General features: G+C 72.2%; 56 protein-coding genes (1 of these 56 only partly in view). 31 read left to right on the top strand and 25 right to left on the bottom strand.

The window, feature by feature from the left end; translation table 11 throughout:
* The first annotated feature begins 183 nt into the window (after positions 1-183).
* The 3 genes from ACFWRV_RS10320 to ACFWRV_RS10310 are packed head-to-tail and all read left to right on the top strand — an operon-like array spanning position 184 to position 3086.
* Positions 184-1305, top strand: coding sequence for a sensor histidine kinase (locus tag ACFWRV_RS10320; protein WP_384331180.1), 1122 nt, complete (start codon positions 184-186; stop codon positions 1303-1305).
* The gene (locus ACFWRV_RS10315) at positions 1293-1925 is read left to right on the top strand and encodes a response regulator (RefSeq protein ID WP_384331177.1); all 633 of its coding nucleotides are present in this window, start codon (positions 1293-1295) and stop codon (positions 1923-1925) included. The genes ACFWRV_RS10320 and ACFWRV_RS10315 overlap by 13 nt, the downstream gene beginning before the upstream one ends.
* A gap of 51 nt (positions 1926-1976) precedes the next feature.
* Complete coding sequence (locus tag ACFWRV_RS10310) at positions 1977-3086, top strand: CPBP family intramembrane glutamic endopeptidase (RefSeq protein ID WP_384331173.1); 1110 nt, start codon at positions 1977-1979, stop codon at positions 3084-3086.
* 18 nt (positions 3087-3104) lie between these two features.
* On the opposite strand, the gene ACFWRV_RS10305 is transcribed toward ACFWRV_RS10310, so the two are convergent.
* Positions 3105-3704 carry a TetR/AcrR family transcriptional regulator gene (locus ACFWRV_RS10305; RefSeq protein ID WP_384331172.1) on the bottom strand — a complete coding sequence of 200 codons (600 nt, stop codon included), beginning with the start codon at positions 3702-3704 and terminating at the stop codon, positions 3105-3107.
* A gap of 145 nt (positions 3705-3849) precedes the next feature.
* Between ACFWRV_RS10305 and ACFWRV_RS10300 the strand changes: the two genes are divergently transcribed.
* A complete protein-coding gene (locus tag ACFWRV_RS10300) occupies positions 3850-6132 on the top strand; it encodes a glycoside hydrolase family 3 N-terminal domain-containing protein (protein ID WP_384331168.1) in 2283 nt (760 codons plus the stop codon).
* A 34-nt stretch (positions 6133-6166) separates the two neighbouring features.
* Here ACFWRV_RS10300 and ACFWRV_RS10295 read toward each other — a convergent pair whose 3' ends face one another.
* Positions 6167-7093 (bottom strand): hypothetical protein, encoded by a 927-nt coding sequence (locus ACFWRV_RS10295; protein ID WP_384331165.1) that lies wholly within the window; start codon positions 7091-7093, stop codon positions 6167-6169.
* 337 nt (positions 7094-7430) lie between these two features.
* On the opposite strand from ACFWRV_RS10295, the gene ACFWRV_RS10290 reads away from it, so the two are divergent.
* The 5 genes from ACFWRV_RS10290 to ACFWRV_RS10270 all read left to right on the top strand — a co-directional run bounded on the left by ACFWRV_RS10290 (position 7431) and on the right by ACFWRV_RS10270 (position 10950).
* Entirely contained in the window at positions 7431-8072 is a 642-nt protein-coding gene (locus ACFWRV_RS10290; RefSeq protein WP_384331162.1) for a TetR/AcrR family transcriptional regulator, read from the top strand.
* A 132-nt stretch (positions 8073-8204) separates the two neighbouring features.
* Positions 8205-8546: a hypothetical protein gene (locus ACFWRV_RS10285; RefSeq protein ID WP_384331159.1), complete on the top strand. Its 342-nt coding sequence runs from the start codon at positions 8205-8207 to the stop codon at positions 8544-8546.
* Positions 8547-8555: 9 nt separating this feature from the next.
* Positions 8556-9923 carry a hypothetical protein gene (locus ACFWRV_RS10280; RefSeq protein WP_384331156.1) on the top strand — a complete coding sequence of 456 codons (1368 nt, stop codon included), beginning with the start codon at positions 8556-8558 and terminating at the stop codon, positions 9921-9923.
* Between the two features lie 47 nt (positions 9924-9970).
* Complete coding sequence (locus tag ACFWRV_RS10275; RefSeq protein WP_384331153.1) at positions 9971-10480, top strand: hypothetical protein; 510 nt, start codon at positions 9971-9973, stop codon at positions 10478-10480.
* 2 nt (positions 10481-10482) lie between these two features.
* Positions 10483-10950: a hypothetical protein gene (locus ACFWRV_RS10270; protein ID WP_384331151.1), complete on the top strand. Its 468-nt coding sequence runs from the start codon at positions 10483-10485 to the stop codon at positions 10948-10950.
* A gap of 87 nt (positions 10951-11037) precedes the next feature.
* On the opposite strand, the gene ACFWRV_RS10265 is transcribed toward ACFWRV_RS10270, so the two are convergent.
* Complete coding sequence (locus ACFWRV_RS10265; protein ID WP_384331148.1) at positions 11038-11817, bottom strand: GDSL-type esterase/lipase family protein; 780 nt, start codon at positions 11815-11817, stop codon at positions 11038-11040.
* On the opposite strand from ACFWRV_RS10265, the gene ACFWRV_RS10260 reads away from it, so the two are divergent.
* Positions 11816-12838: a WD40 repeat domain-containing protein gene (locus ACFWRV_RS10260; RefSeq protein ID WP_384331145.1), complete on the top strand. Its 1023-nt coding sequence runs from the start codon at positions 11816-11818 to the stop codon at positions 12836-12838. The two genes, ACFWRV_RS10265 and ACFWRV_RS10260, sit on opposite strands and share 2 nt — an antisense overlap.
* A gap of 16 nt (positions 12839-12854) precedes the next feature.
* Here ACFWRV_RS10260 and ACFWRV_RS10255 read toward each other — a convergent pair whose 3' ends face one another.
* Together ACFWRV_RS10255 and ACFWRV_RS10250 are read right to left on the bottom strand one after the other, a co-directional pair.
* Positions 12855-13256: a PPOX class F420-dependent oxidoreductase gene (locus tag ACFWRV_RS10255; RefSeq protein ID WP_384331142.1), complete on the bottom strand. Its 402-nt coding sequence runs from the start codon at positions 13254-13256 to the stop codon at positions 12855-12857.
* A gap of 31 nt (positions 13257-13287) precedes the next feature.
* Positions 13288-14076, bottom strand: a complete 789-nt coding sequence (locus ACFWRV_RS10250) for a TetR/AcrR family transcriptional regulator C-terminal domain-containing protein (protein ID WP_384331139.1) — start codon at positions 14074-14076, stop codon at positions 13288-13290.
* Between the two features lie 221 nt (positions 14077-14297).
* Between ACFWRV_RS10250 and ACFWRV_RS10245 the strand changes: the two genes are divergently transcribed.
* The 3 genes from ACFWRV_RS10245 (at position 14298) to ACFWRV_RS10235 (ending at position 16726) form a co-directional block, all read left to right on the top strand.
* Positions 14298-15272: an ATP-binding cassette domain-containing protein gene (locus tag ACFWRV_RS10245; protein WP_384331363.1), complete on the top strand. Its 975-nt coding sequence runs from the start codon at positions 14298-14300 to the stop codon at positions 15270-15272.
* A complete protein-coding gene (locus ACFWRV_RS10240; RefSeq protein WP_384331137.1) occupies positions 15269-16108 on the top strand; it encodes an ABC transporter permease in 840 nt (279 codons plus the stop codon). The genes ACFWRV_RS10245 and ACFWRV_RS10240 overlap by 4 nt, the downstream gene beginning before the upstream one ends.
* Before the next feature lie 93 nt (positions 16109-16201).
* Entirely contained in the window at positions 16202-16726 is a 525-nt protein-coding gene (locus ACFWRV_RS10235) for a GNAT family N-acetyltransferase (protein ID WP_384331134.1), read from the top strand.
* Positions 16727-16751: 25 nt separating this feature from the next.
* Here the strand turns inward: ACFWRV_RS10235 and ACFWRV_RS10230 are convergent, their stop codons facing one another.
* Positions 16752-17216, bottom strand: a complete 465-nt coding sequence (locus tag ACFWRV_RS10230) for a MarR family winged helix-turn-helix transcriptional regulator (protein WP_384331131.1) — start codon at positions 17214-17216, stop codon at positions 16752-16754.
* A gap of 191 nt (positions 17217-17407) precedes the next feature.
* Between ACFWRV_RS10230 and ACFWRV_RS10225 the strand changes: the two genes are divergently transcribed.
* The 4 genes from ACFWRV_RS10225 (at position 17408) to ACFWRV_RS10210 (ending at position 19536) form a co-directional block, all read left to right on the top strand.
* Positions 17408-18064 (top strand): hydrolase, encoded by a 657-nt coding sequence (locus ACFWRV_RS10225; protein ID WP_384331128.1) that lies wholly within the window; start codon positions 17408-17410, stop codon positions 18062-18064.
* 76 nt (positions 18065-18140) lie between these two features.
* A complete protein-coding gene (locus ACFWRV_RS10220) occupies positions 18141-18449 on the top strand; it encodes a GNAT family N-acetyltransferase (protein ID WP_384331125.1) in 309 nt (102 codons plus the stop codon).
* Positions 18450-18479: 30 nt separating this feature from the next.
* Complete coding sequence (locus tag ACFWRV_RS10215) at positions 18480-18746, top strand: (4Fe-4S)-binding protein (protein WP_384331122.1); 267 nt, start codon at positions 18480-18482, stop codon at positions 18744-18746.
* 19 nt (positions 18747-18765) lie between these two features.
* Positions 18766-19536, top strand: a complete 771-nt coding sequence (locus ACFWRV_RS10210; protein ID WP_384331120.1) for a class I SAM-dependent methyltransferase — start codon at positions 18766-18768, stop codon at positions 19534-19536.
* On the opposite strand, the gene ACFWRV_RS10205 is transcribed toward ACFWRV_RS10210, so the two are convergent.
* The 8 genes from ACFWRV_RS10205 to ACFWRV_RS10170 form a co-directional block, all read right to left on the bottom strand.
* Entirely contained in the window at positions 19493-20104 is a 612-nt protein-coding gene (locus ACFWRV_RS10205) for a Uma2 family endonuclease (RefSeq protein WP_384331117.1), read from the bottom strand. The genes ACFWRV_RS10210 and ACFWRV_RS10205 overlap by 44 nt on opposite strands.
* Positions 20105-20264: 160 nt before the next feature.
* Positions 20265-21383, bottom strand: a complete 1119-nt coding sequence (serC, locus tag ACFWRV_RS10200) for a phosphoserine transaminase (RefSeq protein WP_384331114.1) — start codon at positions 21381-21383, stop codon at positions 20265-20267.
* 96 nt (positions 21384-21479) lie between these two features.
* Positions 21480-22709 carry a cytochrome P450 gene (locus ACFWRV_RS10195; protein WP_384331111.1) on the bottom strand — a complete coding sequence of 410 codons (1230 nt, stop codon included), beginning with the start codon at positions 22707-22709 and terminating at the stop codon, positions 21480-21482.
* Positions 22706-23968 (bottom strand): cytochrome P450, encoded by a 1263-nt coding sequence (locus ACFWRV_RS10190; RefSeq protein WP_384331108.1) that lies wholly within the window; start codon positions 23966-23968, stop codon positions 22706-22708. Before ACFWRV_RS10190 ends, ACFWRV_RS10195 begins: the two co-directional genes overlap by 4 nt.
* Positions 23965-24615 carry an ATP/GTP-binding protein gene (locus ACFWRV_RS10185; RefSeq protein ID WP_384331105.1) on the bottom strand — a complete coding sequence of 217 codons (651 nt, stop codon included), beginning with the start codon at positions 24613-24615 and terminating at the stop codon, positions 23965-23967. The genes ACFWRV_RS10190 and ACFWRV_RS10185 overlap by 4 nt, the downstream gene beginning before the upstream one ends.
* Positions 24596-24967 carry a DUF742 domain-containing protein gene (locus ACFWRV_RS10180; protein WP_384331102.1) on the bottom strand — a complete coding sequence of 124 codons (372 nt, stop codon included), beginning with the start codon at positions 24965-24967 and terminating at the stop codon, positions 24596-24598. Before ACFWRV_RS10180 ends, ACFWRV_RS10185 begins: the two co-directional genes overlap by 20 nt.
* Positions 24964-25383 carry a roadblock/LC7 domain-containing protein gene (locus ACFWRV_RS10175; protein ID WP_384331099.1) on the bottom strand — a complete coding sequence of 140 codons (420 nt, stop codon included), beginning with the start codon at positions 25381-25383 and terminating at the stop codon, positions 24964-24966. Before ACFWRV_RS10175 ends, ACFWRV_RS10180 begins: the two co-directional genes overlap by 4 nt.
* Positions 25380-26969, bottom strand: coding sequence for a sensor histidine kinase (locus ACFWRV_RS10170; RefSeq protein ID WP_384331096.1), 1590 nt, complete (start codon positions 26967-26969; stop codon positions 25380-25382). The genes ACFWRV_RS10175 and ACFWRV_RS10170 overlap by 4 nt, the downstream gene beginning before the upstream one ends.
* Before the next feature lie 242 nt (positions 26970-27211).
* Between ACFWRV_RS10170 and ACFWRV_RS10165 the strand changes: the two genes are divergently transcribed.
* Complete coding sequence (locus ACFWRV_RS10165; RefSeq protein ID WP_384331093.1) at positions 27212-30166, top strand: FAD-binding and (Fe-S)-binding domain-containing protein; 2955 nt, start codon at positions 27212-27214, stop codon at positions 30164-30166.
* On the opposite strand, the gene ACFWRV_RS10160 is transcribed toward ACFWRV_RS10165, so the two are convergent.
* Complete coding sequence (locus tag ACFWRV_RS10160) at positions 30105-31031, bottom strand: LysR family transcriptional regulator (protein ID WP_384331090.1); 927 nt, start codon at positions 31029-31031, stop codon at positions 30105-30107. The genes ACFWRV_RS10165 and ACFWRV_RS10160 overlap by 62 nt on opposite strands.
* A gap of 152 nt (positions 31032-31183) precedes the next feature.
* Between ACFWRV_RS10160 and ACFWRV_RS10155 the strand changes: the two genes are divergently transcribed.
* Positions 31184-32176, top strand: coding sequence for a DMT family transporter (locus ACFWRV_RS10155; protein WP_384331087.1), 993 nt, complete (start codon positions 31184-31186; stop codon positions 32174-32176).
* A gap of 66 nt (positions 32177-32242) precedes the next feature.
* Here ACFWRV_RS10155 and ACFWRV_RS10150 read toward each other — a convergent pair whose 3' ends face one another.
* On the bottom strand, positions 32243-33202 hold the full coding sequence (locus ACFWRV_RS10150) for an oxidoreductase (RefSeq protein WP_384331085.1): 960 nt from the start codon (positions 33200-33202) through the stop codon (positions 32243-32245).
* A gap of 72 nt (positions 33203-33274) precedes the next feature.
* Between ACFWRV_RS10150 and ACFWRV_RS10145 the strand changes: the two genes are divergently transcribed.
* Positions 33275-33910, top strand: a complete 636-nt coding sequence (locus ACFWRV_RS10145) for a TetR family transcriptional regulator (protein WP_384331082.1) — start codon at positions 33275-33277, stop codon at positions 33908-33910.
* Between the two features lie 21 nt (positions 33911-33931).
* Here the strand turns inward: ACFWRV_RS10145 and ACFWRV_RS10140 are convergent, their stop codons facing one another.
* On the bottom strand, positions 33932-34648 hold the full coding sequence (locus ACFWRV_RS10140; RefSeq protein ID WP_384331079.1) for an NUDIX domain-containing protein: 717 nt from the start codon (positions 34646-34648) through the stop codon (positions 33932-33934).
* 122 nt (positions 34649-34770) lie between these two features.
* Here ACFWRV_RS10140 and ACFWRV_RS10135 point away from each other — a divergent pair, with 122 nt between their 5' ends.
* The 9 genes from ACFWRV_RS10135 (at position 34771) to ACFWRV_RS10095 (ending at position 45829) form a co-directional block, all read left to right on the top strand.
* Positions 34771-35325: a DinB family protein gene (locus ACFWRV_RS10135; RefSeq protein WP_384331076.1), complete on the top strand. Its 555-nt coding sequence runs from the start codon at positions 34771-34773 to the stop codon at positions 35323-35325.
* A 176-nt stretch (positions 35326-35501) separates the two neighbouring features.
* Positions 35502-36305, top strand: coding sequence for a TIGR03084 family metal-binding protein (locus tag ACFWRV_RS10130; protein ID WP_384331073.1), 804 nt, complete (start codon positions 35502-35504; stop codon positions 36303-36305).
* Positions 36302-38035 (top strand): acyclic terpene utilization AtuA family protein, encoded by a 1734-nt coding sequence (locus ACFWRV_RS10125; protein WP_384331070.1) that lies wholly within the window; start codon positions 36302-36304, stop codon positions 38033-38035. Before ACFWRV_RS10130 ends, ACFWRV_RS10125 begins: the two co-directional genes overlap by 4 nt.
* Complete coding sequence (locus ACFWRV_RS10120) at positions 38032-39630, top strand: acyl-CoA carboxylase subunit beta (RefSeq protein WP_384331067.1); 1599 nt, start codon at positions 38032-38034, stop codon at positions 39628-39630. The genes ACFWRV_RS10125 and ACFWRV_RS10120 overlap by 4 nt, the downstream gene beginning before the upstream one ends.
* A 7-nt stretch (positions 39631-39637) precedes the next feature.
* Positions 39638-41611 carry a biotin carboxylase N-terminal domain-containing protein gene (locus ACFWRV_RS10115; protein ID WP_384331064.1) on the top strand — a complete coding sequence of 658 codons (1974 nt, stop codon included), beginning with the start codon at positions 39638-39640 and terminating at the stop codon, positions 41609-41611.
* Positions 41608-42777: an acyl-CoA dehydrogenase family protein gene (locus ACFWRV_RS10110; RefSeq protein ID WP_384331061.1), complete on the top strand. Its 1170-nt coding sequence runs from the start codon at positions 41608-41610 to the stop codon at positions 42775-42777. Before ACFWRV_RS10115 ends, ACFWRV_RS10110 begins: the two co-directional genes overlap by 4 nt.
* Positions 42778-42921: 144 nt before the next feature.
* A complete protein-coding gene (locus tag ACFWRV_RS10105) occupies positions 42922-44505 on the top strand; it encodes a 4-coumarate--CoA ligase family protein (RefSeq protein WP_384331058.1) in 1584 nt (527 codons plus the stop codon).
* Positions 44502-45236, top strand: coding sequence for an enoyl-CoA hydratase family protein (locus tag ACFWRV_RS10100; protein WP_384331055.1), 735 nt, complete (start codon positions 44502-44504; stop codon positions 45234-45236). Before ACFWRV_RS10105 ends, ACFWRV_RS10100 begins: the two co-directional genes overlap by 4 nt.
* Positions 45224-45829 carry a TetR/AcrR family transcriptional regulator gene (locus tag ACFWRV_RS10095; protein ID WP_384331052.1) on the top strand — a complete coding sequence of 202 codons (606 nt, stop codon included), beginning with the start codon at positions 45224-45226 and terminating at the stop codon, positions 45827-45829. Before ACFWRV_RS10100 ends, ACFWRV_RS10095 begins: the two co-directional genes overlap by 13 nt.
* A gap of 3 nt (positions 45830-45832) precedes the next feature.
* Here the strand turns inward: ACFWRV_RS10095 and ACFWRV_RS10090 are convergent, their stop codons facing one another.
* The 8 genes from ACFWRV_RS10090 to ACFWRV_RS10055 form a co-directional block, all read right to left on the bottom strand.
* Positions 45833-47134 carry a YrhB domain-containing protein gene (locus ACFWRV_RS10090; RefSeq protein ID WP_384331049.1) on the bottom strand — a complete coding sequence of 434 codons (1302 nt, stop codon included), beginning with the start codon at positions 47132-47134 and terminating at the stop codon, positions 45833-45835.
* Position 47135: 1 nt separating this feature from the next.
* Positions 47136-47441, bottom strand: coding sequence for a YrhB domain-containing protein (locus tag ACFWRV_RS10085; RefSeq protein ID WP_384331046.1), 306 nt, complete (start codon positions 47439-47441; stop codon positions 47136-47138).
* Complete coding sequence (locus ACFWRV_RS10080; RefSeq protein ID WP_384331043.1) at positions 47442-49136, bottom strand: putative T7SS-secreted protein; 1695 nt, start codon at positions 49134-49136, stop codon at positions 47442-47444.
* Positions 49136-49789 (bottom strand): hypothetical protein, encoded by a 654-nt coding sequence (locus ACFWRV_RS10075; RefSeq protein WP_384331040.1) that lies wholly within the window; start codon positions 49787-49789, stop codon positions 49136-49138. The genes ACFWRV_RS10080 and ACFWRV_RS10075 overlap by 1 nt, the downstream gene beginning before the upstream one ends.
* Before the next feature lie 9 nt (positions 49790-49798).
* On the bottom strand, positions 49799-50179 hold the full coding sequence (locus ACFWRV_RS10070; protein WP_384331037.1) for a hypothetical protein: 381 nt from the start codon (positions 50177-50179) through the stop codon (positions 49799-49801).
* A gap of 391 nt (positions 50180-50570) precedes the next feature.
* Positions 50571-50963 carry a DUF4440 domain-containing protein gene (locus tag ACFWRV_RS10065; protein WP_384331034.1) on the bottom strand — a complete coding sequence of 131 codons (393 nt, stop codon included), beginning with the start codon at positions 50961-50963 and terminating at the stop codon, positions 50571-50573.
* A 76-nt stretch (positions 50964-51039) separates the two neighbouring features.
* Positions 51040-52281, bottom strand: coding sequence for a serine hydrolase domain-containing protein (locus tag ACFWRV_RS10060; protein ID WP_384331030.1), 1242 nt, complete (start codon positions 52279-52281; stop codon positions 51040-51042).
* 209 nt (positions 52282-52490) lie between these two features.
* Positions 52491-53081: a dihydrofolate reductase family protein gene (locus ACFWRV_RS10055; RefSeq protein WP_384331028.1), complete on the bottom strand. Its 591-nt coding sequence runs from the start codon at positions 53079-53081 to the stop codon at positions 52491-52493.
* Between the two features lie 842 nt (positions 53082-53923).
* On the opposite strand from ACFWRV_RS10055, the gene ACFWRV_RS10050 reads away from it, so the two are divergent.
* A complete protein-coding gene (locus ACFWRV_RS10050) occupies positions 53924-54673 on the top strand; it encodes an ABC transporter ATP-binding protein (protein WP_384331024.1) in 750 nt (249 codons plus the stop codon).
* 38 nt (positions 54674-54711) lie between these two features.
* Positions 54712-54902, top strand: partial view of a hypothetical protein gene (locus ACFWRV_RS10045; RefSeq protein WP_384331021.1) — the 5' end (the start) only. 1003 nt of this gene lie beyond the right edge of the window; the window shows 191 of its 1194 coding nt (coding positions 1-191); the start codon lies at positions 54712-54714; the stop codon falls past the right edge of the window.

Raw genomic sequence — 54902 nt, 5'->3', positions numbered from 1 at the left:
GGGAATCGCGGACCGCCCTCGGTCAGCTGTGCCTATCGTGGCCGCGAGCGATCCCCTGATCGCCACGGGTGACGTTAGCGGTGTGCCGAGGGGCCGGTGCACCACCCGTTCTGGGGGGTTGCGATCAAGGGGGGCCGTCGGATCGACAGCACGGAAACCGGGCTTCACCGGGCCCGGAAGACGATGGTCATCGCCACCGCGCTCTACCGCGGCAGCCACCTGGTCGCGGGAGGCGCCGTGGTCGCCCAGCACCAGCGCGACCGCCTGTTCCCGTGGCTGGCGCTGGGCGCCGCGATCGCGTTCACCGCCCTGATCTGGTTCATGGCGGCCCGGCACCGGCGGCTCGTTCGGTGGGCCGTGGGGCTCGACGTCCTGGTGATCGGCTGCCTGCTGCCCTTCGGCGCGTACGCGTGGGGCGGGGCCCGTGCCCAGGAGTCGATCGCCTGGGTCATGCTCCTGGGCGGTTCGGCGTCGGCCATGGCCGCGGTCGCCTTCGGAACACGGCTCCTGGTCGTCGCCGTGGCGCTCCTGGTGGCCACGCATCTCGCCGGGTACCTCATGGTCGACGCGGACGCCGCCGTGACCGGCGCCCATCTGAACGCCCTGGTCTTCTCCGCCGTCGTCTCCTGGGTGCTCACCTGGTACCTCTGCCGACAGGGCGGGCAGGTCGACGCGGCCAACCGGCGGACGCTGGCCGCGGAGGCGCAGCGGGCCAGGTTCGCGGAGCGCGTCGCCCATCACAACGCCCTGCACGACACCGTCCTCGCCACTCTGACGGCCATCGCCCGCGGCGGAGTCGACGCCAACACCTCGATGATGCGTGAGCGTTGTGCGCGGGAGGCCGCCTACCTCAGGAGGCTCGTGGAGCAGGCGGACGACCGTGAGCCCGCCTCCGGGGTGCGGGCCGCGCTGGAGGAATCCGTACGCGCCGCCGAAGCGCTCGGGCTGCGGGTGACCGCCCGCTACCACGAGCCGCCCGCCGTCCCCGGCGAGATAGCGCTGGCCATGGCGCGGGCCGTGACCGAGGCCCTCAACAACGTCCGGTGCCACGCCGGTACGGGGCATGCCTTCCTGACCGCCGCCGGCGACTCCGGCCGGCTGATCGTCACCGTGGTCGACCGGGGCCGGGGCTTCGACACCGGAGCCGCCGGATCGAAGAGGTCGGACGGTCTCTCCCGGCCGGCCACCGGCGGGATCGGGCTCGACCGCTCCGTGTACGCGCGGATGCGCGGCGTGGGCGGCCGGGCGTTCGTGGACAGCGCTCCCGGCGAGGGCGTGCGCGTGGAGCTGAGATGGCCGGGGTGATCACCGTCGCCGTGGTCGACGACGACCGGATGCTGCGCGACGGCATCCGGTCGTGGTTCGCGGGAGTGGAGGGGTTACGCCTCGTCGCGTGCGCCGCGACCGTCGACGAACTGCTCGCGGGCCCCTGGGAGCCGCCGGACGTCGTCCTGCTGGACCTCATGCTGCGGGACGACCGGCCGCCCGCCGACAACATCCGCCGGCTGCGGGCGGCCGGCAGCCGGGTGTTGATGATCAGCGTGGTGGCGGACCGGGACCGGATCGTCTCGGCCATCACGGACGGGGCCGACGGCTTCCTCACGAAGGACCACGAGCTGTCCGTGCTCGTCGATGCCGTCGGCGAGATCGCGGCCGGGCGCACCGCCCACTCTCCCGAGCTGGCCTTCGCCCTGGCCTACGATCGTGGCCCCACCCGCCCCCGGCTTTCTCCCCAGGAGCGCGAGGTGCTGGTGGGGTACGCCTCCGGGCTCACGCTGAAGGCGACCGCCCGCAGGGCCGGGATCACGGTGAACACGGCGAAGTACTACCTGGACCGGGTGAAGGCCAAGTACCAGGAGGCGGGCCGGCCCACCTACACCAAGATCGACCTGGCGACCCGGGTACGCGAGGACGGCTGGCGTTGACCCGTACGCGGGCGGCAACAGAAGATCGCTGGTGTGAACCACCCTCCTGACGTGCCTCCGCCCTCGTCCTCGCCCTCACCCTCGGGCGAACCGCCCCGTACGGACGGGCCGCCCTCGCCCTGGGCCCCGCCCTCGTCCTCGGCGCAGCCCTCGCCCTGGGCCCCGCCGCACCCCTCGGCCCAGCCGCCGCGCCCGCCCGGGCCGGGCCACCAGGGGTGGGACCGGCCCCCGCAGTGGAGCCGTCCGCCGACCGGGCCGGTACGGGCGCCCTCGGGCTCCCGCTACGACGAGCAGGGGCGCAACGGCCAGGGCGGACGGTTCGGCTGGCTGGGCGAGCTGTCGGTCGTCGTGGCGATGGTCCTGGTGAGCATCCTGGTCATCAGCCTGGCCGGCCTCGTCATCGCGGAGCTGCTGGACGCGGGCCCCACCTCGGCGGACAGCGACCTGTTCTTCGAGGACCCCGTCGCGGACCTGGCCGTCCAGCTCCTCGGCATCGCGGTCGGCATACCCATCGTCCTGGGAGCGGCCCGGCTGCTGGGCCGCCGCCCCGCCGGGACCGTGTCCTCCGTCGTCGGGCGGCTGCGCTGGGGCTGGCTCTGGCGGTGCGCCGCCGTGGCCTTCCCGCTGATGATCGTGCAGATCGGTCTGCTGATCGCCTGGACCTGGAACGACGAGCCGCTCGGGGAGACGGGGAGCGGCTTCCCGGGGTGGCCCGTCTTTCTGCTGAGCCTGGCCGTCGTGCTGGCACTCGTCCCGTTCCAGGCCGCCGCCGAGGAGTACGTCTTCCGGGGCTGGCTGGTCCAGGTCATCGGCCGGACCGTGCGGTCGCCCTGGCCCGCGATCGTGCTGGCGTCCCTCCTCTTCGCCCTGGCCCACGGGTTCGGTGAGTGGTCCGGGTTCCTGCTGCTGCTCTACTCGGCGCTGTGGTGGGGCTGGCTGGTGATCCGTACCGGCGGGCTCGAAGCCGTGATCGTCATGCACGTCGCGAACAACCTGCTGGCCTTCGGCCTGGCGGCGGGCTTCGGTGAACTGGCCAGCACGGAGACCGCCGCCGACGCGCCCTGGCAGGCGATGGTGGTCGAACTCGTCTTCGCCCCGCTGTACTGCCTCACCATGGCCCGGATCGCCGGCCGCCGCGGGGTCGAGCGGGTGAGTCCCTGAGCCCGGAGGTCCCCGGACTCAGAACGGTACGGTCAACTGGGCCTGGATGTGGGCCCGCAGGACGCCCGCCATGTCCGTCGTGCAGTCGCTGATCAGCCACTGGATCTGGAGTCCGTCCATCAGGGCGATCAACTGCTGAGCGGCGGCGGCGGGTTCGATGCCGTCGCGCAGCTCGCCCGCCTCCCGAACCTGGAGGTAGGCGCGTTCGGTGTTGGCGACGGACGTGCGGTAGCGGGCCTCGAAGTACGCGTGCGCCGGGTGGTCGGGGGCGGTGGCCTCCGCCGCGACCACCGAGAACAGCTCCACGATCCCGCGCCGCTTGGCGTTCAGCTCGGCGAGGTCCACCAGCCGGCGCAGGTGGTCCACGCCCCGGGTGACACCGAGCGCCAGCCACTCGTCGTCCACGTCGTCGCGGCGCTGGAGGACGGCGAGGAGCAGGGCCTCCTTCGTCGGGAAGTGGTGCAGGAGGCCCGGGTGGGAGATGCCGCAGCGGGTGGCGATGACGCGGAGCGACGCGCCCCGGTAGCCGGCCTCGCCGAACAGGGTCATCGCCTGGTCGAGGATCTCGGTCCGCTTGGCCCGGCCCTTGGCGTAGCCGCGCCGGGTTCCCGGGGTCACGCGCATTCACCCGCTGTCATCGGACGCCCTCTCTCGTTCCGCCCCAGATTCTCACAAGGGCGAATACTTACCAAGCGGTCGGGATTGAGCGTACGGTACTGCGAGTGCCGTCGTGGCCGTCGTGGCCGTCGTGGAAGGAAGTCCCGTGGGTCTCAAGCCGCCGTACCTCGACCCCGCGCTGCCCGTCGCGGAGCGGGTCGCCGACCTCCTGGGGCGCATGACGCTGCCCGAGAAGGTCGGTCAGATGCTCCAGCTCAACGCCAAGGAGGGCGTGCGGCACCTCGTCGAGGACCTGCACGCGGGCTCGATCCTGCACGCCTCGCCGGAGCGGGTGCGCGAGGCCGCCGCGCTCACCGCGAAGACCCGGCTGCGTATCCCGCTGCTCGTCGCGGAGGACTGCATCCACGGGCACTCGTTCTGGGAGGGGGCGACGATCTACCCGACGCAGCTCGGGATGGCCGCCACCTGGGACCCGGAGCTGGTGGAGCGGATCGCGCGGGCGACGGCGGTCGAGGTCGCGGCGACCGGGGTGCACTGGACGTTCTCGCCGGTGCTCTGCATCACCCGGGACCTGCGGTGGGGCCGGGTGAGCGAGACGTTCGGCGAGGACCCCTTCCTGATCGGCGAGTTGGCCTCCGCGATGGTGCGCGGCTACCAGGGCGACGGCCTCGACGACCCGACCGCGATCCTGGCGTGCGCCAAGCACTTCGCCGGATACTCCGAGACCCAGGGCGGCCGGGACGCCAGCGAGGCGGACATCTCGCGGCGCAAGCTGCGCTCCTGGTTCCTGCCGCCGTTCGAGCGGGTCGCCAAGGAGGGCTGCCGGACGTTCATGCTCGGCTACCAGTCGATGGACGGCGTGCCGATCACGGTGAACAACTGGCTGCTGAACGAGGTGCTGCGTGGCGAGTGGGGCTACACCGGGACCCTGGTCACCGACTGGGACAACGTCGGCCGCATGGTCTGGGAGCAGAAGGTCTACGCCGACTACGCGCAGGCGTCGGCCGCGGCGGTCCGCGCGGGCAACGACATGGTGATGACCACGTCGAACTTCTTCGCGGGGGCCCAGGAGGCGGTGAGGCAGGGCGCGTTGACGGAGACGGAGATCGACGCCGCCGTACGCCGCATCCTGACGCTCAAGTTCGAGCTGGGCCTCTTCGAGAACCCGCGCCACCCCGACGCGGGCCGGCAGGCCGAGGTCATCGGAAGCCCGGCGCACGCGGTGCTGAACCTGGAGGCGGCGCGCCGCTCGCTGGTGCTGCTGACGAACGACGGCACGCTGCCGTTCGCGGGCGGCCTGAAGGCCGCAGGGGAGGGGCGGGCCACCGGGCCCGGCCCCCGTACGGTCGCGGTCATCGGCCCCAACGCCGAGGACGCGCAGACCCAGTTGGGCGACTGGGCGGGCTCCTCCGGACAGGCCGACTGGCTGCCGGACGGCCAGCCGCGCGCCATGATCCGTACGGTCCTCGACGGCTTCCGCGACCATGTCCCCGCCGACTGGACCGTCTCGTACGCGCCCGGCGCCCGGATCCTGGATGTCGGGCCCGACCCGGAGGGGGAGTTCTTCCCCGACGGGCAGCCCCGCCCCGAGATCGTCGTCCCGGCCGCGCCCGACCCGGCGCTGATCGGCGACGCGGTCGCCGCCGCCGAGGCCGCCGACCACGTGGTGGCCGTCGTGGGCGACCGGATCGAGCTGATCGGCGAGGGCAAGTCCACCGCGACGCTCGAACTCGTCGGTGATCAGGTGGCGTTGCTGGACGCGCTGGCGGCGACGGGGAAGCCGCTGGTCGTCGTGGTCATCAGCTCCAAGCCGCTGGTGCTGCCGCCGTCCGCGCTCGGTGCGGCGGCGATCGTGTACGCGGCCAACCCGGGCATGCTCGGCGGCCGGGCGGTCGCGGAGTTGCTCCTCGGCCTGACCGAACCGACGGGCAGGCTGCCGCTGTCGTTCGCCCGGCACGCGGGCCAGCAGCCGACGTACTACAACCAGGTGCGCGGCCAGCACGGTTCGCGCTACGCGGACCTCACGCAGCGCCCGGCGTTCGCGTTCGGCGAGGGGCTGAGCTATTCGACGGTCGCCTACACGGACCTGGAGGTGCTGACGGCGGTGGTCGACGAGTCGGAGACCGTACGGGCCCGGGTCACGGTGACCAACACGGGGGCACGGCCCGCGCTGGAGACGGTGCAGGTGTACGTCAGCGACACGGTGACGTCGGTGACCTGGGCGGAGAAGGAGCTGAAGGCCTACCGCAAGGTGGAGCTGGCCCCGGGGGAGTCGCGCGAGATCCTCTTCGAGCTCCCGGTGGCCGACTGCACGCTGGTGGACGCGGAGGGCGTCCGCATCGTGGAGCCGGGCCGCTTCGAACTGCTGGTGGGCCCGTCGTCCCGGGACGAGGCGCTGCTGCGGGGGGAGTTCACGGTCAAGGGGTGAGTCCGGGGCGGCGGGCCGCGCCGCCGGGCGCCCGTCACGGGCCGCCGTGCGTCCTCGTCAGTTCGTACAGGTCCCAGGAGTCCGGGTCGCCGATGTACTGGTAGAGGGTGGGCCGGGTCTCCGTGCCGCCGACGTTCCAGTAGTCGAACGTGCAGGAGTCGATCGTGATGCTCACTTCCTGAGACCATCGGCCGCCGCCGTGTTCGTGCGTCCAGGTGCCCTGCCCCGTACACAGGTCGTCGTCCCCGTCGCGCGTGCCCCCGGCCTCGAAGTCGTTGAGGTCATCGAGGTCATCGAAGGCGCCCGGGTCGTCGAGGTCGTCGTCGACGGCGACGGCGGCGACCCGGCCGTCCGCCGTGAAGGTGACGGTTCCGCCCTTTCCGTCGGACCAGCGCCCGACGATGTCCGCCGAGGTGAGCGCGGGCGGGTGGTACTCCTGGATCAGCCCCGTCCAGAATCCGACGCCGCCGAGCACGGCGGTGAGGACCACCGCGATCACCCCCCACAGGAGCACCGGCCCGAAGATCCGCTCCCGGCGCGAGCGCCAGAGCAGCGCCGGGACGGTCAGCGCGGCCGTGGTCAGCAGCCACCCCACGGCGACGGCGACGGGCCCCGCGCCTCCGGCGAGGGCGACGATGCCGCCGACGACCAGGAGCGATACGGCCCCTGCCGCCACCGGCACCCACCACCACACCTCACGCCCGCCGAGCCGACGCCCCAGCGCATCGCCGAGCCGGACGGTCGGGAGGACGAGGCCCACGGACAGTGCGCCCGCGACCACCGTGGCGATCACGGCGATCACGGGCAGGAGCAGGACGAACATCGCCGAACCGCCGCCGGCGTTCGGCGACTCCTGGGTGATGCCGTAGCAGACGCTCACGATGAGGGCGATCATCGCTTCCAGGAGCAGCACCAGGATCGAGAGCAGCAGGGACAGTCCCCAGAGGCGCTTCTTCTTCACCGTTCATTCCCCCTCGCGCACGTAGAAGTACGCGGCACGCCCGGTGGGCGGCAGCTACGGCCATCGTGCCAGAGCAGTTTGAACACGTTCAACGCGGGGTTCGGCGGTGCGAGGGGGACGCTTGTGCGGCCGGACGGCAGGGAGTCGAAGGCGGTCGGTGGGGACGAGTGTGCGGACGCCCCCGGGTGCGTGAAGAAGAAGCGTTTCCGCGTGCGGGCATTCCCCCGTACGGGTGTGGCGCGGCCGTCCGGACGACGGCGGGGCGAGCACAATGGGGCGGCGGTTCGTGCAGAGGCGCGCAGGCGTCTCTCCCGCACCTTGCCCTCAAGGAGGACCGGTGGCGGACAGCTGGACGGTTCAGCGGACCGGGCCCGGGGATGCCGCGCGCACACAGGCGCGGGAACGACTTCTCGAAGCAGCGAAGGAGTTGTACGGCATCAACGGCTACCGGACGACCGCCGAGCACGATGTGTGCGAGGCGGCCGGTGTGCCGGTCGAGGTGCTGCGTCAGGAGTACGGCTCCCGGGAGGGGCTGCTCATCGCCCTGCACAACCGGGTCACGACGACCGGGCTGCGGGCGGCGGAGAGCGCCCTGCTGTCCGAGGGCATCGAGGAGTGCTCGATCGAGGAGCGGGTCCGGCGGCTCTTCGACGCCTACGTCGAGGCCGTCACCAGGGATCCGCGTGAGGCCCGCGTGACGTTCGTCGAGGTGCTGGGCGTGAGCGCCGTGGTGGACGAGCACTGCAAGCTCTGGCGGGCGCTGTGGACGGAGTTCCTGACGGGGGAGGCCGAGCGGGCGGTGGACCGGGGCGAGGCGGAGGACCGGGACCACCGGGTCGACGTGATGGTGATGGTCGGCACGGTCCACGAACTGATGGCCCACCACGCCCGCCGCTGCCGCCGGGCCCGCCCCGGCGAGGTCTCCGGGGAACTGACGCAGCTGGCCCTGTCGATGCTGGGGTCGCAGCGGAGCGGGTGAGTCTTCGCCCCGTACGCCCCGGTGCCGGTCGACCAGGCAATTCGGCTGTTCTCGGGGGGCGTTGGACAGGACGCGTGCTGATAGTCATATGGTGGCACCTTGTCGACCGGGGGCACGACGGGGGAAGTGACGATGACAACGGATTCCGGGCGGGAAGAGGCGGATTTCGCTTCGACGCCGGCGCAGAAGAAGGCCGCCGCGGGCACCATCGAGAAGGAGCTGGAGCCGAACACCAAGAAGACGGCAGAGCGGGCCGACACAGCCACCGAGAGCGCGCGCAAGGGGTTCGACGGCTGGGAGACGGCCGCTGCCCTCAAGACGGTCGCGGGTACGTGGGACCGTCAGGTCAAGAGCCTGATGGGGCGTCTGGCCGCGGAGAAGAACGGACTGCGCGGCGCCTCCGGTTACTTCGAGAGCAATGACATCGGCGTGGGCAACCAGCTGCTGGCGCAGTCCAAGCTGGACCGGTTGTAGGGGGCTGCGATGTCGACCTCCTACTACGAGATCATGACCACCAACCTGGGCCTGCTGACGACGGCCGCCTCCGAGTGGGAGGCGATGGCCGGCGAGCTGGGCAAGATCGAGACCCGCTACCGCGACAGCGTCCAGAAGATCTCTCTCGGCTCTTCCTGGGCTGGTGTGAGCGCCGGCGTCGCCCGGACGAACTTCGCCGCGACCCGGTACGAGTACGCGGCCGCCCAGGTCCAGGCCAAAGCCGTCGCGAGCCTGCTGCGGGACGCGCACGAGAAGTTCACCGACCTCAAGAAGAAGCTCGAAAGCGCCCGCGACGACGCGATCGCCGCCGGCATGACGGTGTCCGAGCAGGGGCTGGTCGCCTTCGACTGGGACAAGCTCACCCCGTCCGAGCGCAGCGCGTACGTTCACGATCCCGACGGCCGGACGGTGATCCGTGAGTCGGTCGCCTCGTGGCAGCTGCACATCGACGACCGGGTCAAGACCGTCTCCGAGGCGGACCGGAGTGTCCGCACCGCCCTCGCCGCCGCCGTCGTCGACAGCAACAAGGACGCCTTCGGCAAGGGCGCCGACGCCACCCTCAACGGGTTCAACGCCCATGCCGAGGGAGACCTCGCGAAGGCCACCGCGGCGGCGAAGGGCGACGGCACGACGAAGACGGACGGCTGGGTGTCCGAGGGCACGGCGGATCTGACCGGCCCCGGCTCCGAGTTCAAGCTCATCGGCCCCAAGTACGGGAAGGAGGGCACGCTGAAGGCCGCCGCGGACCTCTTCCACGGCACCGCCAACGGGTCCCTGACCAACGGGCAGTGGAAGCTCTCCGGGATCGCCGACATCTACGGGGGCGCCAGGACCACCGGCAACTACGGGTTCACCCATGAAGGCCTCGTCGCCAAGGCCGAGGCGTCCGCGGGTATACGGGCGCTGGCCGAGGGACGCGCCGAGTACGGGCCGTACGCCGGCGCCTACGGACGGGTCGAGGGCTTCGCCGGCGGCGAGGCGAGCGCCGGCCTCAAGGCGACGAAGGAAGAGTTCACCCTCGGGGCGAAGGCGTTCGCCGGGGCGAGGGGCGGAGTCGCCGGCGGTGTGGAGGTGGCCGGAATCGGCATCGGCGGGACGGCCGAGGCGTGGAAGGGCGCCGGTGCGGAGGCCTGGGTGGGGTGGAAGAAGGACGAGGACACCGGGGCGTTCACGTTCGGCTGGGACGCGGGCGTCGCCCCCGGCGTCGGCGGCAGCCTGGGAATGGAGATCACCGTCGACCCGGACAAGGTGGCCAAGAGCGCCGGCGCCGCGGCCGACGCCCTCGGCGACGGGCTCAACGCCGCGGGCGACGCCGCCGGCGACGCCAAGGACGCCGTCGTCGACTTCTTCTCCTGACGTCTGATCGCCCGAGGTGTACTTTTCCGTGGAAGGGAGGGCCTGAGATGCCCCCGATACTGCCGGTGCCGATCGAGTTCCGCCTGCCGGACGGCTGGCTCCCCGCTGCCGCTCCGGAGGGGGACGACGCCACGGATGTGGCCTTCGCCGCGGTGCACCAGCACCCGGAGGCCGGGTTCACGGCCAACATCACCGTCGACGGCGCGTTCCTGGCGGACACGGTCACCCTCGCCGAGCTCGCGGACGAGTCGGTGGAACGCCTGCGTACAGTCGCCGAGTCGGTGGCCGTGGCACACCGCCGAGAGGTCGGCTCCGCGGACGCGCCCGCTCTGACGCAACGGCTGGCCTTCTCGACCGCCACGGACGGATCGCACCGCGACCTCGTCCAGTCGCAGGTGTACCTGTCGATGTCGGACGTCGACGACCCGCGCAAACGGGCGGCGATCCGATTGGCTCTGACCGCCTCCGCGGCCCAGCACGACGAGGTCCTGGGAGACTTCCAGGACTTCGTGCGCACGGTCCGACCGGTGAGCGCGACCCCCGGAACGGGAGCCTAGCGATGGGACGCTGGCGGGACAGGTTCACCGGCACCAGGTATCCGGACAGCGGTGTCGCGCCGCTGCCCGCGGCGGAGGTCCGGGCCGCGCTGCTCGCGGTCGACGGGCCCGGCGTGCCGTTCCGCGTGCGCAACGCCCTTCCCGCCGAGAAGGCGGACCTGGTGGCGGAGTGGCGGGTCCCCGTGCTGAGGATGACTCTGAAGACCCGGATGCGTCTGCTCACGGAGACCCACGAGGTGCGTGCGCTCGACGAGCGGTGGGAGGCGTCGACGCCCGATTCACCGGGCAAGCGGTACGGCCGGGGGCCCGCGCCCCACGTGGCGCGGCGGTGGTCCTACGAGCAGGGGCCGGACGGACGCCGCCGGAAGGTCGAGACCTTCCGCTTCGACTCGCGTGACATGAGGAATCCCCTGCGTCAGGCCGTCCTCGACGCGGGCTGGACCTGGCGCGGAGTGCTGTCCCTGCGCTGACCGGCACGCGTTCCCTGCCACCGGCACGCGGCTCCGGCCGGCGCCCGTGTCCGGGGGAGTCGGGCCGGACACAGCCTTCGGGGCGGGTCAGCCCTCCACGGTGACCGGTCCGCCGACCAGCGCCGGCTGCCCCGCGTACGGTCCGCCCAGCCCCCACCCCTGGTGCAGCGCGTCGGCGAAGGCGGCCGCGAGGAGGTGTTCGCCGGTCGGGCCGGGGTGCGTGCCGTCGTACGTGTCCGTGTGGATGTCGTAGCCCGGCGGGTGCGAGGCCAGCAGGAGCGGGGAGGCGGGGGTGCCGAGGTCGGCCACGGCCATGGCGAGCAGCTCGTTGAAGCGGGCGCACGAGGCGGCGAAGGGGGCGTCCGTCTCGGCCCGGACGTTCGGTATCACCGGGAGCAGCACCATGCGGACGCGCGGGTTCGCCGTGCGCGCCGCCGTGACGAACGCGCGGGCGTTCGCCGCCGTCTGCTCGGCGTCCGTGTAGAACCCGAGGTCTATCAGGCCGAGCGAGACCAGCAGGATGTCCGCCTCCGTCTCGCGCACCGCGTCCGCGATCACCGGGGCCATGTGCAGCCAGCCCTCGCCCCAGCCGGACAGATGACGGCGGGCGGCGGGCGGGAAGGACGGCTCGGCGTACGCGTGGGAGAGCGGGGCGTTCGCCTCCGCGTCGTGCAGCGTCGTGCGCGGGCCGACGATCTCGTACGGGAGGCCGGGGAACGCCTCCAGGTGCTGCCACATCCGGTAGCGCCAGGTGAAGTCGCCGGCGCACCCGATGGTCATGGAATCGCCGACGAAGAGGAAACGCATGGCGTCATCATGGCCGATCATGCCTCCGGCCTGCGACGTGACGATGGACACTTGGGCCATGCGTTCGTATCTGACCGGCCCGGCGGGCACCCGTGCCGCCGCCCTCGCCGCCGCTCTTCTGCTGCTCGCCGGAGGCGGTCCGGCCGTGGCCGACGACGGCCGGGCCGACCGTGACTTCACGATCGAGGACCCCCGTATCACCGAGTCCAGCGGCCTCGCCGCCAGCCGCGCGCACCCCGGCGTCTACTGGACGCACAACGACAGCGACGACGGCCCCTACGTCTTCGCCGTCGACTCCCGCACCGGAAAGACCCTCGCGACCATCACCCTGCGGGGCGTGGGGCAGCCGAGGGACGTCGAGGGCATCTCGGTCGGGCCGGACGGCGACCTCTACGTCGGTGACATCGGCGACAACCTCGACGGCAGCTGGGACCACGTCTGGATCTACCGCTTCCCCGAGCCGAAGACCCTGCGCGACGCGACCGTCAACGCCGTCCAGTACGACGTGAAGTACGCCGACGGGGCCCGCAACGCCGAGGCGCTGATGGTTCATCCGAAGACCGGCCGCGTCTACATCGCCTCGAAGAACGAGGACGGCGGCGGCCTGTACGAAGGTCCCGCGAAGCTGACGGCCGGTTCCACGAACGTGTTCCGGCGGGTGGGCGAGGTGCCGTGGGTCACCGACGGGGCCTTCTCGCCGGACGGGAAGCGGCTGGTGCTGCGCTCGTACTTCAGCGCTCGCGCGTACGCCTTCGGGAACGGCCGCCTCGGCGAGGACAAGTCGGTCGCCGCGCCGTTCCAGCGGCAGGCCGAGTCGGTGACGTACACGGCGGACGGCTCGGCCCTGATGTTCGGCTCGGAGGGGGCCCGCAGCGGTGTCGTCCGGGTGGAGGCGGAGGGCGCGGGCGGCGGCTCCGGAGGCGGCCAGGAGCAGAGGAAGCCCCCGGGGAGCGGCGGCGCGGGTGACGAGGCCGGCGGCGAGGAGGGTGAGGGCAGGGGCGGAGCCGGGCTCGGTGCGGCGGTAGTCGTCGGGGTGGCCGCCTTGTGGTTCGCGCTCCGCCGGAAGCGGGGGCAGGGCTGAGGCCCACCCGGACTCCTCAGCTCTCGTCCGTCACCGGCCACACCTCGTAGTGCAGCGTCCGGTCCCGCTTCAGCCGGTGCGCGAGCGGGACGAGCACGCCCTGCACGACCGGGTACTTGCGCGACAGCATCCGCGCCGCGTGCGTGTTCTCCTTCGTGCCCGGCCGCAGCAGCCGTGCGTGCGCCCGGATCTGCGGTCCGGTCGGACTGCCCCGCACCGTGCACGGCGCGAGCTCCACCCGCGGGTGGTTGCGCATCCGCTCGACCTTCCAGGCGGAGGAGAACGTGCGGATGAACGCGTGATCGCCTTCGACGGCGATGTTGACCGGTGTGCCGACGGAGGTCCCGTCCTGCCGGTGGGTGCTCAGCAGGACGGCGTACTGCTTGACGAAAGGAGCGAGCTCCCGGCTGGCGTCCATGTATCCATTGGGGCACGGGCCACGGGCGCTGTCATTTCCGGGCCGCCGTCCGCTCCTGGACCAGGGCCTCGAAACCGGCGATCAGCCGGCGCAGCCCGAACTCGAAATGGTCGAAGTCGGGGCTGAAGGTGTCCTCGGCCATGCCTGCCATCTGCGGGTACGCGCCGCTGAGCATGGCCCGCTCCAGGTAGGGGCGCTGGTTGTCCCAGAACTCCTCGTCGCTCAGCCCGGTCTGCGCCACCGCCTCCGCCTCGTCGGCCCGGGTGCGGGCGAGGCCCTCCACGAAGCTGTTGACCGTGATGATCACGCCGATCAGCTCGGGGTCGCGCAGCCCCATCCCCCGCAGGCCGGTGAGCGCGAGCTCCAGTCCGCGCAGGGCGCTGGGGCCGAGCACCGTACGGGCCTGATTGATCTTCAGCAGCCAGGGGTGGCTGCCCAGCGTGTCCAGGTGCCCGCGGGCCATCCGGTCGACCGCCTCGCGCCAGTCGGCGGGAGGCTCGCCGGGGTGGTCGGCGAACGGTTCGCCCAGCACCCGGTCCAGCATCAGATCCAGCAGTTCGGCCTTGCCGGGGACGTACCGGTAGAGCGACATCGTGCCCGTGCCCAGCTCGGTGGAGAGCCGGCGCATGGAGACGGCGGACAGCCCTTCCGCGTCCGCGACGGCGACCGCCGCGGTGACGATCCGGTCCAGCGTGAGGCCCGGTTTGGGGCCGCGGCCGGGGCGTTCCCCGGTGCCCCACAGGAGCTCCAGGCTGCGCGCGATATCGCCGCTCCCGGTGGCCGTGCCGTCCGTCGCCGCTGTCGATCCGTCTTTCGCCATGGAGGCAGCGTAGTGCTCCGGAACAGGGTTGGGTACACCGTACTCGCATGAGGGTACGGTGTACCCAGTCTGGGGTACGGTGTACTCAGTTCTCTTCCGGTCAGTCGGAGAAAGCAGGGGGTTGAGCCATGTCCATGCTCCAGAGCGGGATGCACGCCGGGTCGAGGTCCTCGTCGGGGTTCCCGTCCGGTTCCGTGCCGAGGTCCTCGTCCGATCACGCGGTGTTCGCCGAAGGCCTCGTGAAGCGGTACCGGGGGAAGGGCGGGTCGGAGAAGCGGGCGCTCGACGGCTTCGACCTCGCCGTCCGCCCCGGCACCGTCCACGGCCTCCTCGGCCCGAACGGGGCCGGCAAGACCACCGCCGTGCGGGTCCTCGCCACCCTTCTGCGGCACGACGCGGGCCGGGCCGAGGTCGCCGGGCTCGACGTGGCGCGCGAACCCCGCCGCGTACGGAGCCGGATCGGGCTCACCGGCCAGTACGCGGCCGTCGACGAGGGGCTCACCGGGCGGCAGAACCTGGAGATGTTCGGCCGCCTCTTCCACCTCGGCAACCGCCGGGCCCGGCAGCGCGCCGGGGAACTGCTCGACCGGTTCGACCTGACCGAGGCGGCCGACAAGGGCGCCGGGGAGTACAGCGGCGGCATGCGGCGACGGCTCGACCTCGCCTCCTCGATGATCCTTTCCCCCGACGTGCTCTTCCTGGACGAGCCGACGACCGGGCTCGACCCGCGGGGCCGGGGCGAGGTCTGGGACGCGGTCCGGGCGCTGGTGGCGGGCGGTACGACCGTGCTGCTCACCACGCAGTACCTGGACGAGGCCGACAGGCTCGCCTCGCACATCACCGTCATCGACCGGGGCCGGGCCATCGCCGACGACACCCCGGACGCGCTGAAGAACCGGGTCGGCGGCGACCGGATCGAGGTCGTGGCCGCCGACCCGGGGGACCTCGCCGCGGTGGCGAGCGCCGTCGGCCGGGTGGCCGGCGGCGGGCTCGTCGTCACCGACGCACCCGCCCGCCGGGTGCACGCCCAGGTCGCCGACCGGGTCGCCGCCCTCACCGAGGTGGCCCGGAGCCTCCAGGACGACGGCGTCGCGGTGGAGGACATCGGGCTGCGCCGGCCGAGCCTGGACGACGTGTTCCTGCGGCTGACAGGGCACAGCACCGAGAACCTCGACGCCCCGGAGGTGGCGGCATGACCGCACTCGAACGGAATCCCGCGGCGACGGACGGGCCGCGCGCCCATGGCCTCGCCTACTGGGCGGTCTCCGACTGCTGGAACATCACCCGCCGCACCCTCACCCAGTATCAGCGCCAACCTGTCGCGATCGTCTGGCAGTTGGGCTTCCCGATCCTCTCCGTCCTGCTGTACGGATACGTCTTCGGCAGCGCGATGAAGGTGCCCGGGGGCGGGGACTACCGGGAGTTCCTGATGCCCGGCATGTTCGCCATGACCATGGCCATGGGCTTCATGAACACCGCCGTGGCCGTCGTCACCGACGCCTCCAAGGGCGTCGTCGACCGCTTCCGGTCCATGCCGATGGCCCCCTCCGCGTTCGCCTCCGGGCGCGGGGCGGCCGACCTGGTGGTGGCCGCGGCCGAGCTGACCATCCTGGCCGTCACGGCCCTGCTGATCGGCTGGCGCGCGGACGGCGGCGTGATGGGCGCCCTCGGGGCGTTCGGACTGCTCCTGCTGCTGCGGTTCAGCCTGATCTGGGTGGGCGTCTGGCTGGGCATGCTGGTCCCCACCCCGGAGGCGGCCGGCGGGCTGTACGCCGTCGCCTTCCCCCTCACCATGATCTCCAGCACCTTCGTCTCGCCGTCCCTGATGCCGGGCTGGCTGGGCACGATCGCGGCCTGGAACCCGATCTCCTCCACCGCGACGGCCGCCCGGGAGCTGTTCGGCAACCCGGTGGCGGGCGGCGGTACCTGGGTCGAGGAGCACGCCCTGCTGATGGCGGTGGCGTGGCCGATGGTGATCACGCTGGTGTTCCTGCCGCTGGCGGTCCGCCGCTTCCAGCGCCTGAGCCGGTGAGTGGCTGAGCCGGTGCGGCCGTTGAGCCGGTGAGCTGCCGAGTCCCGGAAGCTGAGGGTGGGGGCGGCTGCGGAGCACGTAGGGTCGGGCACCGTGCCGACGACGCCCGCGCCCCCGCCCTTCACCACCGCCCGCCTCGACGCGCTCCCCCTCGATCCGGCGTACGCCGAGGAGATGGCGGCCGTCCTCGCCGACCCCGCGCTGTACGTCTTCACCGGGGGCGAGCCGCCGGAGCCGGCCGTGCTGCGGTCCCGTTACGAGCGCCAGTGCGCCGGTTCGCCGGACCCGGGGGAGCGCTGGTGGAACTGGGTGCTCCGGGTCCGTGGGGAGGGGAGCCTCGCCGGATACGTCCAGGCGACGGTGCGGGGGCCGCGCGCGGAGATCGCCTGGGTGATCGGGACGCCGTGGCAGGGCCGGGGCTACGCGCGCGAGGCGGCGCAGGGCCTCGCGGCGCACCTGGCCTCGGCCGGGGGCGTGCGCGAGTTCGTCGCCCACATCCATCCCGACCACGCCGCGTCCGCGGCGGTGGCGGCAGGGGCGGGGCTCCGGCCGACCGGGGAGTGGGAGGACGGCGAACAGCGGTGGGCCGCGAGGGCGACGCTTCCGCCGATGCCGTAGGGCGACCCGACCGGGAGCCGGCCGGTCAGTCGGGCTGCTTCTCCAGGTGGGCGAGGACGCGGTGCGAGATCCGGGCGAGGGTGTCCAGTTCCTCCTGGGTGAGGGCGTCGATGAACAGCCGGCGGACCTGCTCGACATGCACGGGCGCGGCCTCCTCGATCGCCCGGCGGCCGGCGGGCGTGGCGACGATGAACGCCCCGCGTCCGTCGTCGGGGCAGTCCTCCTTGCCGACCAGCCCGCGCTTGGCCATCCGCGCCACCTGGTGGGACATCCGGCTCTTCTCCCACTCCACCAGTTTGGTCAGGTCCATGAAGCGCATGCGCCCGCCGGCCTCGGTGAGTTTGGCCAGCACGAGGTAGTCGGAGGGGGACATGCGGGAGTCGGTCTGGACCCGGCGGGAGAGCCGCCCGATGAGCTTCTCCTGCATGCGGATGAAGCCGTCCCAGGCGGCCTGCTGTTCCGAGGTCAGCCAGCGCGGCGGTGCGTCCATGAAACGAGCGTAGCGAGGCCGTCCGGGGCGCCTCCACCGGAGGCTCGCCGCTCGCGGCAAGTCTGCCGCCCGGAAAAATGGTTGACGCATCAACCACTTCTGCCTAGTGTGGATGACACGTCAACCACATGGTGTCGGAACGCCGGTCGCCGCCCGGGTCCACGGGCGCGACGCTCCAGAAGGGGAACCCCATGAGCACCCAGAGCAAGGCCGGGCTCGACGCGCTGCTGACGCCCGAGGAGAGCGTCCTGGTGCTGATCGACCACCAGCCGTTCCAGTTCGCCAACCTGAACAGCCATGAGCCGACGATGGTCGTCAACAACGTCGTCGGGCTCGCCAAGGCGGCCAGGGCGTACGGCGTCCCCACCATCCTGACCACTGTTCTGGAGGAGCGCGGCGGACTGCTGATCCAGGGCATCCAGGACGTGTTCCCGGAGCAGAAGCCGATCGACCGGACCTTCATCAACACCTGGCAGGACGAGCGCGTCGTCGATGCCGTCCGGGCGACCGGTCGCAGGAAGCTGATCCTCGCCGGGCTCTGGACGGAGATCTGCCTGGCGATGCCGGCCATCCAGGCGGTGGGTGAGGGGTTCGAGGTCTACGCCGTCACCGACGCCTCCGGCGGCGTGTCGGCCGAGGCCCACGACATGGCGGTGCGGCGCATGATCCAGGCGGGCGTCGTGCCGATCACGTGGCTGGCCGTGATGGGCGAGTGGCAGCGCGACTGGGCCCGCGAGGAGACCGTTCCGGCGGCCGCCGCCGTGCAGGCCCAGCACGGCGGCGCCACAGGGGTGGCCTTCGCCTGGGAGACGCAGCTCCTCGCGGGGCACGCCCGGAGCGCCGCCTGACGCCGGGTCGGGCACGATGACGATGCGCCCCCGCGACCGGGCGGGTGCGGATGACGGACGAACAGAGGGCAGAGGCATGGCAGTCGAAGTGAAGGACGTTCCGGAAGCCAAGCGGTACGAGGCCCGGATCGAGGGGGAGTCCGAGGTCGCGGGCGTCGCGGACTACCTCCGTACGGCGGAACTCGTCGCGTTCCTCCATACCGAGGTCGCACCGGAGTACGAGGGCAGGGGCATCGGTTCGGCGCTGGCCCGCACCGCCCTGGACGAGGCGCGCGCCGCGAACCTGCGGGTTTTGCCCACCTGCCCGTTCTTCGCCGGGTGGATCGCCCGGCACCCGGAGTATCAGGACCTGCTGTACCAGTCCCGCAGCAAGGTCAGCGACTGAAGGTCGGGCACGGACGCGACGGAGGCAGGGATGAGCAACGGTACGGAGAAGAAGTCCTACGAGGGCCGGTCGATCACCGTGACCTTCGAGGCCGGGCGCTGTCGGCACGCCGCCGAGTGCGTCCGGGGCCTGCCGGAGGTCTTCGACACCGGCAGGCGCCCGTGGATCAGGCCCGACGGCGCCGACGCCGAGCGCGTGGTCGACGTGGTGCGGCGCTGCCCCTCGGGTGCGTTGCAGTACGAACGCGTGGAGGGCGGGGAGACGGGCCGCGAAACAACCGAGGAGAAGCGAACGTGAGGCCCTAGGCTGGTGCGCCATGACCGCACCTGATCCGTCACCCGGCTTCCTGCACACCACCCGGACGTCGTACGACGCCATCGCCGAGGGATACGCGAGCTGGACCCGCGACGAGTTGGCGTCCAAGCCGCTGGAGCGGGGCCTGCTGACCGCCTTCGCCGAACTCGTGGCGCGCGTGGCGGAGGACGGCGGCGGGCTTCCGCTGGCGGACGTCGGCTGCGGCACGGGCCGGGTGACCGGGTTCCTGCACGGACTCGGCCTGGGGCTCGACGTGTTCGGGATCGACCTCGCCCCTCAGATGCTGGCGGTGGCGCGGAAGGACCACCCCGGGCTGCGCTTCGAGGAGGGCTCCATGCTCGCCCTCGGCCTGCCGGATGCCTCGCTCGGCGGCCTGCTCGCCTGGTACTCGACGATCCATGTACCGGACGGGGAACTGCCGCGCGCCTTCGCGGAGTTCCGCCGCGTGCTCGCCCCGGGAGCCTATGTGCAGCTGGGCTTCCAGGTCGGGGACGAGCCGTTTCGGCTGACGGAGGCGCTGGGACAGGAGGTCTCGCTCGACTTCCACCGCCGGCAGCCGGAGCGGGTGGCCGAGCTGCTGCGGGACGCGGGCCTGGAGGTGGTGTCCCGGGTGTGGCGGGAGAGGGAGACGGACGGGCCGTTCCCGGAGCGGACGCCGCAGGGGTTCGTCCTCGCCCGCAGGCCGACTGCCCGCCGGCCGTCCGCGCCGGGGGAGCAGGGCGGCGTCCTCAGCGCTTCGGGCGGCCCGCGCGCACGATCTCGTCGACGTTGAGGGAGACTTCGGCGCCGATGGAGGCGGGCAGCGGGGCTTCCTGGCCGGGGGCGTAGACCTCGTGGCGGTCGTAGCCGGCGGGGAGGGGTTCGGTCAGGACGTGGACCCGGCCGTGCTTGCGGTCGACGATCACGTACACCGGAATCTTGGCCTGGGCGTAGGCGGTGACCTTGTGGCGGAGGTCGTTCTGGTAGTTCCCGGAGGTGACCTCCAGGACCAGGCGGAAGCAGGCGGGGTCGTAGCAGTTGTTCTCGATCAGGTGCTCGTCGAGATCGGCGTCGACGATCGCCAGGTCGGGGATCACGAAGTCCTCGGGGCCGCTGGGGAGCCAGAGGCCGATGCCCTGGAGGACCTCCGTCTCCCCGTCGTCGAGTCCGGCGGCGATGAAGGGCCGCATGAGCTTGGTGAGCGCGCGGGCGTGCGGGCCGTCCGGGGGTGGTGCCACGGTGATGACGCCTCCGATGATCTCGACGCGATGCCCCGGAAGCTGCTCCATGAGACGGTTGGCCGTTTCGAGCAGCGTTTCCGGCTCATCGTCACAGGGGTGCTCGACTGCTGCTGCAGACATTGCGGGCCTCCTGGAATGGGCTGGCGTCGAGAGCATCATCGTAGGGCGGGCCAGCCGAGAACCGCGCTTCTGGCATATGCCACCCGGTCGAGTGAAGCAGAAACGGCCCGGCACCCCACGCGGGTGCCGGGCCGTCTCCGTACAGCGGAGAGCCGAAGGGCTACAGCTTCTCGATCACGTAGTCGATGCACGCCGTCAGTGCCTGCACGTCCGCCGGGTCGATCGCCGGGAACATCGCCACGCGCAGCTGGTTGCGGCCCAGCTTGCGGTACGGCTCGGTGTCCACGATGCCGTTGGCGCGCAGCACCTTGGCGACGGCCGCCGCGTCGATCTCGTCCGCGAAGTCGATCGTGCCGATGACCTGCGAGCGCTTCGCCGGGTCCGTGACGAACGGGGTGGCGTACTTCGACTCGTCGGCCCAGCCGTAGAGGTGGCCGGACGACGCGGCCGTGCGGCCCGTCGTGAAGTCCAGGCCGCCCTGGGTGTTCATCCACGTCAGCTGCTCGTTCAGCAGGAAGAGGGTGGACAGCGCCGGGGTGTTGTACGTCTGGTTCTTCAGGGAGTTGTCGATCGCCGTGGGCAGCGAGAAGAACTCCGGGACGTGCCGGCCCGAGGCGTGGATCCGGGCCGCGCGCTCCAGCGCCGCCGGGGAGAACACGCCGATCCACAGGCCGCCGTCCGAGGCGAAGGACTTCTGCGGGGCGAAGTAGTAGACGTCGGACTCGGTGATGTCGACCGGCAGGCCGCCCGCGCCCGAGGTGGCGTCCACCAGGACGAGCGCGCCCTCGTCGGCGCCCGCGACGCGCTTGACCGGGGCGGCGACACCGGTGGAGGTCTCGTTGTGGGTGAAGGCGTAGACGTCGACGCCCGCCTCCGCCCGCGGGTCCGGGTGGGTGCCCGGGTCGGAGGCGATGACGGTGGGGTCGGACAGCCAGGGCGCGAGCTTCGCGGCCTTGGCGAACTTCGACGAGAACTCGCCGAAGTTCAGGTGCTGGGACTTCGACTCGATCAGACCGTGCGTCGCCACGTCCCAGAAGGCGGTGGAGCCGCCGTTGCCGAGGACGACCTCGTAACCCTCGGGCAGGGAGAAGAGCGCGCGCACCCCGTCCCGTACCTCGCCGACCAGGTTCTTGACCGGGGCCTGGCGGTGGGACGTGCCGAGGAGAGAGGTGCCGGTGGCGGCCAGCGCGTCGAGCGCCTCCGTCCGCACCTTGGAAGGACCGGCGCCGAAGCGTCCGTCGGCGGGCTTGATGTCAGCGGGAATCTGGATGTCGGCCACGGGACGGAGCGTAGTCCCTCGGTGGCACGGCTTCGTAACCGTGTCCGTCCGATGAGACATGTGCTCCGACCCGTGGACTCCCCGGACCGGGAACGTCTACGCCTGGTGGCCGAACGGGCAGCCCAGCTCCACCGGCAGCTCGTGCAGGTCGTTCTGCGTCACGATCGGCTTGTTGCGCAGCTCGGACGCCGGGACGGCCAGCTCCAGCTCCGGGAAGCGCTCGTAGAGCGCCGGGAGCGCGACGCCCGCCTCCAGGCGGGACAGGGCCGCGCCCGGGCAGACGTGCGGGCCGTGGCCGAAGGCGATGTGGCGGTTCGGGCTGCGGGTGGCGTCGAACTCGCCGGCCGTCGGGCCGTGACTCTCCTCGTCCCGGCCCAGCGCGCCGAACGAGACGATCAGGCCCTCGCCCTTGGGGAGGATCCGGTCGCCGACCTCGATGTCCTCCGTCGCGAAGCGGATCAGGACGTGCGAGGTCGGGGTGTTCCAGCGCAGCGTCTCCTCGATCACGCCCTCCCACGCGATCTCCCCGTTCAGCACCTTCTTGCGCTGCTCGGGGTGGGTCTGGAGCGCTTCCACGACGTTGACGATCAGGCTGATCGTGGTCTCGTGCCCGGCGGCGATGATCAGTTGCAGCGTGTTGACGATCTCCTCGTCGGTGAGGTGGTCACCGTTCTCGGAGGCCGCGATCAGGGCGCTGGTCAGGTCGTCGCCGGGGTTCGCCCGCTTGGCGTCGACGATCTTCGTGAAGAGGGCCCCGAGGTCCGCCATCATCTGCGGGACCTCATCCGGCGGGGTCTGCGTCGAGAAGAACTTCTCGAACAGCTCCTTCAGCCGCGGGTGGTCCGCCGCGTCCACGCCCATCAGCTCGCTGATCACGTTCATGGGAAGGGGGTAGGCGAACTCGGCCTTCAGGTCCACCGGCCGGCCGGCGGGCAGCGCGGCCAGCTTCTCCAGGCTCGCGTTCGTGAGTGCTTCGATGCCCGACCGCAGCCGCTCCACCCGCTTCACCGTGAGCGCCTGCGCCACCAGCGTACGGAGACGGCGGTGGTCGGCCCCGTCGACGGTGAGCATCGAGCGGCCCGGGTTGGCGAGGCCGATCAGCGGCCAGTCCATCGGTATCTCGCCGCGCTGCCAGGCGTTCCAGACGTTGATGTCCTTGACCACCCGGCTGTCGGTGAGCAGCGCGCGGGCCTCCGCGTGGCGGGTGACCGCGTAGACGTGCACCCCGCCCGGCAGCTCCACCTCGGCCAGCGGACCGGCGGCCCGGAGTGCGGCGCTCTCGCCGTCGAGGTCTCTGACGAAGGGGTCGAGCGCGATGCGGGTCATGCGGGGCCTCCGTGGCTTCCGGGTCTGCCGAGGGCGGGCGTGGGAGTGAAGAGCACCGGCAGGTCCGTCAGACCGCGCAGCCATGGCGACGGGCGGCGGGTGAGCTGCTCGGCGGGGACGGCGAGGTCCACGTCCGGCAGCCGGTCGAGCAGGACCTCGATGCCGGTACGGGCGATGACCTCGGCGGTCTCCTGGGCGGGGAACGGGCAGCGGTGCTCGCCGTGGCCGAAGGAGAGGAAGGCGTTGTTGCCGCCGGTCAGCGTCGAGCCGTCGGTGCGCACCTGCGGATCGCCGTTGGCGGCGGCGAGGCCGAGGAGCAGCAGGTCGCCGGCGCGGATGTGGCGGCCACCGAGGTGGGTGTCGCGGGCGGCCCAGCGGCCGGCCACGTTCTGCGTCGGGGTGTCCTCCCAGAGGACCTCGTTCATGGCCTCCGCGACGCTGTGCCGGCCGCCGGAGAGCGAGGCGGCGAACCGGTCGTCGGTGAGCATGAGCCGCAGCGAGTTGCCCATCCAGTCGGCGGTCGGCTGGTGACCGGCCGCCATCATCACCATGAGGTCCTGGGCGACCTCCTCGTCGGTGAAGCCGCCGGGGTCGGCGAGCATCCGGGTGGCCACGTCGTCACCGGGCTCGGTGTGCTTGTCGGCCAGCAGCCGGAACATCGACGCGCCCAGGTGCTGCTGTCCGGCGAGCGCCCGCTCCCGGCCGTCGATCATGTCGTTGATCGCGCCGACCAGCGGGTGGGCCTCCTCGTCGGAGAAGCCGTAGATCCTGGCCAGCACGAGGGCGGGCAGCAGCTTGGCGTAGTCCGCGATGATGTCGACCGAGCCCTTGGTGCAGAACCGGTCGATCAGCTCGTCCGCGAACTCCTCCGCGTACCGCTTCAGGGAGAACGGGTCGACGCCCTCCAGCGCGTTGCTGATCATCATGGCGCGGACGCTGTGGCGCTCGCCGACCGTGTAGAGGATCGAGGGCTGCTTGCGCCCGATCATCGGCAGCAGCGGCCAGTCGTCGGGGATGCGGTCCCACTGGTTCCACAGGTCGGAGTCCCGGCTGAAGAGGGCCGGGTCGCCGGTGACCTGGTGGAGTTCGCGGTAGCCGAGGACGAGCCAGGCGGGCACGTCGCCGTCGAGGACGACCGGGGCGATCGCCCCGTGGTCGCGCCGCATCTCCCGGTAGAGCCGGCCGGGGTCGCTCTGGAAGCGGGGCCCGGACAGCGGGACGGACGTGTGGGTGACGGGGCAGCCGGAGACAGTGGTCACGGGGCGGGCTCCGGGGTCGGGCCGGCCGCCGCCAGGGCCGCTGCTGGGGCGGCCGCCTGGAGGCGGGCGGCGGAGAGCGCGGCGAGGTGCTCGACGAGCGTGATGAGCACGTACTTGCTGGAGGAGCGGTCGCGGGCGTCGCACTCCACCAGCGGGACGTCCTCCGACAGGTCCAGGGCCTCCCGGATCTGCTGCTCGCTGTGGAGCGGGCCGCCGAAGTCGTTGCACGCCACGATGAACGGCGTGCCGTGGTGCTCCAGGCGGTCGATCGCGTACCAGGAGTCGGCGAGCCGGCGGGTGTCGACGAGGACGACCGCGCCGAGCGTGCCGGAGAACAGCCGGTCCCACAGGAACCAGAAGCGCTCCTGCCCGGGTGCGCCGAAGAGGTAGAGCACGGAGCGTTCGTCGAGCGTGATCCGGCCGAAGTCGAACGCCACCGTGGTGGACGTCTTGGCCTGGACGCCGTCGAGGTCGTCGACGGCCTCGCCCGCGCGGGTCATGGTCTCCTCCGTGTTGAGCGGACGGATCTCGCTCACGGATCGGACCATGGTGGTCTTGCCGACGCCGAAGCCGCCCACGACAACGATCTTGAGTCCGTTGTCGGCGGTGGAGCTCAGGGTGGCGCGGTCAGAGGTTGCGGAGTCCAACGAGCACCTGTTCCAGGATGTCGGGGTCGGGGAGCCGGTCCGCGACACGGGCTGTACGGGGGTGGCGGGCGCTGATCCGGCCGGTGTCGAGCAGGTCGCACAGCATGATGCGGACGATGCTGACCGGCAGGTTCAGGCTCGCGGCGATTTCGACGACGGCGGTGGGGCCCTGGCACATCCGCAGGATCGCGACGTGCTCGGACTGCATCCCCGCGGACGGGTCGCACTCGGCGACGACGAGCGTCACCAGGTCGAAGGCGGCGGAGTCGGACCGGCTGCGGCCCCCGGTGAGGGTGTACAGCCGGTCCGGATCGTCGTCGCGGCCCGGTCGGGGGCGGGGCGCCGTCGTCATCCGGCCGCGACCTCGGCGGGGGTGCGCGGCGGTGCGACGAGATGTTCGCCGAGCTGCTCGACGAGCTCGCTCATGTTGTGGCCGACGAGGCCCACGTCGGAGTCCTCGTCGGCGACGACGGCCAGGTGGGCCCCGGCTCCCGCCTCGACGATGAACAGCACGCCGCCGTAGAACTCGGCCATCGCGGACCGCACGCCGCCGGTGCCGTCGCCGAACTCGATGGACGCGCCGTGCGAGAGGCTCTGGATCCCGGCGGAGATCGCGGCCAGTTGGTCGGCCTGGTCGACGGAGAGCTCGGGGGTGCGGCACAGCTTGAGGCCGTCACGGGACAGGACGAGGGCGTGGCGGGTACCGGGGGTGCGCTCCAGCAGCCCCTCCAGCAGCCAGTTGAGCTTCTCGTCGGTGGTCGCGGTCATCGGGTGTTGCCTTCCGGGTGCGGGGAGTTGGCTCGGACCGCCTTGCTGAAGGTGCTGAAGCGCGCTGCCTGGACCTTCGGGTCGGTGGTACGGGCCCGGGGGGTGTCGGCTTCGCCGGGGGCGGCGTTGCCGGTACGGGCTTCGGCGGCGGCCAGCGTGCGGCCGCGGCGGCGCCTGGGCAGGCCGCTCTCGCCGAACTCGGGCACGGCGCCGGTGGACTCGGACTCCGCGTCCACCGGGGAACCCGGGGACTCCGCCTCCGCCGCCGGGGTCAGGGGCGTGCCGGCGTCGTCCTCGGTGCGGGCCCTGGGGTTCCGGGCCGCGGGGGCGGCGTCGGCGGGGTCCGTTCCGGCGGCCGACGCGTGCGAGGGCTCCGGCTCGGCGGGGGCCGCGGCGGCCGGCGCGGAGGCCGCCGGGGCGGGATCCGTGGGCGCGGCCGCCGGGACCACCGGGGTCGGCGCCGTCGCACGGGAGATGAGGTCCTGAGGAAGCATCATCAGCGCGCCGGTGCCGCCGCGGGCGGACGGCCGGAAGGAGACGGTCAGGCCGTGCTTGCGGGCCAGCCGGCCGACGACGGCGAGCCCGAGGCGGGTGCCGGAGAGGTTGGTGAGGTCCTGGTGGTCGGCGGAGACCGCCCGCTCCGCCCGGCGCAGCTGCACCTCGCTCATGACGAGCCCGCTGTCCTCGACGGTGATGACGATGCCCGCCGGGACCTCCTCCACGTACACATGCACCTCGGCGGTGGGCGGCGAGAAGTTGGCCGCGTTGTCGAGGAGTTCGGCGAGCGCGTGCATCACGCCCTCGGCCGCGTGACCGGCGATGGCGACATCGCTGGTGGAGTGCAGGCGGACCCGCTGGTAGCTGCCGATCCGGCCCATCGCGCCGCGCAGGATCGACTCCATGACGATCGGCTTCGCCCAGCGCCGGCCGGAGCGGGCCCCGGTCAGCACGGCGATGGAGTCGGCGAGGCGGCCCGCCTGGGCGGTCCGGTGGTCCAGGTGGAGGAGGTCCCCGAGCACCGACTCGTCGGAGTGCCGGTGCTCCATCTCGCGGAGGTCGGCCAGCATGCTGGTGGACAGGGCCTGCATCCGCCCCGCCGCGTTGGCGCAGGCGGCGACGGCCGCGGAGCGCTCGGTCTCGGCGCGGGTGGCACGGGCCGTCAGCCGGTCCACGGTGACGCCTAGGCGGGCCTGCTCGGCGGCGGCCGCCCCGGTGATCCGCTCGTTCTCGGCGCGTGCCTCGGCGGCGACCCGGGCGGTCTCGGCGGAGGCGGCGCCCTTGATCCTGGCCGTCTCCGCGGTGAAGCGCTGGGCCTCGACGGCGGAGGCGGAGACCAGGCGCGAGGTCTCGGAGGTGAACCGCTGGGCGTCGGCGGCCCGCAGGGCGCGCAGCGTCCGCGCGGCCCCCAGGGTGTGGACGGTGACGGCCACGCAGACGCTCAGCAGCACGGCGGCTGCGCCCGCGCCCCAGGCCAGCGGGGTCCGTACCGTGTCAGGGGCCGCGGCGACGGCCCACAGGGTCAGCGTGCCGGTTGCGGCTGCCGATATCAGCAGGGCGAGTGCGGTGGGCCGGTGTGAGGGGCGCAATCGGAGTCCTCGGTGGCGGACGGTGCGGTGTGGGCGGAGCTGGTGGGGCGAATTCAGGACACTTCGTCACGGGTGCGGGCGATCCTGCACAACTGGAACTGATAGTTCCTGCGCAAGTCTTGGTCACTATAGGAGACTTGACGGTCTGTTTGGGAAGATCTTGTGGGCTTTTTTGCGCGGCTTATCCAGGTTCATTCGTGCGCATCCCAAGAGTTCACCTGGACCGGCGGCATGCTGAAGGAATGGCCGAACAGCATCGACCGCATACCGGACCGTCCGCCGAGGCCGCCGCCCCGCCTTCCGCGCCTTCGCCGCCTTCCCCGGCTTTCGTCGCGGCGCTCCGCTCCGCCGTACGCGGCGCGAGCGACTTCGGTTCCGCCGCCCGGGCGTTGACGACGATGGACGCCTCCAACTACCGCCGCGTCCCCCTCGGCGTTCTGGCCCCGCGCGACGCCGACGACATCGCCGCCGCGCTGGCGGTCTGCCAGGAGCACGGGGTGCCGGTCGTCCCGCGCGGCGGCGGCACGTCCATCGCCGGACAGGCCACCGGCACCGGCCTCGTCCTCGACCTCACCCGCCATCTGCGCGCGATCCTCGACCTGGACCCCGCCGCCCGCACCGCCGTCGTCCAGCCCGGCGTGATCCTGGACGACCTGCGGGCCGCCGCCGCACCCCACGGCCTGACCTTCGGCCCCGACCCGTCCACCCACAGCCGCTGCACCCTCGGCGGGATGATCGGCAACAACTCCTGCGGCGCGCACTCGGTGGCCTGGGGCACCACGGCGGACAACGTGCGGAGGCTGTCGGTCGTCCGGTACGGGGGCGAGGCGCTGCGCCTGGAACAGGGGGGCGGCGAGGGTCCCGCGGGCGCCGGCGCACGGGGGGCAGGGGCTTCCCACGGCCCCCACGGCCCCCACGGCGTGCGCGAACTGATCGCCTCCCACCTCGCCCTCCTCCGCACCGGCTACCCCGACCTCCCGCGCCGCATCTCCGGGTACGCGCTCGACGCCCTGCTCCCCGAGCACCCCGGCGGCCCCGACCCGGTCCGGGCGTTCTGCGGCAGCGAGGGCACCCTCGGCGTCGTCACCGAGGCCACCGTGCGCCTGGTCGAGGCTCCGCCCGCCCGCGCCCTGGCCGTCCTCGGGTACGCCGACGAGTCCGCCGCCGCCGAGGCCGCCCCGGGCCTCCTGCCGTACGGCCCGCTCACCGTCGAGGGCATGGCCGCCGACCTCGTACGCGAACCGGCCGGGCTGCTGCCGCGCGGGGCCGCCTGGCTGTTCGTCGAGACGGGCGGCGCCACCCCGGCCGAGGCCCGCGCGCACGCCGAACGCGTCCTGCGGGCGGCCGACGCGGTGGACGGGGCCGTCGTCACGGACCCGGCCGGGCAGCGGGCCCTGTGGCGGATCCGCGAGGACGCCGCCGGGACCGCCACCCGGATGCCCGACGGCAGCGAGGCCTGGCCCGGGTGGGAGGACTGCGCGGTCCCGCCCGCCCGGCTCGGCGCGTACCTCCGCGACTTCCGCAACCTCCTCGCCGAGCACGGCCTGCGCGGCACCCCGTACGGCCACTTCGGCGACGGCTGCATCCATGTCCGCATCGACTTCGACCTGATCAGCGCGGCGGGGGTGGCCCGCTTCCGCCGGTTCTCCGAGGAGACGGCCGACCTCGTCGTCGCGCACGGCGGCTCCCTCAGCGGCGAGCACGGCGACGGCCAGGCCCGCGCGGAGCTGCTGCCCCGGATGTACGGGGACGAACTCGTCGCCCTCTTCGGCCGGTTCAAGGACCTGTGGGACCCGGACGGCGGCCTGAACCCGGGGATGCTGGTCCGCCCGGACCGCCTGGACACGAACCTGCGCTTCGCGGTCCTGCCGAAGCGCCCGGTGGACGTCGCGTTCGGCTATCCGCAGGACGGCGGGGACTTCGCGGGCGCGGTCCGCCGCTGCGTCGGCGTCGCCAAGTGCCGTACGACGGAGGCGAGCGGCGACGGCGTGATGTGCCCGTCCTTCCGGGCGACCGGCGAGGAGGCCCACTCCACCCGGGGTCGGGCCCGGCTGCTCCACGAGATGCTGGCGGGCGAGGTCGTCACGGACGGCTGGCGCAGTACGGAGGTCCGGGACGCGCTCGACCTGTGCCTCTCCTGCAAGGGCTGCCGCAGCGACTGCCCGGTGGGCGTCGACATGGCCACGTACAAGGCGGAGTTCCTGCACCACCACTACAAACACAGGCTGAGGCCCGCCGCCCACTACGCGATGGGCCGCCTCCCGCGCTGGCTGCGCCTCGCCGCCCCCTTCGCCCGGCCGCTCAACGCCCTGGCCCGGCTGCGGCCCCTCGCCGCGCTCGCGAAACGGCTGGCGGGGATCGCGCCCGAGCGCACGCTACCGGTGCTGGCGACACCGACGTACAGCCGGTGGCTGCGCGCACGTCGGGGCAGGGGCACACGCGTCCTCTCCACGAACCGGGTGGTGCACCTCTGGGCGGACACCTTCACCGAGCATCTGTCCCCGCAGGTGGGCCGGGCGGCGGTCCGGGTGCTGGAGGAGGCGACCGGGCGTACGGTGCTGCCGCCCGTCCCCGGCCTGTGCTGCGGGCTCACGTACGTGTCGACGGGCCAGCTCGGCGCGGCCCGCCGGGTGATGCGCCGCACCCTGGACCGGCTCGGCCTCTTCCCCGGCGAACCGCTCGTCGTCCTGGAGCCGAGCTGCGCCGCGACGCTCCGCACCGACCTGCCCGAACTCCTCCCCGACGACCCGCGTGCGGCCGAACTGGCCGCTAGGGTACGGACGTTCGCCCAGTACCTGGAGGAGTACGCCCCCGACTGGACACCGCCCCGCCTGGACCGCCCGGCCGCGGGCCAGACGCACTGCCACCAGCACGCGGTCCTCGGCGACGCGGCGGAACGCGGGCTGCGCGAACGGCTGGGCCTGACCGGCGAACTCAGCGGCGGCTGCTGCGGGCTCGCCGGGAACTTCGGCTTCGAGCGGGGGCACTGGGAGGTGTCGGTCGCCTGCGCGGAGGAGCGACTGCTGCCCGCCGTCAGGGAGATGGAACCCGGGACGGAACTCCTCGCGGACGGCTTCTCCTGCCGTACGCAGCTCGATCAGCTGGCCGGGCGGCGGGCCCGGCACCTCGCCGAGGTCATCGCGGAGGCTCTCCCGGAGTGCGGCCCGGGGGCCGGTGAGTCCGGCCGCGGGCGATGATCTCGCGTGCCAGTGCGGCGAGTCGGGGGAGTGCCGGGTGGCCGGGGGCGTCGCGGCGGGCGAGGAGGACCGGGACGCCCGGGGCGTCGTCGAGCGGGACGTAGGCGACCCCCGCGTGCGGGTGCAGGTCCGCGGTCGAGGCGGTGGACACCCCGCTGCCGCGGCCGGCGGCGATGGCCGTGAGCCAGTCGTCGGTGTTGCCGACGGTGAGGGTGGCGGCCGGGCGGGCGTGCGGCGGCCACAGGTCCACGGTGGTGGTGCCGGAGACGGGGTTCAGGACGACGGGGCCGTCCGCGAGGTCGGCGAGTCCGAGGGAGGTGCGCGCGGCGAGCGGCCCGTCCGAGGTCACCGCCGCCACCCGGACCTCGGTGAACAGCACCTCGGCGATCAGCCCCGGCGCGTCCACCGGCCCGCGCAGCAGCGCCGCGTCGACCTCGCCCCGGGTCAGCCCGGCGGTGCGGTCGTCGATCCGGAGCAGCTCCAGCGGGGTGCCCGGGTACCGCTCCTGCCAGGTCCGCAGCAGCGGCGTGGTGTACGGCCCGAACGCGGACCAGGCGTGCCCGAGCCGCAGCGGCCAGGTGCGCAGCCGCCCGGGGTCGAGCGCCTCGTCGAAGGCGGCGACCGCGGCGGCGGCCTTGTCGCGGAAGGCGACGCCGTCGGGGGTGAGGGCGAGGTGGTGGGTGGAACGGTCGACGAGCCGGACCCCCAGGTGCCGCTCCAGCGCCGCGAGGGTGCGGGACACGGCGGGCTGGGTCAGCCGGAGGCGGGCGGCGGCGCGCGTGATGTTGAGCTCGTCGGCCACCGCGAGGAAGGCCCGCAGATGCCGGAGTTCCACGGAGCGGCCGGTGGAGGGTTCCTCGTTCATGCGCGCGAAGCATAACGAGAGCGTGGTCGGCATTTCACGGAACGCGCGGGCGTCCTTACCGTGAAGGGAAAGCCGTGGCGGGGGGAGTTCCCCATCCTGTACCGTCCAGTGCATTGCAATGAACTTACCCGTTCGCCTCCGGAAGGTCCCCCGTGAACGACCAGCGCAGCGCCGCCGAACCGGCCGCCGCAGCCGTCGCCGTACCCGAAGCGGTGACGGCACTCGAAGGCGCCGAAGCGGTCACGCGGGTCGATGGGGGCCCGGGCGCGCCCGCCGGAGGGGCTTGGGCCGCGCGCCGGGCGGCGCTGACGCCGATCGCGCTGGTCGTCGCCGGCGGCCTGTCCGTCCAGTTCGGCTCGGCCGTCGCGGCGCTCCTGATGCCGAAGGCGGGCGCGCTGGGCGTCGTCACCCTGCGGCTGGCCGCCGCCGCGCTGATCCTGCTGGTGATCTGCCGCCCGAAGCTGCGCGGCCACTCGCGGGCCGACTGGGGCACGGTGCTCGCCTTCGGCGTCGCGATGGGCGGGATGAACACGCTCTTCTACCTGGCGCTGGAACGGATTCCGCTCGGTATCGCCGTCACCCTGGAGGTGCTCGGCCCGCTCGCCCTCTCGGTGTTCGCCTCCCGCCGCCTGGTCAACGTCGTGTGGGCGGGCCTCGCCCTCGTCGGCGTCGTCCTGCTGGGCGGCGGCGGCTTCGACCGCCTCGACCCGGTCGGCGCGGCGTACGCCCTGGCGGCCGGGGCGATGTGGGCGGCGTACATCGTGTTCAGCGCCCGCACCGGCCGCCGCTTCCCGCAGGCGGACGGGCTCGCGCTGGCGATGGTGGTCGCCGCGGTCCTCTCGCTGCCGCTCGGCATCATCGAGTCCGGGGCGAAGCTCACGGTCCCGTCCACCGTGGCGCTCGGCGCGGCGGTGGCGGTCCTCAGCTCGGTCCTCCCGTACACCCTGGAGCTGATGGCCCTGCGCCGGCTGCCCGCGCCCACGTTCGCCGTGATGATGAGCCTGGAGCCGGCCATCGCGGCCGGTGCGGGCTTCCTCATCCTGGACCAGGCCCTCTCCACGACGGACGCCCTCGCCATCGCCCTCGTCATCGGGGCGAGCATCGGCGCGGTACGCAGCCGGTCGGGCCCGCGCCGCGAGGGATGAGCGGCGGGGAGGTGGCCCGGCCCTCAGCGGTCGGCGGGCAGGATGCGAAGGAGTCCGGTCCGGCCGTCACGCCGACGCCGGGAACGGGAAGCGGACGCCGGTCGACCGCTCCGACACCTCCCACAGCCGCCCCCCGGTCGCGGCGTCGACGGCCGCCGGGGCGAGCAGCACCCGGGTCGGTCCGCCGCGCAGCTCACCGCGGCCGTCCGGGCCGATGAACTCACCGCCCCGCACGCCCGGGGCCGTCGCCGCGTACAGCTGCGGAAGCGCGCCCGCGTCGGGGTGCTGGGCGAGGGGACGCAGGACGCTGCCGAACAGCATTTTCACCAGGCCCGTCGGCCCGCTCGTCTGCAGGTGGGTGGCGGTGTAGCCCGGGTGCGCGAGCAGGCTGCGGACCGGGCTCCCGGACGTGGCCAGCCGCCGGTGCAGCTCCTGGCCGAAGACGGCGTTGGCGAGCTTCGACCGGTCGTAGAAGGTCATCGGGCGGTAGGTGCGTTCGCCGTTCAGGTCGTCGAAGTCCAGCCGCGCCTTGCGGTGGTTGACCGAAGTGACGGTGACCACGCGAGCGTCCCGGCCCGCGGCCAGCAGGTCGAGCAGCAGCCCGGTGAGCGCGAAGTGGCCGAGGTGGTTGACGGCGAACTGCAGCTCGTGTCCCTGCGCACTCGTCGAGCGGGGCGGTGCCATCACCCCGGCGTTGTTGACCAGGACGTCCAGCCGGGAGCGGTCGGCGTGCAGGGTGTCGGAGAACGCCCGGACGGAGTCGAGATCGGCCAGGTCCAGGGGGCGCACCTCGACACAGGCCCCCGGCCGGCCGGCGGTGATGTCGGCGGTGATGTCGGCGGCGGCCCGGCGCCCCTTCGCCGCGTCGCGCACGGCGAGGATCACGTGCCCGCCCCGGTGGGCGAGAGCCCGGGCGGTCGCCAGGCCGAGGCCGCTGTTGGCCCCGGTGACCACGGAGACCCGGCCGGTCTGGTCGGGGACCTGCCCGGCGGTCCAGCGCTGCTTCTGGGATGCGTCCAGTGTCATGCGGCATAGGTTGTCGTCGATGGCACCAAGTGTCAAGAAGTAACTGAGTGCCAATAATGGCATGGCGCTACGATGGCGGGTGTGAGCCTCCGTCCCGAAGTCACCATGGCCCAGCGCAAGCGTCAGCTCGTCTCCGACGAGCTGACCGAAGCGGCGCTCCAGCTGATGGCACAGGAAGGGTTCGACGCGGTCACCGTCGACGCGATCGCGGCCGCCGCCGGCGTGTCCAAGCGGACGTTCTTCCGGTACTTCGCGTCCAAGGAGGACGTGGTGGTCCAGTTCCTGGCCGACATGGGGGCGGGCATGCACGACGAACTGGCCGCCCGTCCCGCCGCCGAACGCCCTTCCACCGCACTGCGGCACGCCGTCTGGGTCGCCATGGCGGCCTGCGCCGACGGGGTCGAGCACTCCGGCCGGGCCCTGCGGGTGGTCCAGCTGATCCTGCGCACACCCGCTCTGCGCGCCCGCTTCCTGGAGCACCAGGCGCAGTGGCGCGACGACCTCGCCGCGGAGACGGCCCGCCGCCTGGGGCTCGCCCCGGAGGCGGACCTCTACCCGCGTCTCGCCGCCGGGGCGGCGCTCGTCGCGTTCGACACCGTGCTGCGGCGCTGGAGCGACAGCGACGGAGCCGACGACCCCGCCGCGCTGACCGATCGCGCCTTCGCCGTCCTCGCCCCGGCCCTGGACGCCGACCAGGGCCTGCCGTAGGGCCGTCTCAGCGCGCGCCCCTCACCAAGTGCACGGCCGGTTCAGCTCGGTGATGGAGTCGGCCAGCTCGGCGGGGCGCTCGGGCCATCCCGTCCGGTGCCAGTGCTCGATGCGCCAGGACAGCCGCCGGGGCCACAGCGGAGTGGCGGGCAGGCGCTCCACCGGTACCCAGACCGGGGCGCCGCCGTAGTTGTCCAGCGTCTCGGGCCGGCCGGTCTCGCCCGTCGCGGAGACGAGGAAGTAGTGCTCGTGCCGGCCGTCCTTCCAGACCCGCGCGACCTCGGGCCCGACGGTCCCGGCGAGGCCGGTCTCCTCGTCCAGCTCGCGCAGTACGGCCGTCTCCGGCGTCTCGCCCTCCTCGACCCCGCCGCCCGGAATCTCGTAGTGCGATCCGCCGTCCTCCTCGGTGAAGCGGATCAGCAGCACGGCCCCGTCACGGATGACGATCGCCCCGGCCCGTACCCGTACCGGCTCCACCGCCGCGGGGTCGACCAGGGCCACCGGGCCTTCGGGGGCCGCGCCCTCCGCCCAGGCGCGCAGGACCGTCTCCGCCGTACCGGCCGGCCTGATGCGCGCGTGCACGGCCTCCGCCAGGGGCAGCGCGGCCCGAGGCGTGCCGGGGCCGGCGGAGTGGCCGTCGGGAAAGACGTAGTGCGGGCCCTCCGCGTCGTGACGGGGCTCCAGAACCAGCTTGCCGGCGTCGAACCGGACGGTCACCGCGCGCGTTTCGGCAGTCATCGACGGAGGCTAACGCGGACCGCCGCCCCACCGCCGCCGGAATGCCCTCGTCCGTACGGCGGCGGAGCCTACAGTCGCCGGACCGAGTCCCGTACCGCACCGGTCCGCCAGGAGGCCCCGCCATGACACCGACCGCATCGACCGGCAGCCACCCGGGCGCCGGCGAACGCCACGACCTGCTGGCGCTGGTCGCCGACCAGCGCACCAACTTCCTCTACACCGTCGCCGGACTCACCGACGAGCAGGCCCGTGCCCGGTCGACGGTCAGCGAGCTGACGCTCGGCGGCCTCGTCAAGCACCTCGCGGAGGTGCAGCGCAGTTGGCTGTCCGTGATCGACGGCACCGCCGCCCCCGAGGTCGGGTGGGCCGACCTCGACCCGGACGGCAACCGCATGACCGACGAGGAGACCCTCACCGCCCACCTCGACGCCTTCCGCGCCGCGGCGGAGGCGTTCGACCGCGCGGTGCGCGAGGAGACCGATCTCGACCGGGAGGTCACGCTGCCGCGCTACCCCTGGTCACCGCCGCAGCCGGTCGTCTGGACCGTACGGCACGTGCTGCTGCACGTGTTCCGCGAGATCGCCCACCACAGCGGTCACGCCGACATCGTGCGCGAGGCGCTCGACGGGGCCAGCACCACCGAACAGATGGCGAAGGCGGCCATGGGCGGCGAGTGACGGGGGCGGCCGGGGTGGCGCGCCGGGCGTCGCCCCGGACACCCCGCACGCGCCCCGACGCCCCGCACCCCGGACACCCCGAACGCCCGGGCAGAAAATCATGCAAGCGTGCTTGATTGTTTCCTGGCGCGCTGCCATGCTCCTGGGCACCACACCCGGTCCCGAGGGGAGCGCCCGTGTCCGCTGTCGTAGCCGTGATCGACGATCTGCGCGAGGAGAGCGACGAACTCAACGCCCTGGTGCAGGAGTTGGACGGACCGGGCTGGCGCGGCCCGACGCCCGCCGAGCGGTGGACCGTCGCCCACCAGATCGCCCACCTCAGCTGGACCGACGAGGTCGCGCTGCTGGCCGCCACCGAGCCGGACCGCTTCGGCGACGCGGTGGCCAAGGCCCTGGCCGCCCCCGAGACCTTCGTCGACGAGGCCGCCGACGCCCTGGTCGCCGCCCATGCCCCGGACGCCCTGCTCGCCCGCTGGCGGGAGGGCCGGCAGCGGCTCGACAAGGTGCTCCGGGACGCCCCGGAGGGCACCCGGATCCCCTGGTACGGGCCGCCGATGAGCGTCGCCTCCATGGCGACCGCCCGGCTCATGGAGACCTGGGCGCACGGCCAGGACGTCGCCGACGCGCTCGGGGTGACCCGGGCGCCCACCGCCCGGCTGCGGCATGTGGCGCGGATCGGCGTACGGGCCCGGAACTACGCCTACGCGGTACGCGGGATCACCGCGCCCGAGGAGGAGTTCCGCGTCGAACTCCACGTACCGGACGGCGAGATGGTCGCCTACGGGCCGCCGGACGCCGCCCAGCGGATCACCGGCCCGCTCCTCGACTTCTGCCTCCTGGTGACCCAGCGCGCTCACCGCTCCGACCTCGCGGTCACCGCCGAGGGGCGCGAGGCCGACCAGTGGCTCGGCATCGCCCAGGCCTTCGCCGGACCGCCCGGACCGGGCCGCCTGCCCCGCGCCGAGCGGGACGCCCGATGACCACCACCCCCGCTCCCCTCCGCATCGGCAACGCCTCCGGCTTCTACGGCGACCGCTTCGACGCCCTGCGCGAGATGCTCACCGACGGCCCCCTCGACGTCCTCACCGGCGACTACCTCGCCGAGCTCACCATGCTCATCCTCGGCCGCAGCCGCCTCAAGGACCCGCAGAAGGGCTACGCCACCACCTTCCTGCGCCAGTTGGAGGAAGGGCTCGGCCTCGCCCACGAGCGCGGGGTGAGGATCGTCGCCAACGCGGGCGGCCTCAACCCGGCCGGACTCGCCGACGCGGTACGGAAGTTGGCGGCCACCGTCGGCGTGCCGGCGCGCGTCGCGCACGTCGAGGGCGACAGCCTGCCCGTCCCGGACGGGTTCCTCACCGCCAACGCCTACCTCGGCGGCGCCGGGATCGCCGCCTGTCTGCGGGCCGGGGCCGATGTCGTCGTCACCGGCCGGGTCACCGACGCGGCCCTGGTCACCGGACCGGCCGCCGCCCACTTCGGGTGGGGCCCGGACGACCTGGACGCGCTCGCGGGGGCCGTGGTCGCCGGGCACGTCCTGGAGTGCGGCACACAGGCGACCGGCGGGAACTACGCGTTCTTCACCGAGCACGACCCCCGCCGCCTCCGCCGCCCCGGCTTCCCGCTCGCCGAGATCCACGCCGACGGGTCGTCCGTCATCACGAAGCACGACGGTACGGGCGGGATCGTCGATCTCTCCACCGTCACCGCCCAACTCCTGTACGAAACCGGCGGAGCCCGGTACGCGGGCCCCGACGTGACCGCCCGCCTCGACACCGTGCGGCTCACCGAGGACGGTCCCGACCGGGTCCGCATCGACGGCGTACGCGGCGAGGCCCCGCCGCCCACCCTCAAGGCCGGGCTCACCCGGCTCGGGGGCTGGCGCAACGAGGTCGTCTTCGTCCTCACCGGCCTCGACATCGAGGCCAAGGCCGGCCTGGTGAAGAACCAGTTCGCCGACGCCCTGGAGCGGGGCGGCGGCCGCCCGCCCGCCGAGGTGCGCTGGGAGCTGGCCCGTACCGACCACGCCGACGCCGACACCGAGGAGCGGGCCAGCGCCCTGCTCCGGCTCGTCGTCCGCGACCAGGACGCCGAAGCCGTCGGCCGGGCCGTCTCGGGGGCGGCCGTGGAGCTGGCTCTCGGCAGCTACCCGGGTTTCCATGTCACCGCCCCGCCCGGAAAGGGCGCGCCCTACGGGGTGTTCGAGGCGATCCACGTACCGGCAGGGGACGTCGAGCACACCGCCGTGCTGCCGGACGGGACCCGGCAGGTCATGGAACCACCGATCCGCACGCAGGAGTTGGTGGAAGTCGACGGACCTCCGCTCCCCGACCCGTATCCCGTCACGCCCACCCGCCGCGCCCCCCTCGGCCTGATCGCGGGCGCTCGCAGCGGCGACAAGGGCGGTGACGCCAACGTCGGCGTCTGGGTGCGCGACGACGACGCCTGGCGGTGGCTCGCGCACGAGCTGACCGTGGAGCGGCTGAAGGAACTCCTGCCGGAGACCGCCGCGCTGACCGTCGTCCGTCATGTCCTGCCAGGCCTCCGCGCCCTGAACTTCACTGTCCACGGCCTTCTGGGCGAAGGTGTCGCCGCCCAGGCCCGGTTCGACCCGCAGGCCAAGGCGCTGGGGGAGTGGCTGCGGTCCCGGTGGCTGACCGTCCCCGTACCGCTGCTGGCGGACGTCCCCCTCCCGGAGGTGACCGCATGACCGTCCTGCCCACCGCGCTCGACACAGGCGGATCCGAATACGCGGCGCATCGGTCCACCATGCTGGAGAAGCTCGCCGGGCTGGAGGCCGAGCACGCCAAGGCGCTCGCGGGCGGCGGCGAGAAGTACGTGGCCCGGCACCGGGGGCGCGGCAAGCTCCCGGCCCGCGAGCGGATCGAGCTGCTCGTCGACCCCGACACCCCGTTCCTGGAGCTGTCGCCGCTGGCGGCCTGGGGCAGCGACTATGCGGTCGGGGCCTCGCTCGTCACCGGGATCGGGGTGGTCGAGGGCGTCGAGTGCCTGATCACCGCCAACGACCCGACCGTACGCGGCGGGGCGTCGAACCCCTGGACGCTGAAGAAGGCCCTGCGCGCCAATGAGATCGCCTTCGCCAACCGGCTCCCTGCCATCAGCCTGGTGGAGTCGGGCGGCGCGGACCTGCCGTCCCAGAAGGAGATCTTCATCCCCGGTGGGGCCCTCTTCCGTGACATCACCCGGCTCTCCGCCGCCGGAATCCCCACCGTGGCCGTCGTGTTCGGCAACTCCACCGCCGGAGGCGCGTACGTCCCCGGCATGTCCGACCACACCGTCATGATCAAGGAGCAGTCCAAGGTCTTCCTCGGCGGACCGCCCCTGGTGAAGATGGCCACCGGCGAGGAGAGCGACGACGAGTCCCTCGGCGGGGCCGAGATGCACGCCCGCACCTCCGGACTCGCCGACCACTTCGCCGTCGACGAGTACGACGCGATCCGTCAGGCCCGGAGGATCGTCGCCCGGCTCAACTGGCGCAAGGCGCACGCCGATCCGGGCCCCGCCGAGCCGCCGAAGTACGACGAGGACGAGCTGCTGGGCATCGTGCCGGGCGACCTCAAGGCCCCGTTCGACCCGCGCGAGGTGATCGCCCGCCTGGTCGACGGCTCGGACTTCGACCCGTTCAAGCCGCTGTACGGGACGAGCCTGGTCACCGGGTGGGCGCGGCTGCACGGCTACCCGGTCGGCATCCTCGCCAACGCGCAGGGGGTGCTGTTCAGCGAGGAGTCGCAGAAGGCCGCCCAGTTCATCCAGCTCGCCAACCAGCGTGACATCCCGCTGCTCTTCCTCCACAACACCACCGGCTACATGGTCGGCAAGGAGTACGAGCAGGGCGGCATCATCAAGCACGGCGCGATGATGATCAACGCGGTCGCCAACTCGAAGGTCCCGCACCTGTCGGTCCTGATGGGCGCGTCCTACGGGGCCGGGCACTACGGCATGTGCGGCCGCGCCTACGACCCGCGCTTCCTCTTCGCCTGGCCCAGCAGCAAGTCCGCCGTCATGGGCCCGCAGCAGCTCGCCGGTGTCCTCTCCATCGTCGCCCGCGCCTCCGCCGCCGCGAAGGGGCAGCCGTACGACGACGAGGCCGACGCCGGACTCCGCGCCATGGTGGAGCAGCAGATCGAGGCGGAGTCGCTGCCGGTGTTCCTGTCCGGGCGGCTGTACGACGACGGGGTCATCGACCCGCGCGACACCCGGACCGTCCTCGGGATGTGCCTGTCCGCGATCCATACCGCACCGGTCGAGGGCGCCCGTGGCGGCTTCGGCGTCTTCCGGATGTGAGGCCATCATGACCATCACCGCCCTGCTCGTCGCCAACCGGGGCGAGATCGCCTGCCGGATCTTCCGCACCTGCCGTGACCTGGGCATCACGACGGTCGCCGTGTACTCCGACGCGGACGCGGAGGCCCTGCACGTACGGGAGGCGGACCTCGCGGTACGGCTCCCGGGCGCGGCCCCCGCCGACACCTATCTGCGCGGCGACCTCGTCGTGGCCGCCGCCCTGGCCGCCGGGGCGGACGCCGTGCACCCCGGCTACGGCTTCCTCTCCGAGAACGCCGCCTTCGCCGCCGCCGTGCAGGACGCGGGGCTCGTGTGGGTGGGGCCGCCGGTGAAGGCCATCGAGCTGATGGCGTCCAAGACCCGGGCCAAGGAGCTGATGGCCGGGGCCGGTGTGCCGCTGCTGGCCCCCGTGGACCCGGCGACGGCCGGAGAGGACGATCTGCCGCTGCTGCTGAAGGCGGCGGCGGGCGGCGGCGGGCGCGGGATGCGGATCGTCCGCGAACTCGGCGCCTTGCCTGCCGAGTTGCTGGCAGCGGCGGCCGAGGCCGCGTCCGCCTTCGGGGACGGCGAGGTCTTCGCCGAGCCGTACGTGGAGCGCGGCCGGCACGTCGAGGTCCAGGTGATGGCGGACGCGCACGACACCGTGTGGGCGCTCGGCACCCGCGACTGCTCGCTCCAGCGCCGCCACCAGAAGGTCATCGAGGAGGCTCCGGCCCCCGGTCTGGACGACACCCTGCGCACCCGGCTCCACGACGCGGCCGTGGCGGCGGCCCGGGCCGTGGACTACCGGGGCGCGGGCACCGTGGAGTTCCTGGTCTCCGCCGAGGGCCGCCCGTACTTCCTGGAGATGAACACCCGCCTCCAGGTCGAACACCCGGTGACCGAGGCCGTGTTCGGTCTGGACCTGGTCGCCCTGCAACTGCGGGTCGCGGAGGGTGAGCCGCTGCCGGCCCCCGCGCCCCCGCAGCCGTCCGGCCACGCGGTGGAGGCCCGGCTGTACGCCGAGGATCCGGCCCGCGACTGGCAGCCGCAGACCGGCGCGCTGTACGCACTCCAGGTGCCGGACGCCCCGGGCCTGCGCCTGGACACCGGGTACACCGGCGGCGACACCATCGGCGTGCACTACGACCCGATGATCGCCAAGGTGATCGCCCACGCCCCGACCCGCCCCGAGGCCCTCCGGCTGCTGGCCCGCGCGCTGGAACGGGCCCGGATCCACGGCCCGGTCACCAACCGCGACCTGCTCGTACGGTCGCTGCGCCACCCGGACTTCGCCGCGGCCCGCCTGGACACCGGGTTCTACGACCGGCACCTGGCCGCCCTGACCGCCCCGGGAGCCGGCGACCCCGCCACCGCCGCCCTCGCCGCCGCCCTCGCGGAAGCCGTCCGACCCGCCCCGGCCGGGGGACCCGCCCCCACCCGCTTCGGGGCCTGGCGCAACGTGCCCTCGCAGCCCCAGTGCAAGCGCTACCGCGGCGAACCCGACGGCACCGAGCACGAGGTCGCCTACCGCACCCCGCGCACCGGAGTCCCGGAACCGCACGAGGCCCCGGGCACCCGGGTCCTGGCCGCCGCACCGGACCGCGTCACCCTGGAAGTCGACGGCATAGCCCGGCACTTCGCCGTCAGGGCCGAGCGCGACCGGGTCTACGTGGACGCCGCCGACGCCGCGTACACGTTCACCGTCCTGCCCCGCTTCACCGACCCCGCCACGCACACCGCACCCGGCTCCCTGCTCGCCCCGATGCCCGGCACCGTCGTCCGCCTCGCGGAGGGCCTGACCACCGGGGCCCCCGTCGAGGCCGGGCAGCCGCTGATCTGGCTGGAGGCGATGAAGATGGAGCACCGCATCCTCGCGCCCGCCTCCGGCACCCTCACCGCCCTGCACGCCGCCCCCGGCCACCAGGTCGAGGTCGGCGCGCTGCTCGCCGTGGTCCAGGAGGGCCCGGCCGCCATCCCCGTACCGGAGGAGACCGCATGAGCACCGCACGCACCGTCCTCGAAACCGAAGAGCACCAGGCCCTGCGCGCAGCCGTCGCCGCCCTCGGGAAGCGGTACGGGCGCGACTACATGACCACCGTCATCCGCGAGGGCAACCACACCGACGAACTGTGGGCGGAGGCCGCCAAGCTCGGCTACCTCGGGGTGAACCTCCCCGAGGAGTACGGCGGCGGGGGCGGTGGCATGGCCGAACTCTCGATAGTCCTGGAGGAGTTGGGCGCTGCCGGATCGCCGCTCCTGATGATGATCGTGTCGCCCGCGATCTGCGGCACGGTCATCGCCCGCTTCGGCACGGACGAACAGAAGCGGACGTGGCTGCCGGGCCTCGCGGACGGAAGCCTCACCATGGCCTTCGGCATCACCGAGCCGGACGCCGGCTCCAACTCCCACCGCATCACCACCACCGCCCGCCGGGACGGCGACGACTGGCTGCTCACCGGCCGCAAGGTCTTCGTCTCCGGCGTCGACATAGCCGACGCCACCCTGATCGTCGGCCGCACCGAGGACGCCCGCTCCGGCAAGCTGAAGCCCTGCCTGTTCATCGTTCCGCGCGACGCTCCCGGGTTCGGCCGCAACCGGATCGACATGGAACTCCACGCCCCCGAGAAGCAGTTCGAGCTGGTCCTGGACGACGTACGGCTGCCGGCCGACGCGCTGGTGGGTGACGAGGACGCGGGTCTCCTCCAGCTCTTCGCCGGACTCAACCCCGAGCGGATCATGACGGCGGCGTTCGGTATCGGCATGGGCCGCTTCGCGCTCTCCAAGGCCGTCGAGTACGCCCGTACCCGCCAGGTCTGGAAGGCCCCGATCGGCTCCCACCAGGCCATCGCGCACCCGCTCGCCACCGCGCACATCGACCTGGAGCTGTCGCGGCTGATGATGCAGAAGGCCGCCCGGCTGTACGACGAGGGCGACGACATCGGGGCGGGCGAGGCGGCGAACATGGCGAAGTACGCGGCGGGCGAGGCGTGCGTCAAGGCGGTCGACCAGGCGGTGCACACCCTGGGCGGCAACGGCCTCACCCGCGAGTACGGCCTCGCGTCGCTGATCACCGCGTCCCGGGTGGCCCGGATCGCCCCGGTCAGCCGCGAGATGATCCTCAACTACGTCTCGCATCAGTCGCTGGGCCTGCCGAAGTCGTACTAGCCCCGGCCCTCCCCTCCAGGAGAGAAACGCGTCCGACCTCTCCCCATCCCTCCCCCACAGGGGTGATTCTGACCCTCCACACCCGCACGGCGTCCCGCGCCGCCACCCGGGCGGCGCGGTCCACCGCGACGACAGGGGACCGCCATGGTGTTCCGCAGCGAGTACGCAGACGTACCGGCCCTCGACACGCCCATCCACGACGCGGTCCTCGGCGGGGCCGCCGGGTTCGGTGACACCGTCGCCCTGATCGACGGGACGAGCGGCGCTTCCCTCACGTACGCCCAGCTCGACGGCTTCCACCGGCGCATCGCCGCCGCGCTCGCCGAGGCGGGGCTCCGGAAGGGCGACGTCCTCGCCCTGCACAGCCCGAACACCATCGCCTACCCCGCCGTCTTCTACGGGGCCACCCGCGCCGGGGCCTCCGTCACCACGGTCCACCCGCTGGCCACGCCCGAGGAGTTCGCCAAGCAGCTCGCCGACAGCGGGGCGAAGTGGATCGTCACGGTCTCCCCGCTCCTGGCGACCGCCCGCCGCGCGGCCGAACTGACCGGCGGCGTACGGGAGATCTACGTCTGCGACCAGGCCGAGGGCCACACCTCGATCCTGGACATGCTGTCCTCCACCGCCCCCGAACCGGAGGTCGCCATCGACCCCGGCGAGGACGTCGCCGCCCTCCCGTACAGCTCCGGCACGACGGGCACGCCCAAGGGCGTGATGCTGACGCACCGCTCCATCGCGACCAACCTGGAGCAGCTGAGACCCTTCATCCCCATGGGCGAGGGCGACCGCATCCTGGCCGTCCTCCCGTTCTTCCACATCTACGGCCTCACCGCCCTGATGAACGTCCCGCTGCGCTGCGGCTCGACGGTCGTCGTGCTGCCCCGCTTCGACCTGGCGCAGTTCCTGGAGGCCATCCAGACGCACCGCATCTCCGGCCTGTACGTGGCCCCGCCGATCGTGCTGGCGCTGGCGAAGCACCCGCTGGTGGGGGAGTACGACCTCTCCTCGCTCCAGTACATCGTCAGCGCCGCCGCCCCGCTCGACGCCGACCTGGCCGCCGCCTGCTCGGCCCGGCTGGGCGTGCCGCCGGTGCGGCAGGCCTACGGGATGACGGAGCTGTCGCCGGGGACGCACGTGGTGCCGCTCTCCGTCGAGCAGCCGCCGCCGGGCACGGTCGGCAAGCTGCTGCCGGGCACCGAGATGCGGATCGTGTCCCTGGAGGACCCGGCGAAGGACGTGGAGCCGGGGACGGACGGCGAGATCCTCATCCGGGGTCCGCAGGTCATGAAGGGCTACCTGGGCCGCCCCGACGCCACCGCCGACATGATCGACCCGGACGGCTGGGTGCACACGGGCGACGTGGGCCGGACGGACGGGGACGGCTGGCTGTACGTCGTGGACCGGGTCAAGGAACTGATCAAGTACAAGGGCTACCAGGTGGCCCCCGCCGAGCTGGAGGCCCTGCTGCTGACCCACGAGCAGGTCGCGGACGCGGCGGTGATCGGGGTGTACGACGCGGAGGGCAACGAGGTCCCGAAAGCGTTCCTGGTCCGGGGTCCGGCGGCGGACGGGCTGACGGAGGACGACGTCATGGCGTACGTCGCCGAACGCGTCTCCCCGTACAAGAAGGTGCGGCGGGCCGAGTTCATCGAGGCGGTGCCCCGGGCCGCCTCCGGCAAGATCCTCCGGCGCGAGCTGCGCGACCGGGAGAAGACGGAGGAACAGTGACGCTGATCGTACGTACGGGGGACCGGGGCATCGCGACCCTGACGCTGGACTCCCCGGCCAACCGCAACGCGCTCTCGGCGGCCCTGGTGGGCGCGTTGCGCCAGGCGCTGGCGGCCTGCGCGGCGGACGACACCGTACGGGCGGTGCTGCTGACCCACACCGGCACGACGTTCTGCGCCGGGGCGGACCTGACGGCGCCGCCGGACCCGGAGGCGTTCGTGGGCCTGATGCGGGAGATCGTGGCGCTGCCCAAACCGGTGGTGGCCCGGGTCGACGGCCACGTCCGGGCGGGCGGCCTGGGCCTGCTGGCGGCCTGCGACATCGCGGTGGCGGGCGAGGCGTCGTCGTTCGCCCTCACCGAGTCCCGTCTGGGCCTGGCCCCGGCGGTCATCTCCCTGACCCTGCTGCCCCGCCTGGACCGTACGGCGGCGCACCGCTACTACCTCACGGGGGAGCGGTTCGACGCGGTGGAGGCGGCCAGGATCGCGCTGGTCACGGAGGCCGCCGAGGACGTGGACGAGGCGCTCGAACCGGTCCTGGACGGTCTGCGGCGGGCCTCACCGCAGGGGCTGGCCGCATCGAAGGAGCTGGTCACGGCTACGGTGCTGAGGAGCTTCGACCAGTACGCCGAAGACCTCATCGCCCGATCAGCAGCGCTGTTCGCCTCCGACGAGGCGAGGGAGGGGATGACGGCCTTCCTCGAACGACGGGACCCGGCATGGGTGCGGTGACCTCCTCCTCCACCTCCAAAGCGGTGCACGCGCCCAAGCAGGACCGCAGCCGGGCGACGCGGCAACGGCTCCTGGAGGCGGCGGTGGCCTGCCTGGCCGAACACGGCTGGGCGGGCTCCACCGTCTCCGTCGTCGCCGAGCGCGCCGGCGTCTCGCGCGGCGCGGCCCAGCACCACTTCCCGACCCGCGAGGACCTGTTCACCGGGGCGGTGGAGTACGTCGCCGAGGAACGCTCCGCCGCCCTGCGCGCGCTCCCCGTCCAGGGCCGCGCGGCGGTGGTCGCGGCCTTGGTCGACCTCTACACGGGCCCGTTGTTCCGGGCCGCGCTCCAGCTCTGGGTGGCCGCCTCCAACGAGGCCCAGCTCCGGCCGCGCGTCACGGAGCTGGAGGCGCGGGTGGGCCGCGAGACCCACCGGATCGCGGTCGAACTCCTGCGCGCGGACGAGTCCCGCCCCGGGGCCCGCGAAACGGTCCAGGGCCTCCTGGACATGGCCCGCGGCCTCGGCCTGGCCAACCTCCTCACCGACGACACCGCCCGGCGGGCCCGGGTGGTGGCGCAGTGGGCGGCGCTGGTGGAGGAGGGGCTGGGGTGAGCCTCAGCGGTACCGGATCACGTGCAGCGTGTGGACCCCGGTCGGGTCGAACGACACGGGTTCGTCGGACGAGCCGTCGAGGAGCAGTACGCCGTCCGCCGTGGTGAGTCCGTTGACGAGCCACCCCACGGCCTCACGGCCCCGGCCGTCCGTGCGGCGGATCCAGATCAGGGCCCGTGAGCCGGCCGGGAAGGACGACAGTTCGTCGACCGCCGAGGACCAGACCTGGTGGTCCGACGTCGACAGGACGGTCCCGAGCTGGGCGAGGGTCGACTCGAACCAGTCGGCACGGCCGGGCGGGGGCGACGCGGGGAACGTCCCGGTGCCGGGGCGTCCGCCGGCGTCCCAGTGGGCCAGCCAGTTCCAGGGGTCCGCGTTCGGCAGACCGAACGGCTCGGAGGCGTCCTTGGGGACGACCAGCGTCGCGTCGAGCATGGTGTCCTGCCAGCGCCCGCTCTCCTGATGGCGTCGCGTGTCGCAGGAGAAGACCCAGCCCCGCCGGGTCTCGTCGCCGGTGGCCGGTCCGACCAGCTGCGCCTTGCCTCCGTACGTGTTCTCCAGCCACAGCCGTGCCTTGGTGACCGCCGCCTCGAAGTCGTGGGCCTCCTGCTCCCACGGCCTACGGGGAACCCTCAGCGCCTCCGGCAGGGCCCTGACGAAAACCAGCTCACGCACCTGGTCGGTGTCCAACCGGGCGAGGGACGACGTCAGGCCGTCGAAGAAGACGACCTGCCCCTGGTGGTTGTGCGCGTAGACCAGATTGCCCGTCGCCTCCGGCCCGCCGATCTCACGGCGCACCCACACCAGGCCACGGCTGTCGGGCCCGTGCTCCGCGACCGCCTTCACGATCTCGTCCCAGCTGTTCACGCTCACGCGCTCGAACTCCGGGAAGTAACGGCGGGTCAGCCTGCTCCACCAGCCGGGAGCCTCGTCCGACGGCTGCCAGGCGAGAGCTGTGGAAGGGCTCTTGCCGATCGCCGAGTGCAGGGCCACGACAGCGCCCCGGGCGTTGATCCTGCGCCCCTGGTTCTGGACCCGGGCGACGGCCGCGTCGTACGACGCGGCGGGCTCCAGATCCGCCAGGGGGGCGCTCGGTGCGGGATGGAACGGGGAGCTGCCGTCCTTGGGCACGACGACGGAGGACGCCAGCATCGGGGTCTGCGGGAACCCCGGCTGCTGCACGGTCCGGCAGGCCATGAGCCAGGCCGAGGCCGACTCGGCCACCGGGTGCGGTGCCGCCGGTTCCGCGAGCCCGCGGTAGGTGGCGGCGAGCCAGGCTGCGGCCTGCTGGTCGGGGCGGAGCATGCTACTGCCCTTTCTGGGGCGGCCAGTTGCCGGAGGCTTGGAGGGCCATGTATTCGGCCGGCGGCGGGAACGTGGGGGCGAAGTGGGCGGCGGACCCGTCATGCGGAACGACGACCACGGAGGAGAAGGGTGCCTGAGCGAAATCTCCTGTTTCGATGTGCTCCTTGAAGTCGAAACGAACGGTCCAGCCGTAGGCGAACTCGATGGCGGTCTCCGGGAGCATCACCACCGAGTCCGCCCGGTCCGGGTGGGCCACCTTCTTCAAGAATTCGGCGGCGCCGACCACGGCTTCGTCTTTGGCTACCATTTAGGGAGCTCCATTGCGATAAGGGATGTGTCCTATGGACGTGACGTTCGGCTCCAGCCTTCCCAGAGTTCCGCTCTGGCCATCGAGGAAGACGACGCCGTGCGGCGTGTTCACGGCGTTGAAAACATGCGCTGAGCCGTCGGGCCTGCTGATGTAGACAGCGCTTCTCGATCCCTCGCCGCGGGCCTGGAGATCGCGAATGATGTCATCATAACTATTGACGAAGTCGTAGTGCCCCTTGGCCCTGTCCTTCAGGCCCAGCTGCTCCGGAGGAATGTGGTCGCCGGCGGCCTTGGGGGCCGCGCCGACCTCGATGCCGTCCAGGCGGCGATCCACGGTCACCGTATTGTGACTGCAGTTCATCGTGTACCCGTTGTGCCCGGTGTTGTTGACATCCTTGAGCCAGGGATACTCGGAATCCAGGAATTCCTGAGCACGCTTCGGATTGACCGACTCGTAGTGAATCGCCTTCTCTTTGACCGAGTTGGTGCCGCTCGCCAGATCGTTCCATTTGGACGGTGTGGGGCCCGGAACGTTGTCTGCGTACTTCATCCCCAGGCGGGTTCCGCTGCGGGCGAAACCTGCCCCCTTCGTACCGACGATTTCGGGGATGAGGCGGCCGAGGAACTCGGAGGGATCCTTTTTGAACCCGTCCACCGCGGCCTGGACGACGCGTTCCGGGTGCGCCGCGGTGGACACCAGCCCGGCCAGCGTCGTGTTGATGTTCTGGACGTAAGCGGCGGGGTGGGTGAGGTTGTAGGGGTCGAGCGGGTTGAGCCCACGGGCGAAGTTGACGATTCCGGAGGCGCCCTTGAGGACGCCACCGACGACGTGCGTCAGCTCGGTGTTCACCGCGTGGTAGCCGTCGGCGATGTTGTCGCCGAGCCGGTCCAGCGGCGGGGGCTCGGCAGGAGCGTGGGCCAGCGCCTCCTTGACCCTGATCCGGGCCTCCGCGGCAGCCGAGTTCCGCTGCCGACGCGCCTCGGCCAGCTTGTCCCGCGCCGCCTCGATACCGGCTCTGCCGGGATCCTTGAAGGGCTCCGGCACCGGACCGGGATCCTGGTCCGCTGTGACTTTCGCGTTGTACGCGTCGATGCGCTTGTTGTACGCCTTCACCGCCTGCTCGGAGGCGAGCTTGCCCTCCTTGTAGAGGACGACCGCCTCTTTGGCCTGCTCCTGAGCCCACTTGACGGTGTCGGCGTACCTGGCCAGCGCCTTCCCGGCGGTCTCGCAGGCGTCCGACGCGTGCAGCCACTTCTTGGGCTGCATCTCGACTTTCTTGCGGAAGGCGTCACCTGCCGCGCCTTTCCAGTGCGCGGAATCGAGGCTGCGCATGCCCCGGCCGACCTTGTCGAAGGCCGACTGGAAGTCCGTGAGGTGCTTGGCGCTTTCGGTGATCTTGCCGGGGTTGCCGTGGATGAGCTCGTTGGCCTCCTCGGTCTGGCCGAGCTGCTGCTCACCAGGGGTGGCCCCGAGGTCGGACGCGACATCGTCCCCCCAGTCGTGGACGGCATCGGCTGCGCCGTGCAGACCCACTTCGTCCAGGCCGTCGCCGACCTTGTTCGTCCCCCAGTCGACGCCTTCTCCGACGAGCTTCTTTCCCTCTTCGAAGCCGTCTTCAAGAGCGCCGAGCCCGTCGTTGATGCCGTCCTTGACACCGCCGCCGAGATCCTTGAGGTCGTCGAGTACGCCCATCAGCCCTCACCCCCCTGCTGCTGCGCTGCTTCGGCGCGCGCCTCGGGAGAAGGGCCGAACGTGTCGTCCAGCATGCGGTTGTACTCGGTGTCGGAGACACCCATCCCGGTGCGCACGTTCTCCGGGCTGAGCCCCATCGGTCCGATGGTCTGGGAGGTCATCACATCCCGCCCGGCATCCTTCCAGCCCTGCTCGATGTTCTCCCCGGCCCTATCCCACGACTCCTGGCTGTAATCGACCCCACCGAAGGCGCCCGAGGTGGCGATGTCCTTCCAGCCCTGCTGGGTGACCTCGTCCTCCGAGGCGTACGGGTTGCCGATGGCCGCGTTCGTGACGACCTTGAAGGTGCCCTCGACGTACTTCTCGTTCTCGTAGAACGTGCCGGCGGACAGGCCCGTGGCGACCGCGAGGCCGTTGCCTTCGCTAATCAGGGAGCGGACGCCCCACTCCCAGCGCTCGCAGAACGATGAGAACTCCTCCGTGAGTCCTTCATTGCCCAATTCCAGTCCGGAGAGCGCGATTTCGCTGAATCCGCGTCCCCTTCCGGCCTGACCGACCATGCCCAGCTCTTTCAACTCGCCGAGCGCCTCTGTCAGTCCCTTGGCTATCAGGTTCAGACCCTGGGTCCTGAGGTCTTCGCCTCCCCCGTTCACGTGATTCCCCTATCCCTCTGTGTAGAGATCGATCGCGGCCTCATCGGGCACGATTCCCTTGACCGGCGGGAGCACCAGGCCCTCCGCCCCGTCCGCGCAGTCCAGCGCGACCCCGCACGGAACGCCCGCCGCTGGAACCGCCACGTCCAGCAACCGTGCGCCGAGGACGGTCTGGTAACTCCACTCGCTGTGGAACATCCCCTGGGCCTGCGCGTAACGGGCGAGCGCCTGTTGGTCGGAGAACGCCAGGATGAAGCGGATGCCGTTCATATCGGCAGTCAGAAAGCCGCCTTCGGCGCCGGGTGACCGGCTTCCCAGGGGCACCAGGACAGGTGTGGCGCGGAACTTCTCCAGCAGCGCCATGAAGGCGAGCCGTCTACTGGTGACCACCGGATCCTCGCCCGGGGCGTCTCTCGCCGTGGTCGCCGTGGTCGCCGTGCGCGCTGGCGTCGGAGTCCCCGGCCGCGGACCGTGCGAGTCGGCGGGCGGGCCGACCGGCCGGCCCCCCGAAGTGTCGGCTCGCCTGCCGCCCGCAGGCATATCGGCATAATCCGCCAGCCTCGGCCTCCGAACGCCACCTTGCGGCTGTGCGCCGTCCCGGCCCTCGTAGTCAGACATGGCGCACATCATCACATCTGCAATCTGGTCGGCACAACGTGCGTCTGCTCATGCCCCTTTCGCAGCAGGAGGGGCTGGCGGACGGCTCGGACCGGCCGGACGCGACAGACCGCCGACCCGTCTGTGCTTCCGCGCTTCCGTGCTTCCGCGCTTCGGCTGAGCCTCACGGGCCGGGGACGGGCGTGGCCTGGTGGTAGTACATCCGCCAGCCGGCGCCCGCCTCCCCGGACCGCCTGCGCCACAGTGAGCTGCGACGGGCCCGGCGACCGCCGATGACCGACTCGTACGTGAGGTGCACGATCCCGGGGGCGAGGACGACTCCGGTCATGCCGGAGGGCTCGAAGCGCGGCCCGTTCCCGTCTGCGTCCCCGCCGTCCAGGCCGGGGAGAGCGGCGAGCATCTCCTCGTACGTCCATCGTCGTCCGGAGGCCCCGACCTCGATGAACTCCGGGTCGAGGAGTCGCGCGGCGAGCGGCCGTGACGCGCGCACGGTGGGGTCCATCAGCTGGAGTTCGGCGGCGATCGCCGCGCTCACGTCCGTGGTTTCCTGGCTCATCGGGCCATGATCGCCGACGAGGCGGTCAGGCCGCGGCCCCGGGGGATGCGCACCGGCACTCCCCGGGGCACGGGAGTCAGGGGGTGTTGCGCCCCCGGGAGGCGCTGCCGTCGTAGACGTTGTCCGGGGTGGCGATCTTGGTGACCGCCCGGGCGAGCAGCGTGGAGGGCTCCTGGCCCCCGCTGAGGGAGTCCGTGTTGATCATGATGACCATCGTGGCCTTCTGCGCCGGCAGGTAGACGGTCACCGTCTCGTACCCCGGCAGCGAACCGTTGTGCCCGATCCACCCGTCGGCGTCGAAGATGCCCAGGCCGTAGCTGAGCCCCGGGAACCCGGTCGGCAGGGTCTTCAGCCGCTGTGCCTGGGTCCGAGGGCTGAGCAGCTCCCCGGTGGCGACGACCTTGGCCCACCGCCGCAGGTCGTGCAGATCGGAGATCATCGCCCCGGCGGCCCACGCCCAGCTGGGGTTCCAGTCCGTGGCGTCCTCGGTCTCGCCGCTCAGCGTCTGGTCGGTGTAACCGTGGGCGTGCGGCTCGGGGAACTCCGCCCCGGTCGGGAAGAGCGTGTTGTGCAGGTGGGCGGGGCGGAGCACCCGCTCGTGGATGACGCGGTCGAGGGGCTGACCGGTGACCTTCTCGATCACGAGCCCGAGCAGGACGAGGTTGGAGTTGGAGTACTGGAACTCCGCGCCCGGCTTGAAGGTGTTCTTGTGCTTCATGCCGTACGCGAGCACACCGCGCGGGGTGAACGAGCGGTACGGATCGCTCAGCAGGTCGTGCACGAAGTCGGCGTCGGCGGTGTACGGGAACAGGCCGCTGCGCATCCCGGCGAGCTGGCGGAGCGTGATCCGGTCGCCGTTGCGCACGCCGGGGACGTAGGCGGAGATCTTGTCGTCCAGCTTGACGCGCTTGTCGTCGACGAGTTCGAGCAGCGCGGTGACGGTGAACGTCTTGGTCTCGCTGCCGATCCGGATGCGGGTGTCGGCCGACATCGGCTCACCGGTGACCTTGTCGGCGACCCCGCTCGCGCGGACGTAGCTGCCCTTCCCCGGCATCCACAGCCCGACGACGGCACCGGGAATGCCGGCCTGCTTCCGGACCTGCTCGATGGTCCTGTCCAGCTTGGCGGTCAGCGCGGGGTCGAGACCGCCCGACGGACAGTCGTGCCGGTCGCGCCGGTCCTTCCCGCAGTGCCGGTCGTGCTGGCCGGGGCCTGCGGCGGCGTGGACCGCCGGGGCGGGAGCCACGGCCATCGGGGCCAGGACGGACGCCGCGAGCAGCATCGCGGCGAACAGACGTCGGGTGGGGGAGCGTCGCATGGGGGCGTGCCTCTTCCGGGCCGGGGATGGAGGGGAGCGGAGCGGACGGCAACGACACCATCAGCCCCACGGGCTCCACACCGCATCCCGGCCGCGCCCCGGCAAGTCCACTCGTTCGGAGCCGCGCGGCACGGACCCGCCGACCGTCGGGCTCACATCCGAGACTTCCCGCCCGGGCCGGTCATGATCGCCGGTCGCCGCAGTGGCCCTCACCCGTCGGTGCGGCGGCGGTACGTGTTGATCAGGACGCCGGACGGCGTCGACCGGGTGGCGGTGAGTACCAGGCGGCGGGGGCTCCTTCCCTCGGCGAAGAGCTGCTTCCCGCTGCCCAGGATGAGCGGGAAGACCAGCAGCCGGTACTCGTCTGCGAGGTCGTGCTCGATCAGGGTCCCGAGCAGCCCTCCACTGCCCAGCACCACCGTCTCGCTCTCGGAGGCGGACTTGATCCGGCCCACCTCCCGCACCGGATCAGGTCCGAGGAGGATGGAGTTCGCCCAGCTCAGATCCTTGAGCGTGCGCGAAGCCACGTACTTCGGCATCGTGTTCATCGCGGCCACGGCGGGGTCGTTCATGTCGGCGTACGGCCACGTGCCGGCGAAGATCTCATAGGTCCTGCGGCCCAGGAGCAGCGCCCCGGCACCGGCGGTGACTCCGCTCATGAACCGCTCGACCACCTCGTCGACGTACGGCAGGACCCAGCCGCCTTGATCGAACCCACCGTCCCGGTCCTCGTCGGCGGAGAGGACCGACTGCATGACACCGTCCAGCGAGACGAAGTTGACCACGACCAGCTGACCCATGTGCTGCTCCCATCTGTGTGTCTGCTTCCCCGATGTCGACCGTGCCGAGGAGCGATACTCATCGGCCCGGCTCAGCTCTACCTCGACGGGCCCTGGGCCAGGAGGTGATGCGTCGCCCGAACGGGATGACTGCTAGTAGGGCTTTGTTAGCTGGTCGCTTGCTCCAAGGCCTGACCGAAAATAGCCGTTGATCATTTTCGGCTATCAACTTTACGATCTCAGCGTTTGGCATGTGACAGGAGCATGGCGCTCTTGTCGGGGCGGGCATGCCTTTCCGGGGGAGGGGGACATTCCTCTTTCGTGTGCGCGGATTCGATCCGCGAGCGAACGGGATGTACCTGTGAGATCTCTCCACGCGCGTGTCATGGCTCTGCGAGCCTCGGTTCGTCGGGCAGCCGTAGCGCTGCTCAGCGCCGTCACGGTCGTCGGTATCTTCGCCTCGCCGGCTCAGGCGGGGAGCTGGGACAGCAGCCTGTCCGGCGTCGGCCCGGGCTGAGTCCCGCCCGTGGTACCAGCCGAGCTCCTCCACCGGCACCACGATCAAATTCACCGGGTGCACGGGAGGGAACGCCGCTGCAAGCGTCACGCTCTACAAGGTCGTCAACAACTTCCCTGACAGGGACTACACCAGGGCACCGTTCACGAAGTGTTTCGCGAGTTCCTCGTCGACCTCCACGAGAAACTGGAAAGACCATGGAGCCGAGGACTACTACTTCGACGTCAATGACGTTGGTGGCGCCCACGGTTCGGTCAGGTCCCTGGTCGCTTCCTACCAATCACACTGCCCCCGGCCCCGCGGTCCCCGCAGGGCCGCGGACGAGTTCCGTCGATGAGGTTGACCCATGCCGTTGCACTACCAGTCCTGCACGTTCCGCTACAGCCGCAGGACACGCCCTGTCATCGACAGACTCGACCTGAGTTTCTCGCCGGGCAACACCGTTCTTCTGGGTCCGAACGGAGCGGGTAAGAGCACGCTCCTCGCGCTAGGAGCCAGCGCGCACGCTCCATTGGAAGGAGAGGTCCGCTTCGGCGAGTTGCGGTCCACCAACAGCCGCACTTTGCCGTCCTACCGGCGCAAGGTCTCCTGGCTGCCCCAGCGCGCCAGCTTCCTTCCGAGAATGACATGCCAGGAGCACGTTGCCTACGTCGGCTGGCTCAAGGGGATGCGGGAACGCGACGCATGGCGTGCCGCTCCAACAGCGATCGAGCGTGTCGGGCTGACCACGAAGATCAAGGACAAGGTTGGGACCCTCTCGGGAGGGCAACAGCAACGGCTGGCCATTGCCCAGGCCTTGGTGCATGACGCGGAACTCTTGCTTCTCGACGAGCCCACGGTCGGTCTGGACCCAGCCCAGCGACGCCGGTTCCACGATCTGCTCGTCGAACTGCGAGGCAGCGTGCACGTCATCGTTTCCACACATGACATTGCCGACCTGGACCAGGCCTTCGACGAGGTTGTGGTCCTGGAAAACGGGGCCCCGAGATTTCAGGGCGGAGTAGCCGAATTCGCCGACTACGCCGATCCGCAGAGTGTCCCGGGGCGACGCCTGGAGAGCGCCTACTCGGCCCTGCTGGGATCGGTGGAACAGTGATCTCTCTCGGGAATCTTCGTGCGTCCTCTGTTCCCTGGTTGATCCTCCCGGCGCTCTTCTACCTGAACAGCTTCGTCACGGAAGGGAACTTCTGGGGAGTTCACGGCTACGGCCTGGCGTCGGGCGAGTTCGCCTCGTGGGGCATCACGGCGATCGCTCCGGCAGTGGCCGGTGCTTCCGCCTGGGAAGCCGGCCGCCAGCGGCACGTGGAAGACCTGCGGAGGGTCAG

Source organism: Streptomyces sp. NPDC058576, from assembly GCF_042718715.1.
In the GTDB taxonomy this organism is placed as follows: domain Bacteria; phylum Actinomycetota; class Actinomycetes; order Streptomycetales; family Streptomycetaceae; genus Streptomyces.
The sequence above is the reverse complement of the archived record's forward strand: the minus strand, read 5'-3'. Positions and strand labels throughout refer to the sequence as shown.

What these genes read in the sequence shown, in the direction of transcription:
- ACFWRV_RS10110 (WP_384331061.1), top strand. Translation starts at nt 41,608, where the DNA reads ATGAGCACCGCACGCACCGTCCTCGAAACCGAAGAGCACCAGGCCCTG.
- ACFWRV_RS10285 (WP_384331159.1), top strand. Translation starts at nt 8,205, where the DNA reads ATGACAACGGATTCCGGGCGGGAAGAGGCGGATTTCGCTTCGACGCCG.
- ACFWRV_RS10085 (WP_384331046.1), bottom strand. Translation starts at nt 47,441, where the DNA reads ATGGTAGCCAAAGACGAAGCCGTGGTCGGCGCCGCCGAATTCTTGAAG.
- ACFWRV_RS10105 (WP_384331058.1), top strand. Translation starts at nt 42,922, where the DNA reads ATGGTGTTCCGCAGCGAGTACGCAGACGTACCGGCCCTCGACACGCCC.
- ACFWRV_RS10165 (WP_384331093.1), top strand. Translation starts at nt 27,212, where the DNA reads ATGGCCGAACAGCATCGACCGCATACCGGACCGTCCGCCGAGGCCGCC.
- ACFWRV_RS10315 (WP_384331177.1), top strand. Translation starts at nt 1,293, where the DNA reads ATGGCCGGGGTGATCACCGTCGCCGTGGTCGACGACGACCGGATGCTG.
- ACFWRV_RS10140 (WP_384331079.1), bottom strand. Translation starts at nt 34,648, where the DNA reads ATGACTGCCGAAACGCGCGCGGTGACCGTCCGGTTCGACGCCGGCAAG.
- ACFWRV_RS10175 (WP_384331099.1), bottom strand. Translation starts at nt 25,383, where the DNA reads ATGACCGCGACCACCGACGAGAAGCTCAACTGGCTGCTGGAGGGGCTG.
- ACFWRV_RS10255 (WP_384331142.1), bottom strand. Translation starts at nt 13,256, where the DNA reads ATGGACGCCAGCCGGGAGCTCGCTCCTTTCGTCAAGCAGTACGCCGTC.
- ACFWRV_RS10210 (WP_384331120.1), top strand. Translation starts at nt 18,766, where the DNA reads ATGACCGCACCTGATCCGTCACCCGGCTTCCTGCACACCACCCGGACG.
- ACFWRV_RS10250 (WP_384331139.1), bottom strand. Translation starts at nt 14,076, where the DNA reads ATGGCGAAAGACGGATCGACAGCGGCGACGGACGGCACGGCCACCGGG.
- ACFWRV_RS10160 (WP_384331090.1), bottom strand. Translation starts at nt 31,031, where the DNA reads ATGAACGAGGAACCCTCCACCGGCCGCTCCGTGGAACTCCGGCATCTG.
- ACFWRV_RS10225 (WP_384331128.1), top strand. Translation starts at nt 17,408, where the DNA reads ATGAGCACCCAGAGCAAGGCCGGGCTCGACGCGCTGCTGACGCCCGAG.
- ACFWRV_RS10280 (WP_384331156.1), top strand. Translation starts at nt 8,556, where the DNA reads ATGTCGACCTCCTACTACGAGATCATGACCACCAACCTGGGCCTGCTG.
- ACFWRV_RS10120 (WP_384331067.1), top strand. Translation starts at nt 38,032, where the DNA reads ATGACCGTCCTGCCCACCGCGCTCGACACAGGCGGATCCGAATACGCG.
- ACFWRV_RS10275 (WP_384331153.1), top strand. Translation starts at nt 9,971, where the DNA reads ATGCCCCCGATACTGCCGGTGCCGATCGAGTTCCGCCTGCCGGACGGC.
- ACFWRV_RS10065 (WP_384331034.1), bottom strand. Translation starts at nt 50,963, where the DNA reads ATGAGCCAGGAAACCACGGACGTGAGCGCGGCGATCGCCGCCGAACTC.
- ACFWRV_RS10135 (WP_384331076.1), top strand. Translation starts at nt 34,771, where the DNA reads ATGACACCGACCGCATCGACCGGCAGCCACCCGGGCGCCGGCGAACGC.
- ACFWRV_RS10240 (WP_384331137.1), top strand. Translation starts at nt 15,269, where the DNA reads ATGACCGCACTCGAACGGAATCCCGCGGCGACGGACGGGCCGCGCGCC.
- ACFWRV_RS10080 (WP_384331043.1), bottom strand. Translation starts at nt 49,136, where the DNA reads ATGGGCGTACTCGACGACCTCAAGGATCTCGGCGGCGGTGTCAAGGAC.
- ACFWRV_RS10145 (WP_384331082.1), top strand. Translation starts at nt 33,275, where the DNA reads ATGGCGGGTGTGAGCCTCCGTCCCGAAGTCACCATGGCCCAGCGCAAG.
- ACFWRV_RS10215 (WP_384331122.1), top strand. Translation starts at nt 18,480, where the DNA reads ATGAGCAACGGTACGGAGAAGAAGTCCTACGAGGGCCGGTCGATCACC.
- ACFWRV_RS10195 (WP_384331111.1), bottom strand. Translation starts at nt 22,709, where the DNA reads ATGACCCGCATCGCGCTCGACCCCTTCGTCAGAGACCTCGACGGCGAG.
- ACFWRV_RS10270 (WP_384331151.1), top strand. Translation starts at nt 10,483, where the DNA reads ATGGGACGCTGGCGGGACAGGTTCACCGGCACCAGGTATCCGGACAGC.
- ACFWRV_RS10265 (WP_384331148.1), bottom strand. Translation starts at nt 11,817, where the DNA reads ATGGCCCAAGTGTCCATCGTCACGTCGCAGGCCGGAGGCATGATCGGC.
- ACFWRV_RS10060 (WP_384331030.1), bottom strand. Translation starts at nt 52,281, where the DNA reads ATGCGACGCTCCCCCACCCGACGTCTGTTCGCCGCGATGCTGCTCGCG.
- ACFWRV_RS10180 (WP_384331102.1), bottom strand. Translation starts at nt 24,967, where the DNA reads ATGACGACGGCGCCCCGCCCCCGACCGGGCCGCGACGACGATCCGGAC.
- ACFWRV_RS10095 (WP_384331052.1), top strand. Translation starts at nt 45,224, where the DNA reads ATGGGTGCGGTGACCTCCTCCTCCACCTCCAAAGCGGTGCACGCGCCC.
- ACFWRV_RS10230 (WP_384331131.1), bottom strand. Translation starts at nt 17,216, where the DNA reads ATGGACGCACCGCCGCGCTGGCTGACCTCGGAACAGCAGGCCGCCTGG.
- ACFWRV_RS10050 (WP_384331024.1), top strand. Translation starts at nt 53,924, where the DNA reads ATGCCGTTGCACTACCAGTCCTGCACGTTCCGCTACAGCCGCAGGACA.
- ACFWRV_RS10205 (WP_384331117.1), bottom strand. Translation starts at nt 20,104, where the DNA reads ATGTCTGCAGCAGCAGTCGAGCACCCCTGTGACGATGAGCCGGAAACG.
- ACFWRV_RS10090 (WP_384331049.1), bottom strand. Translation starts at nt 47,134, where the DNA reads ATGCTCCGCCCCGACCAGCAGGCCGCAGCCTGGCTCGCCGCCACCTAC.
- ACFWRV_RS10260 (WP_384331145.1), top strand. Translation starts at nt 11,816, where the DNA reads ATGCGTTCGTATCTGACCGGCCCGGCGGGCACCCGTGCCGCCGCCCTC.
- ACFWRV_RS10320 (WP_384331180.1), top strand. Translation starts at nt 184, where the DNA reads ATGGTCATCGCCACCGCGCTCTACCGCGGCAGCCACCTGGTCGCGGGA.
- ACFWRV_RS10150 (WP_384331085.1), bottom strand. Translation starts at nt 33,202, where the DNA reads ATGACACTGGACGCATCCCAGAAGCAGCGCTGGACCGCCGGGCAGGTC.
- ACFWRV_RS10055 (WP_384331028.1), bottom strand. Translation starts at nt 53,081, where the DNA reads ATGGGTCAGCTGGTCGTGGTCAACTTCGTCTCGCTGGACGGTGTCATG.
- ACFWRV_RS10115 (WP_384331064.1), top strand. Translation starts at nt 39,638, where the DNA reads ATGACCATCACCGCCCTGCTCGTCGCCAACCGGGGCGAGATCGCCTGC.
- ACFWRV_RS10220 (WP_384331125.1), top strand. Translation starts at nt 18,141, where the DNA reads ATGGCAGTCGAAGTGAAGGACGTTCCGGAAGCCAAGCGGTACGAGGCC.
- ACFWRV_RS10125 (WP_384331070.1), top strand. Translation starts at nt 36,302, where the DNA reads ATGACCACCACCCCCGCTCCCCTCCGCATCGGCAACGCCTCCGGCTTC.